Genomic DNA, 57,671 nt, shown 5'->3' with positions numbered 1-57,671 from the left:
CGCTCTGGCTCAGCTTAAAGGTTAATAAGATTCCGATGACTAGTTTGCATGCCGACGAGGCGTTCCTCGGCCATTTCCAGTTAAGTCATGACCCTTTCGCTCCACGGGTCCCGGGCTTCAAATTCTTCCCGGCCCAGCGCAAACCGGTGCTGGGTCAACTGCATCACCTGGCGCGTTACAGCCAGTTGCTGCTGGTGGTCACCGGCCCTCAGGGCAGCGGCAAGACATTGCTGCGCCAGGCGCTGGTGGCGAGCACCAACAAGCAGTCGGTTCAGAGTGTCGTCGTCTCCGCCCGTGGCGCCGGCGATGCAGCCGGTGTGCTGCGTCAGGTCGCCCAGGCGCTGAATTTGGCCCAGGCCGAAGTCGGGGCGATCCTCGATCAGGTGGTGCAACTGGCGCTGACCGGCCAGGAAGTCTACCTGCTGGTGGATGACGCCGAGCAGCTCGACGAGTCCGCCCTCGAAGCCCTGATGGCTTTGGGCGCTGGCGCGCCGGAAGGCCGTCCGCATGTGTTCCTGTTCGGTGAGTCGTCGCTGATCGCCCAGCTCGAGGCCCTGCACCTCGAAGAAGAGCGCTTCCACGTCATCGAATTGCAGCCGTACACCGAAGAAGAAACCCGCGAGTATCTCGACCAGCGGCTCGAAGGTGCGGGCCGTGGTGTCGAACTTTTCACCGCGGATCAGATCTCTGATATTCACGAAAGCTCCGAGGGTTGGCCCGGCAACATCAACCAGGTCGCTCGCGATGCACTGATCGAAGTCATGATTGCCAGCCGCTCTGCGGTGAAGCGTCCAAGTATGGGGTTCAACATGCCGAAGAAACACGTATTGGCGATTTCCGCCGTTGTCGTGGTGGCGGTCGCTGCCGCCTGGCTGATGCCCGGTCGCAACAAGGCGCCGACCACCGGCGCGCCGGCCAATGAACAGGCTCAGTTGCCACTGGGCCAGGGTGGCGCGCCGAACGTGGAGTTCGCCGGTAACACCCAGCCGATGCCGTTGCCGCTGGTTGGCAATTCGCAACCGGTCATGCGCAAGCCATTGGCCGAAGCGGCCGGTGGGATCACCGAAGGTGACGACGGCGTACCGCTGGAAGGCTCGAGCAATACACCGCCCACCGTGACCACCACCGCGCCACCGGCCGGTGTGCCTGCCGGTCCTGCTCCGACACCGGTTCCGGTCCCTGCGGCCAGGCCGACACCGGCACCGACCCAGGTTGCCACGGCCAAGCCAGCGCCTGCTCCGGCTGCGCCAGTCGCCAAGCCAGCTCCGGCGCCTGCCAAGCCTGTCGCTGCGGCCAAACCGGCCGAGAAAGCCGCCGAGAAGCCGGTCACCGTCGCCAAGACCGCCGGTGGCAGCTGGTACGCAGGTCAAGCCCCGGGCAACTACGTGGTGCAGATCCTCGGCACCAGCTCCGAAGCCGCCGCGCAAAGCTTCGTCAAGGAGCAGGGCGGCGAGTACCGCTATTTCAAGAAAGTCCTCAACGGCAAGCCGCTCTACGTGATCACCTATGGCAGCTTTGCCAATCGTGATGCGGCCGTTTCTGCCATCAAGGCCTTGCCAGCGAAGGTTCAGGCTGGTAAACCTTGGCCTCGCACTGTCGCCAGCGTCCAACAGGAACTGGCAACAACTCGCTGAAGATTCGGCGGCCTTACCCAGGCCGCCTCTCCAAGCACCTCAAAATTTCTACAAGTGCGCGCCGCCCCTACGGGCCGCGTGCCTTGTGGTGTCTGCGTCACAGTAGTCTTTGAGTCGTTGCGGTCAGAATTAAAAAAGTTTTGACTAGCACAGCATATCGCTTTAAACCTTTCACAAATGCGACATAGATTTGCGACATTTCGTCGTCAAATTTGTGAGCGTCTGTGTCGCTGTGTACAATGACCACCCTTTTGCCCTCGCAAAGCCGGCGTACGTTCGGCGCGAGATGCAAGTGGTTGAATTGAAAAGAAATTTGCCTCGAAAAGAGGCAGCCTGGTGAGAAAGTGTCTATGAAAGCAGGTCTGTACCAACCAGATGAATTCAAGGATAACTGCGGTTTCGGCCTGATAGCCCATATGCAGGGCGAACCCAGTCATACCCTATTGCAAACGGCCATTGAGGCCCTGACCTGCATGACCCACCGCGGTGGGATTAATGCCGACGGCAAGACCGGTGACGGTTGCGGTCTGCTGATTCAAAAACCCGACGCCTTCCTGCGCGCCATTGCCCAGGAAACCTTCAGTGTCGAGCTGCCCAAGCAATATGCCGTGGGCATGGTCTTCTTCAACCAGGACCCGGCCAAGGCCGAAGCCGCTCGCGAGAACATGAACCGCGAGATCCTCGCCGAAGGCCTGCAACTGATCGGCTGGCGCAAAGTGCCCATCGACACCAGCGTCCTCGGCCGCCTCGCCCTTGAGCGCCTGCCGCAGATCGAGCAGGTGTACATCGGCGGCGAAGGCCTGAGCGATCAGGACATGGCGGTCAAGCTGTTCAGTGCCCGTCGTCGTTCGTCGGTGGCCAACGCCGCCGACACCGACCACTACATCTGCAGTTTTTCCCACAAGACCATCATCTATAAAGGCCTGATGATGCCGGCCGACCTGGCCGCGTTCTATCCGGACCTGGGTGACCAGCGCCTGCAAACCGCGATCTGCGTGTTCCACCAGCGCTTCTCCACCAACACCCTGCCGAAATGGCCGCTGGCTCAGCCATTCCGCTTCCTCGCTCACAACGGCGAGATCAACACCATCACCGGCAACCGCAACTGGGCCCAGGCCCGTCGCACCAAGTTCACCAACGATCTGATGGATCTGGAAGAACTCGGCCCGCTGGTGAACCGTGTCGGTTCCGACTCTTCGAGCATGGACAACATGCTCGAACTGATGGTCACCGGTGGCATCGACCTGTTCCGTGGCGTGCGGATGATCATTCCGCCAGCGTGGCAGAATGTCGAAACCATGGACCCGGATTTGCGTGCGTTCTACGAGTACAACTCGATGCACATGGAGCCGTGGGACGGCCCGGCCGGCGTGGTAATGACCGATGGTCGCTACGCGGTGTGCCTGCTCGACCGTAACGGTCTGCGCCCGGCGCGCTGGGTCACCACCACCAACGGTTTCATCACCGTCGCCTCGGAAATCGGCGTCTGGAACTACCAGCCGCAGGACGTGATCGCCAAGGGCCGTGTCGGTCCTGGCCAGATCCTCGCCGTGGACACCGAAACCGGTCAGATCCTCGACACCGATGCGATCGACAACCGTCTGAAATCCCGTCATCCGTACAAGCAATGGCTGCGCAAGAATGCCCTGCGCATCCAGGCGACCATGGAAGACAACGATCACGGTTCGGCTTTCTACGACGTCGATCAGCTCAAGCAATACATGAAGATGTATCAGGTCACGTTCGAAGAGCGCGATCAGGTACTGCGTCCGCTTGGCGAGCAAGGCTACGAAGCCGTTGGCTCGATGGGCGACGACACGCCGATGGCCGTGCTGTCCCAGCGCGTGCGCACGCCGTACGACTATTTCCGTCAGCAGTTCGCGCAGGTGACCAATCCGCCGATCGACCCGCTGCGGGAAGCGATCGTGATGTCGCTGGAAATCTGCCTCGGTGCCGAGCGCAACATCTTCCAGGAATCGCCGGAGCACGCTTCGCGCGTGATCCTCAGCTCGCCGGTCATTTCCCCGGCCAAGTGGCGCTCGTTGATGAACCTCGACCGTCCGGGTTTCGAGCGGCAGATCATCGACCTCAACTACGACGAAAGCGTCGGCCTCGAAGCGGCGATCCGCAATGTCGCCGATCAGGCTGAAGAAGCCGTGCGTGCCGGTCGTACCCAGATCGTCCTGAGCGACCGCCATATCGCCCCGGGCAAACTGCCGATCCACGCCTCGATGGCCACCGGCGCGGTGCACCATCGCCTGACCGAAAAAGGCCTGCGCTGCGACTCCAACATCCTGGTGGAAACCGCCACCGCACGCGATCCGCACCACTTCGCGGTGCTGATCGGCTTCGGTGCGTCGGCGGTCTATCCGTTCCTGGCCTACGAAGTGCTGGGCGACCTGATCCGTACCGGTGAAGTCCTGGGCGACCTCTACGAGGTGTTCAAGAACTACCGCAAAGGCATCACCAAAGGTCTGTTGAAAATCCTGTCGAAGATGGGCATCTCGACCATCGCGTCGTACCGTGGTGCTCAACTGTTCGAAGCCATCGGTCTGTCCGAGGAAGTCTGCAACCTGAGCTTCCGTGGCGTGCCAAGCCGCATCAAGGGTGCGCGTTTCGTCGACATCGAAGCCGAGCAGAAAGCCCTGGCCACCGAAGCCTGGAGTCCGCGCAAGCCGATCCAGCAGGGCGGTCTGCTGAAGTTCGTCCACGGTGGCGAATACCACGCGTACAACCCGGACGTGGTCAACACCCTGCAAGCTGCCGTGCAGCAGGGCGACTACGCCAAGTTCAAGGAATACACCTCGCTGGTGGACAACCGTCCGGTGTCGATGATTCGCGACCTGTTCAAGGTCAAGACCCTCGACAAGCCGCTGGACATCAGCGAAGTCGAGCCGCTGGAGTCGGTGCTCAAGCGCTTCGACTCCGCCGGCATCTCGCTGGGCGCCCTGTCGCCGGAAGCTCACGAAGCCCTGGCCGAAGCCATGAACCGCCTCGGTGCGCGTTCCAACTCCGGCGAAGGCGGTGAAGACCCGGCACGCTACGGCACCATCAAGAGCTCGAAAATCAAGCAGGTCGCGACTGGCCGTTTCGGTGTGACCCCGGAATACCTGGTCAACGCCGAAGTGCTGCAGATCAAGGTCGCCCAGGGCGCCAAGCCGGGCGAGGGCGGTCAACTGCCGGGCGGCAAGGTGAACGGGCTGATCGCCAAGCTGCGTTACGCAGTGCCGGGCGTGACCCTGATTTCGCCGCCGCCGCACCACGACATCTATTCCATCGAAGACTTGTCGCAGCTGATCTTCGACCTGAAACAGGTCAACCCGAAGGCGCTGGTTTCGGTGAAGCTCGTGGCTGAAGCGGGCGTCGGCACCATCGCCGCCGGCGTGGCCAAGGCCTATGCGGACTTGATCACAATCTCCGGCTACGACGGTGGCACCGGTGCTTCGCCGCTGACCTCGATCAAGTACGCCGGCGCGCCGTGGGAACTCGGCCTCGCCGAAACCCATCAGACCCTGCGCGGCAACGACCTGCGCGGCAAGGTCCGGGTGCAGACCGACGGCGGCCTGAAAACCGGCCTCGACGTGATCAAGGCAGCCATCCTCGGCGCCGAAAGCTTCGGCTTCGGTACCGCGCCGATGATCGCCCTGGGCTGCAAATACCTGCGTATCTGCCACTTGAACAACTGCGCCACCGGCGTTGCGACCCAGAACGAGAAGCTGCGCAAGGATCACTACATCGGTACCGTCGACATGGTGGTGAACTTCTTCACCTACGTCGCCGAAGAAACCCGTGAGTGGCTGGCCAAGCTCGGCGTGCGTTCCCTCGAAGAGCTGATCGGCCGCACCGATCTGCTGGAAGTCCTCGAAGGCCAGACCGCCAAGCAACATCACCTGGATCTGACCCCGCTGCTGGGCAGCGATCACATCCCGGCGGACAAACCGCAGTTCTGCGGCGTCGAGCGCAACCCACCGTTCGACCAGGGCCTGCTGGCCGAGAAAATGGTCGAGATGGCGACGTCGGCGATCAACGACCTCAGCGGTGCCGAGTTCGATCTGGACATCTGCAACTGCGACCGTTCGATCGGCGCGCGGATCTCCGGCGAAATCGCGCGCAAGCACGGCAACCAGGGCATGGCCAAGGCGCCGATCACCTTCCGCTTCAAGGGCACTGCGGGCCAGAGCTTCGGCGTGTGGAACGCCGGCGGCCTGAACCTGTACCTGGAAGGCGACGCCAACGACTACGTCGGCAAAGGCATGACCGGCGGCAAACTGGTCATCGTGCCGCCGAAGGGCAGCGTTTATCAGACTCAAAACAGCGCCATCATCGGCAACACCTGCCTGTACGGCGCCACTGGCGGCAAGCTGTTCGCCGCCGGCACTGCGGGCGAGCGTTTCGCCGTGCGTAACTCCGGTGCCCACACCGTCGTGGAAGGCACCGGCGATCACTGCTGCGAGTACATGACCGGTGGTTTTGTCTGCGTCCTGGGCAAGACCGGTTACAACTTCGGCTCTGGCATGACCGGCGGTTTCGCCTACGTGCTCGACCAGGACAACACCTTCGTTGACCGGGTCAACCACGAACTGGTGGAAATCCAGCGGATCAGCGGCGAGGCGATGGAAGCCTATCGCAGCCACCTGCAGAACGTGCTGAACGAGTACGTCGCGGAAACCGACAGCGAGTGGGGTCGTGAACTCGCCGAGAACCTCGATGACTACCTGCGTCGTTTCTGGCTGGTCAAGCCGAAGGCTGCCAACCTGAAGTCGTTGCTTTCCAGCACTCGTGCCAACCCGCAGTGATATGCGCCTGAAGAGTTTGATGAGGTTTTAACAATGGCTGAACGTCTGAATAACGACTTCCAGTTCATCGATGTCGGGCGCAAGGATCCGAAGAAGAAACTGTTGCGTCAACGCAAGAAAGAGTTCGTGGAAATCTACGAACCGTTCAAACCCCAGCAGTCGGCCGACCAGGCCCACCGCTGCCTGGGTTGCGGCAACCCGTATTGCGAATGGAAGTGCCCGGTGCACAACTTCATTCCGAACTGGCTGAAGCTGGTGGCCGAGGGCAACATCCTCCAGGCCGCCGAGCTGTCGCACCAGACCAACACCCTGCCGGAAGTCTGCGGCCGGGTGTGCCCGCAGGATCGTCTGTGCGAGGGTGCGTGCACCCTCAACGACGGCTTCGGCGCGGTGACCATCGGTTCGGTCGAGAAGTACATCACCGACACCGCGTTCGCCATGGGCTGGCGCCCGGACATGTCCAAGGTCAAACCGACCGGCAAGCGTGTCGCGATCATCGGTGCAGGCCCGGCGGGCCTCGGTTGTGCCGACGTGCTGGTGCGCGGCGGCGTGACCCCGGTGGTGTTCGACAAGAACCCGGAAATCGGCGGTCTGCTGACCTTCGGCATCCCCGAGTTCAAGCTTGAGAAGACCGTGCTGAGCAATCGCCGCGAAGTCTTCACCGGGATGGGCATCGAGTTCCGCCTCAACACCGAGGTCGGCAAGGACGTGACCATGGAGCAACTGCTCGCCGAATACGATGCCGTGTTCATGGGCATGGGCACCTACACCTACATGAAGGGCGGTTTTGCCGGTGAGGATCTGCCGGGCGTGTATGACGCACTGGACTTCCTGATCGCCAACGTCAACCGCAACCTGGGCTTTGAAAAGTCGCCGGAAGATTTCGTCGACATGAAAGGCAAGAAGGTTGTGGTGCTGGGCGGCGGCGACACGGCGATGGACTGCAACCGCACGTCGATCCGTCAGGGCGCCAAGTCGGTGACCTGCGCCTATCGTCGTGACGAAGCGAACATGCCCGGCTCGCGCAAAGAGGTGAAGAACGCCAAGGAAGAAGGCGTGAAATTCCTCTACAACCGCCAGCCGATCGCCATCGTCGGCGAAGACAAGGTCGAAGGCGTGAAAGTGGTCGAGACCCGTCTCGGCGAACCGGACGCCCGTGGCCGTCGCAGCCCCGAGCCGATCCCGGGCTCCGAAGAGATCATCCCGGCCGACGCCGTGGTCATCGCGTTCGGTTTCCGTCCGAGTCCGGCGCCGTGGTTCGAGCAGTTTGAAATCCAGACCGACAGCCAGGGCCGCGTTGTTGCGCCTGAGCAAGGTCAGTACAAGCACCAGACCAGCAACCCGAAAATCTTCGCCGGTGGCGACATGGTGCGCGGTTCCGACCTGGTGGTGACTGCGATCTTCGAAGGCCGCAATGCGGCGGAAGGGATCCTGGATTACCTGGGCGTCTAAACCCGCTTCGACACTGCACCGCAATACCTGTGGGAGCTGGCTTGCCAGCTCCCACATTGTTTTCAGGGTGTTGCTGAAATCCGCGAAATCATTGCGACAAATTGACCCGATAGACAAAAGGCTGACCTGCATCCGTGCCTTTTGCGTCGCGCTCTGAGAAAATGCCCGCACTTTTTTTCCGGATGCCGACATGACTGCCCTGAAGAACGACCGTTTCCTCCGCGCCCTGCTCAAGCAACCCGTAGACGTCACCCCTGTGTGGATGATGCGCCAGGCCGGCCGTTACCTGCCGGAATACCGCGCCAGCCGCGCCCAGGCCGGTGATTTCATGAGCCTGTGCATGAATCCGGAATTCGCCTGCGAAGTCACGTTGCAACCCCTCGACCGCTATCCGCAACTGGACGCGGCGATCCTGTTCTCCGACATCCTCACCATTCCCGATGCCATGGGCCAGGGCCTGTATTTCGAGACCGGTGAAGGCCCGCGCTTCAAGAAAGTCGTCAGCACCCTGGCCGACATCGAAGCCCTGCCGATCCCGGATCCGCACAAAGACCTCGGCTACGTGATGGACGCGGTCAGCACCATCCGCCGCGAACTGAACGGCCGCGTGCCGCTGATCGGTTTCTCCGGCAGCCCGTGGACCCTCGCCACCTACATGGTCGAAGGCGGCTCGTCGAAAGACTTCCGCAAGACCAAGGCGATGCTCTACGACAACCCGCAAGCCATGCACCTGCTGCTCGACAAACTGGCGCAGTCGGTGACCTCGTACCTCAACGGCCAGATCCAGGCGGGTGCGCAAGCGGTGCAGATCTTCGATACCTGGGGCGGCAACCTGTCGGCGGCGGCGTATCAGGAATTCTCCCTGGCCTACATGAAGAAAATCGTCAGCGGCCTGATCCGCGAGCACGACGGTCGCAAGGTGCCGGTGATTCTGTTCACCAAGAACGGCGGCCTGTGGCTGGAAAGCATCGCCGACGCCGGTGCCGACGCGCTGGGCCTGGACTGGACCTGCGACATCGGCAACGCCCGCGCCCGCGTCGGCGACAAAGTCGCGTTGCAAGGCAACATGGACCCGACCGTGTTGTACGCCAAGCCGGAAGCGATCCGCACTGAAGTGGGCCGCATCCTCGCCAGCTACGGCAAGGGCAGCGGCCACGTGTTCAACCTCGGCCACGGCATCACGCCGGAAGTCGACCCGGAACATGCCGGCGCGTTCCTGCGTGCGGTGCATGAGTTGTCGGCGCAGTATCACGAGTGAACATGTTTCAATAAAAAACGCCCGGCTTATGCCGGGCGTTTTTTTGTGGGCGTGAATCAGGCTTTGACGCCACCCAACGGCGGCAACTTCGCCAGCTTCAACGCCACCAACAGCGCCACCAGCAACAGCGCGCCGATAAACAGGCCAATCCCGTTCCATCCCGCCATGTGCCAGAACACCCCGCCCGCCGTCCCGGCGATGCTCGACCCGGCGTAATAGCTGAACAGGTACAGCGACGAGGCCTGGCCCTTGGCCTTGAGTGCCCGGCGGCCGATCCAGCTGCTGGCCACCGAGTGGGCGCCGAAGAAGCCGAAGGTGAAGATCAGCATGCCGATGATTACCAGCGGCAGCGGGGTGAACATGGTCAGGGCCAGGCCGGCGAACATCAGGGCGATGGTGGCCCACAGGACTTTGCGGCGGCCCAGTTTATCGGCCAGCGAGCCGATTTTCGCCGAGCTGTAGATGCCCGACAGATAGACCACCGACAACAGCCCCACAAACACCTGGTCCAGGTGATACGGCTCGGCCAGCAGGCGGTAACCGATGTAGTTGAACAGCGTGACGAACGCGCCCATCAGCACAAAGGCCTCAAGGAACAGCAACGGCAGGCCGGCATCGCGAAAGTGCATGGTGAAGCCGTCGAGCAGGCTGCGCGGGTGCAGCGAGCGGGAGCGGAAGTTGCGCGACTCCGGCAGGATCTTCCAGAACACCGCCGCCGCAATCAGCGCCAGACCGCCGATCACCATCATCGCTGTGTGCCAGCTGACGAAGTCGATCAGCACGCCAGTGATTAGCCGCCCGCTCATTCCGCCAATCGCGTTGCCGCCGATGTACAGGCCCATCGCCAGACCGATGTGCTGCGGATGGATTTCCTCGCTCAGGTATGTCATCGCGACCGCCGCCAGCCCGCTCAGCGACAACCCGATCAGCGCCCGCATGATCAGCACGCCGTGCCAGCTCGGCATCATCGAACTGGCGATGGTGCACAGGGCTGCGGCAAACAACGCGGCGACCATCACCGGTTTGCGTCCGACCCGATCGGAAATCGGGCCGGTGATCAGCAGACCAAAGGCCAGCATGCCGGTGGCCACTGAAAGAATCAGGCTGCTCTGCGCCGCGTTGATCGAATATTCGTGGGACAGCAGCGGCATCATCGGCTGCACGCAGTACAGCAGGGCGAAGGTCGCGAAGCCGCCGCTGAACAGCGCGAGTACCGTGCGCATGAACGCGGGCGTGCCTTTCTCGATGTAGATCTCTTGCAGTTCGGTCAGTACATCGTCCGCCGCAGCGGGCGGGACTTCATGGGCCAGTGGAGCGACGGCGGTTTTCACATCAGACCTCGGAGGGCGCGGACAAGCAGGCAATGAAAAAATCATATAGCTGGCTAATGTTTCTATCCAATATATTGTTCGACCTGTTTGATAGCTTTAACGACCTAATGGGGTGTCCATGGAATTGCGTCACTTGCGCTACTTCATCGCCGTCGCCGAAGAACTGCACTTCGGCCGCGCCGCACAGGTGCTGGGCATCTCCCAGCCACCGCTGAGCCAGCAGATTCAGGCGCTGGAACAGGAAGTCGGCGCACGGCTGTTCGAGCGTACCAATCGTCGGGTCGAGCTCAGCGAGGCCGGGCGGCTGTTTCTGGAAGAGGCGCGGCTGGTGCTGGCTCAGGTCGACAAAGCGGCAGATGTAGCCCGCCGTGCGCAACTCGGTGAATTGGGTGAGTTGAAGATCGGCTTCACCTCCTCGGCGCCGTTCAACTCGACCATTCCCCAGGCGATTTTTTCCTTCCGCCAGCGTTTCCCGGCCGTGCATCTGAACCTGCGGGAGATGAGCAGCACCATGGTGGCCGACGCACTGGTGGACGAGTCGATCGAGGTCGGCATCATGCGCCCCTTGGGTCTGCCGGATTCGTTGAGCGTGGTCGAACTGATGCGCGAGCCCTTGGTTGCGGTGCTCAGTTCCAAGCATCCGCTGGCCCAAGGCAGTGAGGAAGGGCTGTTCCTCTCGGCGCTGGCCCTCGAACCGTTCGTGTTCTTCCCCCGCAGCTACGGCAGTGGTTTGTACTCGCAACTGATCAGCCTGGCCCGTGACGCCGGTTTCAGCCCGCACTTCGCTCAGGAAGCGGGGGAAGCCATGACCATCATCGGTCTGGTGGCAGCAGGTCTGGGGGTGTCGGTCATGCCGGCCTCGTATCAGCGGATGCGCATCGACGGCGTGGTCTATCGCCCGCTGCTCGATCCCGAAGCCGTAACGGCGGTATGGCTGGTGCAGCGCAAGGACCAGAAATCGCCGATGGCCAAGGCGTTTGTCGAATTGCTCACACGCAAGGTCGAGGCCGGTTGATCAAGGCAACCGTACCAGATCCCCCTTTAACGCCACCCGCGTCACAAACACCCCGGCCCGACATTCGTAAGTGTTCAGATCCTTGCGCACATGCTGGTCGTAGTAACTGACGATATTGGTCACCGCGTTGGCACCGACGCGCTTGGCCTGGGCCTGCAGGGCAATCAGGTTCGACTGCAGCACCCACTCGCAGGAGTCGTGATCGCTCTTGTTGAAGCCGTTGGTCTTCAGGTCGCTGACCACACCGCGCTGCAACATCCGCTGAGTCCCCTGAGGTCCATTGCCGATCAGGTAAAACTTCACACTGCCATCCAGCCGCCCGGCCCGAATCGCATCCGACAGCACGGTTTCGAACGGCATGTACATCAGGTTGGTGGCGTGGCTGGCGCTGGGGAGCAGGCTGAAGAGGGCGGCGGCGATCAGGGCTTTCGCTTGCATGGTCATCTCCTTGACGTAACGCACAGCAAATCATGGGTATGACGAGTGTAGACGCCGTATATCGGACTGAGAGACGTCCATGTAGAGTGCGTGTAGCTTAGCGGCTACGGCTGATCTCGAGACATCAAGTGAAAAGGGCGCCGAAAGGCGCCCTTTGTCGTTTCCGGCGGTTACTGAACCGTCGCCAGGTCACCCTTCAACGCAACACCGGCCATGATCGCGCCGGCGTGGCATTCGTAGTTCTTCGCATCCTTGCGTTCGTTGCTCTTGTAGAAGCTGACGATGTTGGTCACGGCATTGGCGCCGGCGTTTTTTGCCGCCTGGTGCAGGCTGATGATGGCCGATTGCACGACCCACTCGCAGGCTTCCTGGTCGGACTTGTTGAAGGCGTTGGTCTTCTTGTTGGTCACCGCGCCAGGGCTGACGACGTTGACTTTGCCGGCCGGGGCGTTGCCCGCCAGATAGAACTTCACGCTGCCGTCGATCTTGCCGGTGCGGGTTGCCTCTGCGACCGCTTTGTCGAATGGCAGGTAGACCGCCGTGTCACGGGCCTGGCTGACGGCCGGCAAGGCACAGATGAGCAGGGCGGCAGCGAGTTGGTTGAAGCGCATGGAGGTCTCCTTGACCTGGATTAATTCGGTTGTGTCCAGCGGCGGAAAATCAGCGAGGTATTGACCCCGCCGAACGCGAAGTTGTTGTTCATCACGTAGTCGTGGTGCATCTGGCGGAACTCGCCGCGCAGGTAATCGAGCTGGCCGCAGTGCGGATCGACTTCGTCGAGGTTGAGCGTGTGCACGTACAGGTCGCGGTTGAGCATTTCGATGCTGAACCACGACTCCAGCGCGCCGCAGGCGCCCAAAGTGTGGCCGAGGAAGCTCTTCTGCGAGCTGATCGGCATGTGCTCGCCGAACAGGCTGCTGGTGGCCAGGGTCTCGGCGATGTCGCCCTGCTCGGTAGCCGTACCGTGACCGTTCACGTAACCGATGGCGTCAGGCGTGAGGCCGGCGTCCTCCAGTGCCAGCTCCATCGCACGGCGCATGGTGACCTGTTCCGGGCGGGTGGTGTGCTGGCCATCGGCGTTGCTGCCGAAGCCGACGATTTCAGCGTGGATGCGCGCGCCGCGAGCCAGGGCGTGCTCAAGCTCTTCGAGCACCAACATGCCGCCGCCCTCGCCGATCACCAGGCCGTCGCGGCCCTTGTCGTATGGGCGTGGCGACGTTTGCGGTGCATCGTTCTTGAGGCTGGTGGCGTACAGCGCGTCGAACACCATGGCTTCGGTCGGGCACAGCTCTTCGGCACCGCCGGCGAGCATCAACGGCAGGCGGCCGAACTTGATCGCCTCGTAGGCGTAACCGATGCCCTGGCTGCCGCTGGTGCAGGCGCTGGAGGTCGGGATCAGGCGACCAGTGAGGCCGAAGAAGATGCTGATGTTCGCCGCCGTGGTGTGCGGCATCATCCGCACGTAAGAGTTGGCGTTCAGACCTTCGGCCACCGAATTCAGCAGCATGTTGCCGAACGCCTTGATCTCGTCGGTGCTGCCGGTGGACGAACCACAGGCGACGCCCATGCGCCCGTCCTTGATCGATTCGTCGCCCAGCAGCCCTGCATCGGCCAGCGCTTTTTCCGCCGCGCCGACGGCCAGCCGCGAGACCCGGCCCATGCTGCGCAGTTGTTTACGTGTCCAGTGCGCCGGCACCAGAAAATCATCGATCGGCCCGGCCAGTCGGGTGTTCAGCTCGCTGAAGCGATCCCACTCATCCATCCGGCGGATGCCGCTGCGGTTGGCCGCAAAGTTGCCGGCGATGGTGTCCCAGTCGCTGCCCAGCGAGGTGATGCCGGCCATGCCGGTGACGACAACGCGCTTCATCAGCACAAGCCTCCGTTGACCGCCAGGACCTGGCGGGTGATGTACGACGCTTCCGCCGACATCAAGAAATTCACCGCACCGGCCACCTCTTCAGGGGTGCCCATGCGTTGTGCCGGGATCATTTTCATCAGTTCTTCCACCGGCACGTTTTCGTCGAGCATGGCCGTGTCGATCAGGCCCGGCGCGACACAGTTGACTGTAATTTTGCGCTTGGCCAGTTCGATCGCCAACGCCTTTGCGGCACCAATCACGCCAGCCTTCGAAGCGCTGTAGTTGACCTGGCCCCGGTTGCCGATCAGCCCCGAAACCGAGGTAATGCAAACAATGCGACCGGCGGCGCGACGGCGGATCATCGGCATCATCACCGGATGCAGGACGTTGTAGAAACCGTCGAGATTGGTGCGCAATACCACGTCCCAATCGTCATCGCTCAGGGCGGGAAATGCGCCGTCGCGGGTCAGGCCGGCGTTCAGCACCACGCCGTAATAGGCGCCGTGGCTTTCGACATCGGCTTCGAGGATGGCTTTGCAGGCTTCGCGGTCGGCCACGTCGAATTGCAGGATGCGCGCATTGCGCCCGAGCGCTTCGACTTCGGCTTTTACCGCTTGCGCTTCGGCCACGCCGCTGCGGCAATGCAGGACGATATCGTGGCCGGCCTGGGCCAGGCGCAGTGCGATGGCGCGGCCGATGCCACGGCTGGAGCCGGTGACCAGTACGAATTCAGTCATCGTTCGACTCCTTCAATTGTTCAAGATATTGCGCCGCATGCGGCGGGCGGAACACGTTCAGCCGGGCGCTGGCTTCGATGCCGGGCGCATGGATATGGCATTCGAACACGCCCATGCCGTTGTCATCTTCCAGCGAGCGGATGCCGTGGATGGTCAGTTCACAACCGACGGGAAACGCCTCGACATTGCATTCGAATTTGCGGGTGCCGAGCAGAAAGCCCAGCTCCACCGCATTGCCTTTCTGTCGTGCATGGCAGCCGGCGAACGCGGCAACGCTCTGCGCCATCAGTTCGACGCCGACCCACGCCGGCAGACTGCCGTCGGGCAGACTGAACAGGCCATCGGGTTTGACCGTCAGGATGGTGTGGATCTGCTCGTCGTCGAAGCTCAGGATCCGGTCGATCAGAATCATGTCGCCAGCGTGGGGCAGCAATTCGGCGAGCGGCCAGTCAGTCATGGGGCGTCTCCGATAATCAGGCTGACGTTATTGCCACCGAAGGCAAACGAATTGCTCATCAGGTAGCGGGGTGCAATGGACGCCAGGCGCTCGCTCGCGGTCACCCACTTCAGCGCTGGCAGGTCGGGATCGGCCTGGCCGTCCCAGACGTGCGGCGGCAAGGCGTGGTCGGGGTTGTCGGCACTCAGGCTCAGCCAGCAGAACGCGGCTTCCAGTGCGCCGGCAGCACCAAGGGTGTGGCCGGTCATGGGTTTGGTCGAGGAGCACGCCACGCCCTGCGGGAACAGGGTGGCAACGGCCAGGCTTTCCATGGCGTCGTTGTGTTGGGTGGCGGTGCCATGCAGGTTCAGGTAACTGATTTGCGCGGCTTGCAGTCGGGCGCGATCCAGCGCCTGTTGCATGGCCTGCAACGCGCCTCGGCCGGACGGTTCAGGTGCGGAAATGTGATGGGCATCGGAACTGGCGCCAGCGCCCAGCAGGGCGATGGCCGGGCCGTCGCCGCGCTGTTTGCTCATGACGAACAGCACCGCTGCCTCGCCGATATTGATGCCGTTGCGGTTGGCAGAGAACGGGTTGCAGCGCTCCCCGGAAACAGCTTCCAGCGACGAAAAACCATTGAGCGTCAGTTTGCACAGGCTGTCGACGCCGCCGCACAGCACCGCGTCGCACAGCCCCAGATCGAGCAGGCGTTTGGCACTCATCAGGGCTCGGGCGCTGGAGGTGCACGCCGTGGAAATCACATAGGTCGGGCCGCTCAGTTGCAGCCAGTCGGCGAGGAAGGTCGCCGGGGCGCCGAGTTCCTGTTGCCGATAGTCGTAATCGTCCGGGAACTGTTGGTTGCGAATGTAATGCGCCAGCCCCTGGCTGGCCTCGTCGATACCCGAGGTGCTGGTGCCGAGCACTACGCCGATGCGGTCCGGGCCGTAGGCCTGAATGGCAGCGTCGATGTCGTCGCGAATCTGCAACGCGGCTTCCAGCAACAACTGATTGTTGCGGCTCTTGTGCGCCGCCATCTGTGGCGGAACGGGCGCCAGATCACCGCGTGCGGCGGCCACCGGCAACTCGCGTTCCGGCACCCAGCCCGACTCGTGGCGCATGCCCGAACAATCGCCGGCGAACAGGTGGCGGGCGACTTCTTGCTTGTCACGGCCCAGGGCGCAGATCACGCCGAGGGCGTTGAGGTAGGCGGTCATGGCGTCGATTCACCTAAGGGAGACACGCGATAGTGCGGGCCTTGGGGCAGATTCAATTCGAAGCTCGACGGTTGTGAATAGCGGACGTCCCAGCGTGCCGGCAAGGAACGTTGCCCGTCGTGTTGCTGCGCGGTGGGGTAATTGCGTGACAGCTCGCCGGCAGGCGTCAGGGCGAACAGCAGCGCCGCGAACAACTCCCGGGCTTCCGGATTCGGCGGCAGCAGGCCGTCGGCCTGCCAGCGTCCGTCGATCAGTTGCTGACGGGCCTGGGGAATGCCCAGCGGATCCATCATCGACCAGCGGATGCCCGGGCCCTCGCGCTGGATCACCAGCAACCAGTCCTGACGCTGTCCGGCTTGCTGGCGCTCGATGTGCAGTTGCAGCGGCAAGGGCAGCGTCGGGTTATCCACAGGCAACGGCGCCTGGCTGGCGCAAGCGGTCAGCAGCAGGACGCAGGCGAGCAGCAGAACACGCGGCATCAGACAGCCTCTTCCAGCGGTTTGCGCGCCACGACGTTGACCAGGGTTTCTTCACGCTGGCCAAACGGCTTCGGCTGGCGCAGGCCAAAACGTTCCAGCAGGCCGAAATCCTTCGCCCGGCTCCACCACAGGTACGGGTAGGAAACATTCCGCTCGCCGAACTCGAAGCCCTGCTGGCGAATCATTTCCAGATACTGTGCCGCACTCTTCTGCACATGCATCGGGTGGCGGAACAACCAACGGATGACCCACGTATCAATGTAAGCCTCGGTGGACTCGGCGAACAGCAGATAACCACCCGGCTTGAGCACCCGGTAGAACTCGGCCAGGGCCTTTTCCTGCTCCACGAGGTGATGAAAGGTCTGGTGACAGAACAGCAGATCGACGCTCGCATCCGGAACATTCAGTGTCGCGCAGTCGCTGCCGATCAGCTCGACAGCAAAACCCTGGCGCACTGCTTCGGCGGCGCTCAGTTCCAGGCTGTGCGGGTCGGCATCGACGCCGATCAAACGCTGTGGCGCGAAGGTCTGGCGCAGGTGGCCGAAGGATTTGCCTTGGCCGCATCCGGCGTCCAGCAGCACCGGATTGGCCGGCAGCGCTTCGCTGAACAAGCCGCGCAAATCGTTGATCGCCACGCGCAATACATGGTGCTGCCAGGTGTGGCTGCGCAGGAACCAGAAGCCGAAACGGGTTTCCTCGACGTAGCTGTCGCTCAAGTAATTCATGTGTCGTCCTTTGCACAGAGTTCGGAAATCGTCTTCAGCCGGCGGCGTGCTTCGCTGACGAACGGGTTGCGTTCGTCCCAGGCGTAACCGGCGAGAATCGAGCAGATCATGCGACGGATGTCCGGGGAGGCCTGCTCATGGAAAATCACGTCCTGGAAAGTGCCGGCGTACCATCCCTCGACGTAGGCGCGGAAGGTGTCGACGCCGCGTTTCAACGGCTCGGCGAACTCGCTTTGCCAGTTCACGGTTTCGCCCTGCAACTGCCGGTGCAATACACCGGCGGCCATGCTCGCCGAGCGCATGGCGATGGTCACGCCGGAGGAAAACACCGGGTCGAGAAACTCGGCGGCGTTGCCTAGCAGAGCAAAACCCGGACCGTGCAGGGTTTTGACGTTGGCGGCATAACCGCCGAGGGTGCGCGCCGGGGTATCCCACACGGCGTTGTTCAACACTTTGGCCAGGCTTGGCGTTTCAGCAATGAAACCGCGCAGGCAGGCATCGAGATCAGCATCGCGACCATTGAAATGTTCAGCGGCAGCGACCACGCCCACCGAGCAGCGACCGTTGCTGAACGGAATCGTCCAGAACCAGATATCGCGATGCTGCGGATGGGTGGTGACGAGGATCTTTTCGCGATCGAAGGCCGGGTGGTCGATGTGATCTTCGACGTGGGTGAACACGGCCTGGCGCACCGGGAAATTCGACGGTGCTTCCAGGTCCAGCAAGCGTGACAAAACGCGGCCATAGCCGCTGGCATCGAGAACGAAACCGGCCTCGACACGGTACTCGCTGCCGTCCTCGCGACGCACATCGAGTTGCGGGCGCGGGCGGTCGAAATCGACGCTGACGATGGCATCGCCATAACGGATTTCCACGCCTTGCAGCGCGGCTTGATCGGCCAGCAGTTTGTCGAAGTCGGCGCGTTGTACCTGGAAGGTGGTCGGTTTGCCGCCGGTGAACGTATCGCCGAAATCGAACGCGCTGTAGCGCTCGCCCCAGGCGAATGCCGCCCCGGTCTTGCGCTGGAATCCGGCGGCGTTCACCGCATCGAGCATCCCCGCTTCCTCGACGAAATCCAGGCAATGACTGAGCAGGCTTTCGCCGATGGAAAACCGCGGAAAATGCTGGCGCTCGATGACCAGCACGTCGTGCCCCTTGCGCTTGAGCAACGCAGCGGCGATGGCGCCGGAGGGACCGGCGCCGATGATCACGACCTGACGGGATTCCATTTCAACGATTGGCACGCGAGCTCCTGGGTACGGCAATAGGGTTCAGTGACGCACGGTGCAGGCCGATGAAGGCCGGCAACAGCGTCGCGATCAGCCCCATCAGCATCAGCGCAAAGTACAGCGCCGGGCTGATGAGTTGTTGTTGCAACAGCAGGTTGAGAAAGACGATTTCACTCAGGCCGCGAATATTCAGCAGCACGCTTTCGCGCCAGCGGCTGGCTCCTTCGAACGATGCGCCGGCCCAGCCGATGCCCAGCCAGTTGCCGAGCAATTTGCTGGCGATCGGCAACAGCAGCAACGCTGCCCATTGCACAGCGCCGAGGCTTGCGAGGGCGCTGTGCACATCGATCTGCACGATGCCGAAGGTGAGGATCAGCGGAATCGCGATCCACGTCTGCAAACGGTTCATCCAGCGCGCCGGCAGCGGCAGCACCAGCGGCACTTTCAGCGCGGCCATGCACAGCAGGTAGCCGATGCCGAAAATCAGCGCATTGAGCTTGTAGTGTTCGGCCAGCACCAGCAGCGCAAAGAAACCCAGGCTGTAAGTCAGCGGCCGGCGGATTGCGAATACCCGCAACAGCAACGGCACGCAGGCCAGCCCCAGCGGCAGCAACAGACTGCTCAGGTGCAGGCTGCCCTGGGCGAGGCCGAACAGGGTCCAGCAGGTCAGGTCGATCAGGATCGCGGTCTGCACCAGACGCCGGGTGGCGGCGGGCGGATAGTCGATATGGCGCAGGTACAGATACAGCACCGGGATTGCGGTGATGGCGAACACCAGACCGATGGCCAGCGAGTTGATCCACGGTTGCGCCGGCAGCAGCCAGTACGCCGTTGCGAGTCCGCAGGCGAAAGGCACGGCGAAACTCGGCACGGCGATTTTCACGCTCTGGCGATCCAGACGCAGGTCGATCACATCGCTGAGGATGTGCCCGAGCAGCAGCGCAAAGCTCAGGCTGTAGAGGTTTTTCAGCCAGTCCGGCGCAATCAGATCGGCGCCGCTGAGCTGCCAGCCCGGTTCGATCCAGAAATACATCAACAGCGGCAGGATGAAGCTGGCCAGCAGCAACTGGCTGACAATCGGAATCAACCCGAAATGCCGGCCGACGCGGGTGGCCACGGCGAACAGCGCCAGGGCCATGACCCAGAAGACTGCGACCATCATGCTGCCGGCTCCGCGACTGTCGCGGCATGGGCATGACGCCCGGCCCACGGCGCCAACATGAAGCTGAAGGCCAGCCCGAGGCTTACCGACAGACCGAAATTGCTCACCGCCGGCGTACTCGACACCGCCAGCAGGCCGAACGACAGCCAGGTCGTCAGCGCCGCCAGCAAGGTGCCGAGCAGACTGACCGCCGCGCCGCCAACCTGCTCGCGCATGAGGATCGCGTAATCGACGCTGATCGCCGTCACCAGCAGCAGGCCGAACAGGCTGAACAGGGTCAGCGGCTGACCGAGCCAGCCGAGGCTGGCCAGACTGCACAGCGCGGCGAGCAGCGGCAGGGAAACGATGCGCAACGCGCCACCGAGGCCGAACGGCAGGATCAACACCAGCACGATCAGCACGCAGGAGGCGAGTTTCAGTTCGGCGGCGCTGATCTGGGTTTCGGCAAACACCCGGTTCAGGTCACCGAGGCGATCCACCAGCTCCACGCCGGGCAGGTCCAGCGCCTGCACCCGCAGCAGTGCGGGGTTGTTCAGGCCTTGCAGGCTGACCATTGCCGCCACACCGCCCTCTACCGGGCCGAGCCACAGGGTGCGGTAGGGCTCGCCGAGCGGGCCGCTGAGCGCGGTGTCGATGTCTTCGGCGGGCAGGGCTTGCAGTTGCGCGAGTTCGGTTTGCAGGGCCGCGAGCGGAACGCCGACTTCAAGCAGCGGCTGCCAGAATTGCGGCAACTTGTTCAGTGCTTCGCGAACCTCCTGTTGCTGGCTCGGCGGGCTGACCAGTTGGTTGAGCGCCAGAAAACCCTGCAACTTGTCGAGGTTGACCAATTGCTCCAGGCGCTCACTCAGCGCGGCCTGACGCTCCAGCAGTTGCTCCTGGTTTTCCGCGCGTACCAGGAAGAACTGGCTGGTCGGTTGATAACCGGTGATGCGGGCGATGGCCTGCGCCTCATCGGTCAGATGCTGCGGCGCGCCAACCCACTGGCGGATGTCGTTCTTGCTTTGCAGTTGCACCAGACCGCCGGCGCAGAAGGCGATCAGCAGGGCGAACAGAATCGGCGTGCGCACGTGTTCCAGCAGGTTTTCCCGAAGGCTGACCATGCGTTCGGCCAGCCGCAACGGCCACTGCGCCGGGCGCAATTCGACGTTGCTCAACAGCGCCGGCAGCAGGCACACCGCCGACAGGTAAGCGCCGAGCAGCCCGGCGGCGGAGAACACGGCGATCTGGGTCAGGGCCGGGAACGGTGTCCAGGCCAGCGCCAGATAACCGATGGCGCTGGTGATCAGGCTCAGAGTCAGGCCCGAGACGGTCAACCGCAGCGCCGGCCAGCTGCGCCAGGGTTTGAGGCTCCAGCTCTTGGACAGGTAGTGCAGCGGGTAGTCCACCGCGACACCGATCAGGCTAGAGCCGAGCACCAGCGTCATCACATGTAGGTGCCCGAACAGCGCCACGCAGGCCACTGCGCCGAACAGCATGCCCACCAGCACCGGAATGAATGCCAGCAACACCCGCCAGCGGCGGAAGGCGAGCAACAGCAGCAACAGAATGCCGAGGGTCGCGCCGCCGCCGACCCAGGAAATTTCCCGGGTCGCTTGCTGCTGACCGTTGGCCGCGTAGAGCAAACCGCTGGCGGCCAGCAGTTGCACATCGGATTTCGCCGCTTGCTCGCGGCTGTGTTGCAGCAGCGCGGCGACTTGCAGCGGCAAATTCATGTCGAAGGCGTTGCCGGTGGTGCGTGCCCGCAGCAGCACCCAGCTCTTGCCGTCGGCATCGGCGATCAACGCTCCGCTGCCGATATCCAGTTGCACCGCGCCGTGCTGCGGCTGACTGTTCTGGATACGGCTAGTCAGGCCCAGCCAGTCGTCCTGGCTCGGCACCAGACTGAAACCGGTGAACGGATCGAACAGCGCCTGCACCCGCTGCTGGATAAAGGCATCCGGGTGTTCGATCAGCAGTTGCCGATCATCCGCCGAGAGCATTGCCAGTCGCCCTTGCAGCAATTGCGTGCGCAGGGCGGGCAGGTCGGCTTGCAGGTTCCACTGCACTTTTTCGAACAGTCCGCTGGCCTGCCATTGCTCGCCCAGCGTCTGGGCCATGGCGACGGCTTGCTGGCGATCGGTGTGGCCGACCAATACCAGCATTTCCCGGTTGAGCGGTTCCTGCATGCGTTGTTCGGCACGCTGCTCGACGGCGTCCGGATGGGTGCCGGGCACCAGCTCCATCAGGTTCGCCGACAGCGGTGCGCCGTCGCGCCACTGCCACGCGCCCAATGCGACGACGGCCAGCAACAGGATCAGGAACAGCCAGGGCAGCCTGCGTTCACTCGGCAAAGTCATGTTGCTCCGCGTCGCTCAACGGTTGGCCGGCGGTGCTGTCCTGCATGCGCAGCACAGTGCTGTCGCCCTGGGTTTCCAGCAGTTCGATGGTATTCACCAGCGTGCCGCCGGTGATGTTGATCTGGTTGAAAACCTGCTTGAGCAACACCGAGCGCGGGGTGAGAGTCAGATGCCATTGCTGCGCATCGCCGCTCAGGGCCAGTTCGAAATCCCGTTGCAGGCCGCTGCTGTCGCCTTGCAGCACGGCGAGGAACAGACGGTTCTGTTCGGCGCCGGCGCTCTTGCCCGGCAAAAGTTGCCAACCGCTGACGTCACGACGGGCGATGCCTTTTGCGTTGATGCGGTAGTCCTGCTGCAGCGGGGTTTTCAGCAGCCAGAGCAGACCGTAATGCTTGGCGAGGACAAAGGTGCCCTTGCTGATCAGCGGCTGGGGCAGGGCACGCAGGTGCTTTTCCTGGATGAACTGGCCGTGGATCACGTCCGGTTTCGCCAGTTGATCGCTCAACTGTTGCAGGTCGAAGGCGTTGGCCAGCGACGACAGCGTCAGCAGTGCCAGGGCTCCAAGGGATTTCACAAACACATTCATCGCAGCATCCTTTCCACGGCATCGGTGAAGACTTTCGGCGACGCCAGTTGCATCTCGCGGCTGCTCACCTCGACAGCGACCTGCACCGAACTGGCGCGGGTCAGGCGCTCGCCGGTCTCGGCGTCGGTGATCAGGTAGTGAATCTTCAGGCGGTTTTCCCATTCCACCAGGCTGGCGCGCACGTTCAGCCGCTGACCGAACACCGCGCCGCGCACGTAGCGCAATTGCAGGTCGATCACCGGCCAGGCGTAGCCCGAATCGACCATCTGGTTGTAGTTGTGGCCGATCTTGTCGAGCAGCGCGCAGCGCGCCACTTCCAGGTATTTCACGTAATGGCCGTGCCAGACGACGTGCATGGTGTCGACGTCAAAGAACGGCACGAGGATTTCCGTATCGGCGTGAAGCACTCCGGCACTACGCATGCAGCCTCCAGTGTTGTTCGGCGATGCGTTGCAGGCACAGGCGCAGTTCGCCTTCCAGTGCGCGGTCTTCGATCACCGGCGGGAAGTCTTGGGCCAGCGCTTCGTGCATCGCGGTCAGGGACGGCGGCAGTGGTCGTGCGTCTTCATCACGGCCACGCAGCCACACGCCCTGATTGGCCGCGAGCAGTGTGGCCGCGGCGACCTGTTCGGTCAGCTCCAGCACGCGAATGGCGTCGCGGGCGGCGATGGTGCCCATGCTCACCTTGTCCTGGTTGTGGCACTCGGTGGAGCGCGAGAAGACGCTGGCCGGCATGGTGTTTTTCAACGCTTCGGCGGTCCAGGCGCTGGCGCCGATCTGCACAGCCTTGAAGCCGTGGTTGAGCATCGCACGGTCGGCGCTGGCGCCGGACAGGTTGCTCGGCAAACCGTGGTTGTAACGCTCGTCCACCAGCAGCGCGAGTTGCCGGTCAAGCAGGTCGGCGACGTTGGCCACGAGGTTTTTCAGGCTGTCCATGGCGAACGCGATATGCCCGCCGTAGAAGTGCCCGCCGTGCAGCACGCGCTCGGCTTCGGCGTCGATGATCGGGTTGTCGTTGGCGCTGTTGAGTTCGGTCTCGATGAACGAACGCAGCCAGTTCAGGCTGTCGGCCAGCACGCCGAGCACGTGCGGTGCGCAACGCAGCGAGTAGCGATCCTGCAGGCGATGCAGCGGCGCGGTCGGCGCGTCGATCGCCAGATCCTTGCGCAGCCACGCGGCGACCTGCATCTGCCCCGGATGCGGCTTGGCGGCGAACAGGCGCTCGTCGAAGTGCTCCGGATTGCCTTGCAGCGCCACCACGTTCAGCGCGGTGATGCGGGTGGCCAGTTGCAGCAGGTAATCGGCGCGGGCGTAGGCCAGGCAGGCGAGACCGGTCATCACGGCGGTGCCGTTCATCAATGCCAGCGCTTCTTTCGGGCGCAGCACCAACGGGGTCCAGCCCAGTTCACGGTGCACATCGGCGGACTGGCGGCGCTCGCCACGGAACATCACTTCACGCTCACCGGACAGGGTCGCGGCAACGTAGGACAGCGGCGTCAGATCGCCGCTGGCGCCCACCGAACCCTCTTCGGGGATCAGCGGCAGGATGTCGTGTTCGAGGAAGGCGTGCAGGCGTTCCAGCAGCTCGATGCGCACCCCGGACACGCCGTGGCACAGCGACTGCAGACGCGCCGCCAGCACCGCGCGGGTGGCCTGGGCGTCGAGCAGTTTGCCCAGCCCGCAACCGTGGAAGGTGTACAAGTGCTGCGGCAGCGCTTCGACGTGATGCAGCGGCACCGCGACCACGCAGGAGTCGCCGTAACCGGTGGTCACGCCGTAGATCACGCCTTCCTTGTCCAGCAGCGAATCGAGGAACCGCGCACCTTTGGCGATGCGTTCACGGTAGTCGGCGTCGCTCTGCAACTGCACGGGCGCCTGACGGTTGGCCAGGGCCAGCACGTCTTCGATGCGCAAAGGGCGTTCGCCGAAGGTTACCGGCTCATGGGTTGGCGTCGTCATCGGTCTTCCAGAAAGGGTAAAAGTTGAACCATTGCTTGGGGGCTTCGAGGCAATAGTGACTCAGTCGTTCGGCGTAGCGGGTCGCCCACTGATGAATGACCTGTTCGCGGTCGCGGCGGGTCCAGGTCACGGCCTCGGTGAACGGCTCCAGGGTCAGGCGATAGTGGCCGTCAGGTTGCTTGAGGCACATCAGCAGATTGACCGGGCATTTCAGCAGGCCGGCCAGCAGCCACGGACCTTGCGGGAACCGCGCCGGATGGCCGAGGAAATCCACGGTGACGCTGCGGCCGCCATGCAGCGGTACGCGGTCGCCGGCAATCGCCAGCCATTCGCCGCGCTCCAGGCGTTCGTTCAGCTGCAGCATGACCCCCGGGTCCAGCTCGCTGACCTGGATCAGCCGCAGATTGGTCGCCCCGGCTTCGCCCAGCAGGCGGTTGAATTGTTCGGCGTGCTTGGTGTGCACCAGCACGTTCATGGTGACCTTTTCGCCGATCTCCGCCAGTGCGCGGCACACTTCGAGGTTGCCCAGGTGCGCGCCCACCAGCATTTGCCCGCGACTGCCACGCAACTGATTGCGCAACAGCGCCGGGTCGATGATTTCGATCTGCTCGATGCTCAGCTTGCGGTTCCATACGTCGAGCTTGTCGAGCAGCGAATCGGCGAACGCCATGAACTGCTCGAACACGCGCCACAGGCTCGGGCGCAATTCATGGCGACCGCTCCAGTCGGCGAGGCGCTGCTGATACTGCCAGGCGCTGCGCCGGGCCGTACGGCCGAACAGGAAGAAGTACAGGACGATGCCGTACAGCAACGGGCTCAGCAGGCGTCGGCCAAGGACCCTGGCGGCGAACGCGGTGAATTTCATCAGCAGGAAACTGCCGCGCTCTTCGCGGTCGGCCCAGTGCTTCTTGTCGGTTTCGACGGTCATGCGCGCCACCGTCGCCAGAGGATCGCGGGCGAGCGCAGCAACATGCCGAAGAACAGGCGCGTGTGCATGCTCGAAATCAGCACGTTGTCGTGGAACATCCGAAAGTGCGACACACCGTCCAGCGGGTAGTGCACGCTGGTTTGCAGCCAGCGCATCGGCTGGTTGCGCCAGGACAGGCGCACGAGGATGTCCGAGTCGAAATCCATGCGCTTGCCGATCCGCGCCGAGTCGATCACCGCCAGTGTCGGTTCCAGCGGATAGACGCGGAAACCGCACATCGAATCGCGGATCTGCAGCGACAGGGTGTTGATCCACACCATCACGTGAGTCAGGTAACGGGCGTACAGGCGACCCTTGGGGACGCTGGCGTCGTACAGCGGATAACCGCAGATCAGCGCTCGCGGATGGGCGCGGGATTCCTCGACGAACCGCGCGACATCCTGCAAGTCGTGCTGACCGTCGGCGTCGACCTGCAAGGCGTGGCTGAAACCCAGTCGCGCCGCTTCACGCAGGCCGGTCATCACCGCGCCGCCCTTGCCCTGATTGGTGGTTAGGCGCACCAGGTACACCCGCTCGCGTTCGGCCAGCACATCCAGCACGGCTGCACAGGATTTGCTGCTGGCGTCGTCCACCAGAATGCACGGCAAGCCTTGGGCGAGCAGGGCATCGACCACCGTGGCGATCGCGGTTTCGTGGTTGTACACCGGGATGACCGCGCAAGGATTATGCATTGCCAGTCCCCAGCAGAATCCGCCCGCTGGAGCAGGTGGCGGTGTCGTTGCGGTAGGCGAAATACAGTTTGCCGCGTTCAGGGTCGAAGCGCAGATGCAGCTGGATTTCATCGCCGGGGCGCACCAGTTGCTGGAACTTCAGCACTTCCATGCCGGCGAACGCGCCGGACAGGTTCAACAGCTGACGACCGAGGTTCAGCGCCCACTCGACCTGCACCACGCCGGGCAGCACCGGGGCCTTGGGGAAGTGACCGCTGAAGTAAGCGAGGTCTGGCGGCACGCTCAGTTGCAGGCTCCACTCGCCATCGGTTTCGGTTTGTTCCAGAACCTCCGGTGCTTTCGGACGCGGCGCCAGCAGCAAGGCTTCGACGTCGGCCTGTGGCAGCTTGCCCTGAGGATTCAGCGGCAGTTGTCGCAACAGGCGCCAGCGCCGGGGCAGGGCGAGGGCTTCGCAATGCTCGCCGAGGTGACGGCGCAGGGTTTCGGTGAGGCTGCGCCGGCCGTGTTCGCGCAAGGCAAACAGGCCGGATTCGCTGAGCACCAGCAGGGCACCGAGGGACGCGCGGTTTTCCTGCACCACACCGAGTCGCGCTTCGGCGACCCAGTCGTGGGCGACCAGGGCCTGCTCCAGCATCGGCAGAGAGATGCGTTTTTCTTCCAGTTTGACGATCCGGTCCAGCCGCCCCAGCAGTTCGAAGCGACCATCGGCTTCGATGCTTGCGGCATCGGCGGTGTGTTCGACATGCCCGGCGGGCAAGTATGGCGAGGCGATCAACAGGGCGCCGTCGCCGTCCTGGCTCAGCTCGACACCGGCAAACGGCTGCCACAGCTGTTGGCCCTGACGCCAGGCGATGCCGCCGGTCTCCGAGCTGCCGAGGATTTCCGTTGGCCACTGCTGCAAGCGCTGGTGCAGGCTCTGCGCAGCATCTGCCGGCAGCGCGCCGCCGGAGGAAAACACCCGACGCACGGCGCTCAGGGCCGGCCAGTCGAGGTTGTCGCCCATGCGCTTGAGCAACGCCGGGCTGGCCACCCAGGCGAAGGCCGGGTGTTGGCGGCTGGCGCGCTGCATGTCTTCAGGAAAGGCCAGTTGTTTGCGCAGAAACACGCGCCCGGCACACAGCGGCCACAACACACGGAACAACAGACCGTAAATGTGTTGGGTGGCGACGCTGCCGATGATGCAGGCCTCACCGAGATCCGCGCCCCACAGTTGCTCGAGGGCTTCGACTTCGTTGGCCAGTTGCCGCAGGGATTTGTCGATGCGTTTGGGCTCGCCGCTGGAGCCGGAGGTGCACAGGCTCAGGCGGCACTGGTCGAGATCCAGTTCAGCGCCCGTCAGAGCTGTGTACTGCAAGTCGCTCAGGTGTGCGTCGTCTGCGTGATCGGTCAGCCACAGGTCGACTTCGTTCGACCAGCGCTGGCGGGTCTGCGCTTGCAGATCCGAAGGCAGCAAGACGCTGACGCCGGCACGCCAGGCACCGAGCAGGGCAATCGCCAGTTCTGCGGCATCTTCCAGGTGCACGGCCAGACGTTGCACGCCCTTGGCTTGCAGGCCGGCGGCCAGGCTCAGGGCCTGTTCGCGCAGGTGTGCGTGATCGAGTGCCGGCGCGACGGTGACGGCGCGCTGCGGCAGATCCTTGAGCAACAGCTGCTCAAGTTTTATCCAGTTCATGGGCGACCTCTTACCCGTTGTCGTATCAGCCATTCAATGGCAAACATCAGGCCGATCAATCCGTAGGAGATCAGGCCGGTGTACAACATCCACCAGTGCAGCGGCGCCCAAAGGGTCAGCAGGGCCGCGCACAAGCCATTACAGAAAAAAAACACGCTCCAGGCCACGGTGACCTGACGGGTGTAGCGGATCGCCTCGGGCGGCAATTGCGGCTCGCGAATTCGCGCCAGACGTTCGACCATCGGCGGGCCGTATTTCAGGCTCAGGCTGAACAGCACCAGCATGAAGCCGCTGATCAGCACCGGATACCAGCGCAGCAACAGCGGGCTGTCGAACAGCGCCAGCAGCAGGCAGAACACGATGGCCACGCAGGCCATCCACAGGCTGCCGGGCTTGCGCTCGCCGGTCAGCGCGCGGGCCAGCCACAGGCTGCCCAGCAGCAGGCCGAACTGCCACGGCGCAAAGTGCTCCATGCCGAAATACACCGCAAAGGGATACAACAGGCCCGCCAGCAGCAGGCCGAGGCCGATCAATCGGCTCATGCGGCCGGTTGAACCAGACGGTAGACCGCCTCGACCACGTCGCCGACGGTACGCACCGACTTGAATTCCTCGGCGGCGATTTTCTTGCCGGTCTGGCGCTTGATGTGGTCGATCAGGTCGACGGCGTCGATGCTGTCGATTTCCAGGTCCTGATACAGGTTCGATTCCAGGCTCACACGGGCCGGGTCCAGTTCGAATAGCTCGACCAGGGCATCGCGCAGGGTGTTGAAGATGTCGTCACGAGTTTGCATGGTCCGGTCTCAAGCTGCCTGTTTTGCCGTGACGAACGCCGCGAGGCTCGCCACGTTGGTGAAATGGTTGCGGGTGTCCTTGGCGTCGGCGTCGATCTTGATGCCGTACTTTTTCTGGATCGCCAGGCCGAGTTCCAGAGCGTCGACGGAATCCAGGCCCAGGCCTTCGCCGAACAGTGTCTGGTCGTCGCCGATGTCGTCGACGCTGATGTCTTCGAGGCCCAGGGCGTCGATGATCAGCAGTTTTATCTCACGGTGCAGATCGCTCATCTTCGGCGAGCTCCTTGATAAAAAAATGGTGCAGAAAGTCGTTGAGCTTGCGCGAGGCCTGCGGTGCAGGGCCTTGTGCGGCAAAGGTCTGTGGGTCTATATCGGCCCCGACGCGAAAACTGAAGTGAACACGGCGGCTCGGGATGCGATACCACGGCTCGGCCTTGGTCAAAGTGGTCGGGCTGACCTTGATGATGACCGGCGTCAGGATTTTCGCACCGCGTAGCGCGATGGCCGCTGCCCCCCGATGAAAGGCCGGGGCCTGACCGGGTTGGGTGCGCGTGCCTTCGGGGAAAATGATCAGGGTCTGGCCATCCTGCAATGCGCCGGCGGCGGCATCGAGCATGTCCATGCTGCCGTCGTTGCTGATGTATTCGGTGCTGCGCAGCGGGCCACGGGTGAAAGGGTTTTCCCACAGCGTTTTCTTCACCACGCAATTGGCGTGGCGTACCAGTCCGATCAGGAACACCACATCGATCAGCGACGGGTGGTTGGCGATGATCATCTGCCCCGGCCGGCCAAGGCGTTCGGCACCCTGGATGTCATAGGTCAACACGCCTGTACGGGCCATGAACCGGACGAAAAACCAGAACAGCCGACTGACGGTCTGCCGCGCCCGCTCGCGATGGGCTTTCGCATCACCCGGCAGGCAGCCCAGCAGCGGAAAAACCAGTAAACGCAGGCACAGCCCGCCCAGCCCGAACAGGGCGAAGCTGATGGCGGTGGCCAGCAGGCGCCAGTAGTAGGCGTCGCGGTTTTTTTCGGTCACTGGTTGCGTTGCCAGGTCCATACACGATTTTTCCAGGCATGTTGGCAAAGGGATTGCTGGCCGAGCAGGGTTTGCAGCAGATTCAGTGCATGGGGCCATTGCGCTTTGGACAGTGCTTCGGGGGCGCTGTTCAGGGTCAGCCGCCAGTCGGTACCGGGGGTCAGCAGCAAGCCCACCGCGTACGGAAACGGCACATCATCGATCCACGCCGAATAGGCCTCGGGCGGTTGTTCTTCGGTGATGACCAGCAATACGGCGGGCGCGCCTTCGTCCAGCAGGGCGGCGGCTTCCAGCACGCCGTGTTCTAGACCGTCGCCAGCGGCGGCGAGGGCCGTCATCTCGCTGGTTTCACTGCGCATGATCGACCACAGGCCGATGATCGCGTTGTGCACGGAGAGGCTGAACTGGGTCGGTGACAGCGGCTGCTCGTTGGCCAGGTCACTGAGAATTTCGAAGGTGCGCGGCGTTTCGCCGTGACGGGACACGAACACCAGCGGCAGGTTTTCCCGACCGTCGGCGAGTGGCCAGCCGACACTGAAGGCCATTCGCGCCAGGCGACTGAGACGGCGACGCTGCATGGCGGGAAGGAACGACACATCGGGCGCGGCATCGCTGCTCGGCAGCACGACCGGCTGTCGGCTCCAGGCTTGCCAGGCGTCCACGCTGTCGAGCCCGGGAGCCCAGGCGCGCCATTGGGCGATGTTGAAGTTGATCACGGACATTCATCCCGCCCCTGCGGGCTAAATTTGACGCTGTTTTGCCAGCGCCGCAGACGCGCTGACCTTGCCGGAAGTGGCGTGGCGCTTGGCCCCGGGTGGCGCGCATTATCCCGGTGCGACGAGTGTGTAGCAAATGCTGGTTACATTTTGCGCTCTGAAATGGACCGAAGGGTACATGGCAAAAACTGTCACATGGCCATTATCCACGCTGATCGGGATTTTTCTGTCAGGCATATCAGCGGCCAATGGCAGTCTTTGCGCCGTGTTGAATGAGAGATTGGCGTCTGACTCTGTAGTCCGCATCCATGAAGGTAGCGAAGCGGGGCCGGGCACCACTACACTCGGTCATTCTTTGATACACGGAGGTTTTGTCATGCGGCGCGTGGTGTTCAATCAGAAAGGTGGCGTGGGCAAATCCAGCATCGCCTGCAATCTGGCGGCGGTCAGCGCCAGCGAGGGTTATCGCACGCTGTTGGTGGACCTTGATGCTCAGGCCAACTCCACTCAGTACCTGACCGGGCTCACCGGTAATGACATTCCGATGGGCATCGCCGACTTCTTCAAGCAGACCCTGTCCTCGGGCCCGTTCTCCAAGAAGAACAAGGCCGATATTTACGAAACCCCGTTCGACAACCTGCACATCATCACCGCCACGGCGGAGCTGGCCGACCTGCAGCCAAAGCTCGAGGCCAAGCACAAGATCAACAAGCTGCGTAAGTTGCTGGAAGAGCTGGACGGCGAATACGACCGCATCTACCTCGATACTCCGCCAGCCTTGAACTTTTATGCGGTATCCGCGCTGATTGCCGCTGATCGTGTGCTGATTCCCTTCGATTGCGACAGTTTTTCCCGTCAGGCGCTGTACGGGCTGATGTCGGAGATCGAAGAGTTGAAGGACGACCACAACGAAGGCCTGGAAGTCGAAGGCATCGTGGTCAACCAGTTCCAGGCCCGGGCCAGCCTGCCGCAGCAGATGCTCGACGAGTTGATCGCCGAAGGGTTGCCGGTATTGCCGGTTTACCTTGCCAGCTCAGTGCGCATGCGCGAATCGCACCAGGCCAGCACACCGCTGATCCATCTCGATCCGCGACACAAGCTGACGCAGCAGTTCGTCGAGCTGCACAACCTGCTCGAAGACGCCTGATCGTCTGAGCCAACACAAAGAACAGTGGGAGCGAGCCTGCTCGCGATAGCGGTCTTTCATTCAGCACATTTGTTGAATGAGCAACCGTCATCGCGAGCAGACTCGCTCCCACAGGGAATATGCGTTTTGATCAGATACCTTGGCTACGCAACCACGCCATCAGTTGCGGCAGCGGAAACGCACCACTCTGCCGCGCCACCTCCCGGCCATTTTTGAACAGGATCAGGCTCGGAATCGAACGGATCCCCAACTGCGCCGACAACTGCTGATTGGCTTCGCTGTCCAGCTTGGCCAGCCGGCATTTGCCCGCCAGTTGTGCCGCCGCCTGCTCGAACACCGGCGCAAATGACTTGCACGGTCCGCACCAGTCCGCCCACACATCCACCAGCAACGGCAGATCGCCCTTGACCTGGCTGGCGTAGTCGCCTTGCTTGAGGTCGAACGGCTTGTTCAACAGCACCTCGGACTTGCAGCGCCCGCATTTCGGATGATCGTTGAGGCGTTCGGCGGGAATGCGGTTGAGGCCGTTGCAGGAGGGGCAGGGGATGAGGAGTGGGTCGGTCATGATAGGTCTCGATTGAGCAGTTGATGTCACTGATCTGGTGTCGAGGGAGTCATTTATCAATGTCTTGAATCGTCACAGTTTCCGCCGGCCACCTTTCGATTGATGTCTAGGCTGAAAGCAAATTCCTGTTTTTAACGCTCGTCGTGAGGAGGTCGCTTTGACTGTATCTGCGTGCTACTTTTGTTGCACAAATCGAGAGATCGATGATTTCCACTTACCGGATCGGAGTGACTTCATGTCCGTAACGTCCAGAATTCGCCGTCAGGGAGGCGCTGCAGTCATAACGATCCCGCCAACGCTGTTGAAGCTGTTGCATCTGGATGTGGGAGCTCAACTGGAGCTGAATGTTGTTGAAGGGGAGTTGATAGCTCGCCCCGTGGCGCCTGTTGCTCGCAAGCGTTATAGCTTGGTCGAACTGCTTGAGGGCGCTGAGCAGTTGCAAGAACTGAATGCTCAAACTGCCGAAGCTCGCGAAGGTGAGCCTGTTGGCAGGGAGCTGGGTTGATGGTGCGTCGACAGCCCCCGCAACGGGGAGATGTTTACTGGATTGATCCCAATCCCGTGGCCGGGCGGGAGATGATGAACAGGCATCGTTTTGTAGTCATCACTCCTCGGGAGATAAATGCTTTGGGCGTCAGCATGACCGTACCGATCACCAGCGGCGGCAATTTCAGTCGAACCTCGGGATTGGCCGTGACCATTTCTGGTCACGATACCAATGGTGTAGCGGTGTGTAATCAGGTTCGTAGCTTTGATATCGAACAGCGTGTACGAGAGGGAAGCGCGAAGTTTATCGAGCGACTGGACGACGTGACGATGGTGGACATCGTCGCTCGGGTAGTCAGCGCAATCGATCCGTTGGATTGAGCCTCCTCACGACGAACAACTGATCTCCAGATGCTTGCCCCACTCCGGCGGCCGTTCTGCATAGCTTTCCATTCCAGGCTGTTCCTCGAATGGATTGCTCAACACCGCATGCAGTCGGCGCACCTCGGAGTAGTCACCCTGTTCCGCCGCATCAATCGCCTTCTGCGCCAGGTAATTGCGCAGGATGTACAGAGGATTCACCGCATGCATTCGCGCCCGGCGCTGCTCCTTATCGGTCGCACCATCCCGTGCGACGCGGTCGACATACCGCTCGCCCCAGGCGTCGAAGCCACGGATATCCACAAAGTCGTCGCGCAGCCGGGCAACCGCCTGGTCTGCTGATTCTTCGCCCAGGCGACGGAAGAACAAGGTGTAGTCGACGCCGCTGTTCTGCATCAGTTGCAGCAATTGTTCCAGCAGTTGCTGGTCGTCGTCCTCGGCCGTGGTGAAGCCGAAACGGCGGCGCATCAGGTCGAGGTAGTGCGCCTGGAACAGCGGCAGGTAAAGGCCAAGAGTCTCGCGCAGGGCCTCGACGCTGATGAATGGCGTCAGGGCCTGGGCCAGGGCGCTGAGGTTCCACTGGCCGACGGGGACCTGATTGCTGAACGAGTAACGGCCCTGGTCATCGGAATGGTTGCAGATGAAGTTCGCGTCAAAGTCGTCGAGGAAGGCGAACGGGCCGAAGTCGAAGGTGATGCCGAGGATCGACATGTTGTCGGTGTTCATCACCCCATGGCAGAAACCGTAGGCCTGCCACTTGGCGATCAGTTCGGCGTTGCGTTCGACGATTTCGCGGAACATTGCCAGATACGGCTCTGGCTGTTCCAGGCACTCGGGGAAGTGCATCGCCAGCACGTGCTCGCCGAGCTGCTTCTGCTGCTCGGGCCGCTTGGTGTAATAGAAATATTCGAAATGGCCGAAGCGCACGTGGCTTGGCGCCAGACGCAGCACCATCGCGGCGCGCTCCTGTTTCTCGCGCCACACCGGGGTGTCGGAACCGATCACGCAGGCGGCGCGTGAAGACGGGATGTTCAGCGCATACAGCGCTTCGGACGCGAGAAACTCACGGATCGACGAACGCAGCACGGCACGACCATCGCCCATGCGCGAGAACGGCGTCTGCCCGGCGCCCTTGAGGTGCAAGTCCCAGTGTTCACCGGCTTCGTTGTAGACCTCGCCCAGCAACAGCCCGCGACCATCGCCCAGTTGTGGCGTGTACCCGCCGAACTGATGCCCGGAGTAGACCATCGCCCGTGGCTCGGCATCGGCCCACAACTTGTGGCCGCCGAACAGTTCAGCGAATTCCTGGGTGTCAGCCGCCGCCGGTTCCAGATCCAGCAGCGCCAGTGCCGCAGGGCTGGCGACCACCAGTCGCGGGTTGTCGATCGGTTCGGGCAGCACATGGGCCGAGAACGCATCGCCCAGGCGGGCGAAGCGGTTGTCGAAGGTCAGTTCGTCGAGGGCTTTCAAGGGCCGGCTCCAGCAGAATGTCCGAGCATTCTGCTGGGATTAGCTGGGTTAGTCGAGTTTGGCGGGCGGCGGCTCTTGCAGCGGTTTTTGCTCGCCGCTGACGGGCACGATGGTTTTGCTGTCGTCTTCGACCGGAACCAGTTTGTACTCCTGACCGTGAAGGTTCTTCAGGTAAACCTCCATCTGCCGGAACGAGATGTTGATGTGCTGCTTCTTGAACTCGCGGTTGATGAAGCGGTTGACCTCGTCGATCACCGGGTTGCGGTCACCGAGGTCGCGCACGTGCATGCGCAGCTCGTGGTCGAGGGTGCTTTCGCCGAAGTTGAGGAAGTACACGTGCGGCTCGGGTTCCTTGAGCACGCGCGGGTTTTCCCGGGCGGCCTTGAGCAGCAGTTCCTTGACCAGATCCAGATCCGAACCGTAATCCACACCGAGTTTCAGCGTCACCCGGGTGATGGTGTCGGTCAGCGACCAGTTGATCAGTTGCCCGGTGATGAACGTCTTGTTCGGGACAATGATGTCCTTGCGGTCGAAGTCGGTGATGGTCGTGGCACGGATGCGGATCTTGCTCACGGTGCCCGACAGGTTGCCGATGGTGATGGTGTCGCCGATCCGCACCGGGCGTTCGAACAGGATCATGATGCCGGAGATGAAGTTCGCGAAGATCTCCTGCATACCGAAACCGAGGCCGACCGACAGCGCCGCCACCAGCCATTGCAACTTGTCCCAGCTCACGCCGAGGGTCGACAGGGTGGAGACGAAGCCGACCCCGGCGATCACGTAGGACAGCAGCGTCGTGGTCGCGTAAGCACTGCCCTGGGCCAGATTGAGTTTCGACAGCACGAACACTTCCAGCAGGCCCGGCAAGTTGCGTGCGAGCGCAAAGGTAATGCCGATGATGATCAGCGCGCCGAGCATGTCGCCGATGCTGATCGGCACCATGCTCATGTTGGCGCCGGTGCCGCTGGTGTATTCGTAGAGGGTGATGTTGTCGAGGTACGAGAACACCGTGATAAGGTCGGCCCAGACCCAGTACAGCGCGGCGATGAAACCGCCGAGCAGGGCCAGACGAATCAGGCGCAGGGACTGTTCGTTGACCTTCTCGATGTCCAGGGTCGGTTCTTCGATCACCGCTTCGCCGTCGCCGGCTTCCTTCGCTGCCTGACGTTTGGCCAGGGCGCGCTGGTAGGCCAGGCGCCGAGCGGCAACTGCCAGACCGCGGACGAAAGTCGCCTCGATCACCAGCCAGAACATCAGCAGGTACAGGGTGTTGATCAAGCGGTCGCTGAGTTTCAGCGCGGTGTAGTAGTAGCCGAAGCACACCGCGACGAACAGCGCGATGGGCAGCAGGGTGAACATGATCCCCACGGCCTTGCGGAACAGCGAGGCGTTTTCGTGGGTCGGGCTGCTGATCAGCAGGCGACTGAGCAGCCACGCCATCAGCGCGTAGCAAGTCAGCACCACTGGCATGCCGATGACGTCATCGGCCAGCGCTGCCGGTTGCAGTTCGGCGACCGCCACCACCGCCACGAGAGCCATGACCACCAGACCGAGGCGACGCACCCATCCCTGCAGGAATTCGACCTGCGGCTTCTCCCAACGGAAGTGCAGTTCAGCCACACCGCCCGGCGCAAGGATCCGGTAAGCGGTGTAGAACACCAGCCATGCCTGACCCATTTGCAGCAGGGCCGCGCCCATGTTGGCGTTCTGGCCCCGGGCGTCGATCTGCAGCGCCAGCCCGCACAGCGCAAGACCGAGCGCCACCGGCATCGCCAGCAGGATGTTGATCAGGATTGCCTGCGGCGTGTGCCACTGGCTGTCACGTTTGAAGTGGCCGATGTCCTGGTGAACCTTGTTCAGGCGTGCGTACAGCTGCTTGCGCCGCCACAGCAAGGCGCCGATCAGCAGCGCCAGCGGCAGGAACAGCAGCGGGCGCTGGGTCAGGCCGTCGGTCAGTTCGCTGAGGCTGGAGGCCAGTGGCAAGGTGTCGATCTGACGTTTCAGGCGTTCCGGCACACCGCGCAGCCACTCGGAGTCCAGCGGCTTGTTGCTGGGAATCCAGAACATCTGCTCGTCGAGGGTCGCGCGCAGGCTTTGCGCGGTGCTCAGCAATTGCTTCTGGTTCAGTTGCAGGGTGATCGACTCATTGAGCATCGCGCTCAGTTCGCGACTCAGCCGCTCCAGCAGATCGACACGAGTATTGGCCAGATCCAGCAGATTTTTGCGAAGTTGCGGTGTGACTTGTTCTGGTGGCTGGGTGGACAGCAGGGTGTCGACGTAAGTCGCCGGATTGCTCAACTGTTCGCGCTGTTGATTGATTTCGAACTGGTACAGGCGAATGTCGGCGATCTGATCTGCCAGGTCGCGGTCGACCTTGAGGCGCGGCAGTGCCTGCTTCTGTTTATAGAGAATCTTCGACAGCAGCAGGCTGCCCTTGAGTACGTTGATCTGCTCGTCGAGGGCGGAATCGCTCTGGGTCACGCTGTCCAGTTGCTGCTTGGTCTGCAGGTTCTGCTGGGTGAGTTCGTTGAGGCGGTCGGTGCTTTTGAGCAGGTAGTCGGAGAGCTTGAGGTTGGCCGCGCTTTCAGTGGCGAGCAGGGTGCTGCTGCCGGACTTCTGGGCCTCGATCGACTGCTGCGTCACGGTTTCCTGAGACAGGGTCAGACGCTTCTGGTTGATCAGGGTCTGCAGTTCCTGGATCTCGTGGTCCAGACGGTCGGACTTTTCCGTGAGCAGGTCATGCTGGCTGTTGCCCAGATCCTGCAACTGGTTGTTGCCGGCCAGTTCCTGGCGGCGCAACGGGATCAGTGCATTAAGCGCTGAAAGCTCGGCGTTGAGCAGGTCGCGTTGCTCGGCACTCAGGGTCTTGCCGCTGTCCTTGCCGGTCTTGAGGATGCTGTTGATCTGCTGGATGCGGGTCTGGCTGCTGGCGATTTCTGCCTGGGCGCGTTCCGGACGAGTCTGAGCGGTGATGATCAGGCTGTTGGCGTCCGCAAGGGCTTTTTGCAGGTCGCTCTGCTGGGTCGAGCGCTCGGTGAGGATCTGTTCCAGCTGCTGGATGTTCTCTTTGGTGAAGCGCTGCGCTACCGGTACCACGGCAGTGGCCTTGAGGCGTGCCAGTTCGCGGGTGTTCTCGATGGTCTGTTTCGGCGCGGTGGCCAGTTGCTGCTTGAGGTCGATCAGTTTCTGATCGTAGTCACGCCGGTTGTTGAGCTGGTTCAGCGTGTTTTGCAGGAGCGTTTGCAGGGCCTTTTTGTCGGCCTCGGGCAGTTTGCTGTCGGTGAGCTTGTCCAGGTTCGCCTGCACGGCTTCGCTGGACGGCGGTTCTGCGGCCTGCAGCGGGCCGACAGTAAGACTCAGGCCCAGCAGGGCCGCGAGGAAAAAGGAGCGCAGGGTAGGCATAGAGACCGGTCAAGCAAGTGAGAGTGGAGGCAGTTTAGAGGAAGAGCCCGGGGCCCGGGCGACTTCCTTCGGGGAATCTGACGCCCACTTTGGCGATCTTGTTCCCGTCCATGACCGCCACCGTCCAGTGGGTGTTGTTCCATTCCACCTGGTCGCCAACGATCGGTGCACCGCCGACTTTCTGCGCGATGAAGTGGCCCAGGGTCATGTCCGGATCGATGCCTTCGGCCGACAGGCCATAAAGGGCCGCAACCGCTTTGAGCTGGGCGTCTCCTTCGAGTACGAAGTCGCCGAAGAAGCGCAGATCGAGGCCCCGTTGCGGTGCCTGGCTGAACAGTTTTCCAAGGGCTGGCAAGTTGTGTTCATGGCCGATAACACACAGCAAATCATCGACTTCCAGCACCGTACTACCCGACGGATGGAGCAGTTGCTGACCACGAAACAGGGCCGCGATACGGGTGCCTTCGGGCATTTTCAGCTCGCGCAGGGGGGAACCGATGCACCATTTCTCCGCACCGAGCTTGTAAACGAACAGTTCCCACTCGCTGGTGATGTGCACTTCCAGGGCCGAACGGGAGATCGGCGCAGGCTCCGGCGGCACCGTTACCTTGAGCAGTCTGGCTACCCACGGCAGGCTTGTGCCCTGCACCAGCAGCGACACCAGCACGATAAAGAACGCGAGGTTGAAGTACAGCTGCGCATTCGGCAGCCCGGCCATCAGCGGGAACACCGCCAGAATGATCGGTACCGCGCCACGCAGGCCGACCCAGGAGATGAAGGCCTTCTCGCGACCATGGAAAGCCTTGAACGGCAGCAGCCCGACCACCACCGACAGCGGCCGTGCGAACAGAATCATCCACAGTGCCAGGCCCAGAGCGGGCAAGGCGATCGGCAGCAGATCGTGCGGCGTGACCAGCAAACCCAGCACCAGGAACATGCCGATCTGTGCCAGCCACGCCATACCGTCGAGCATGTGCAGGATGCCGTGGCGGCTGCGCACCGGGCGGTTGCCGATCACCAGGCCGCACAGGTAAACGGCAAGGAAGCCGCTGCCGTGCAGGGCGTTGGTCAGGGCGAACACCACCAGACCACCGGCGATCACCAGGATCGGGTAAAGGCCGGTGGCAAGGTTGATCCGGTTGACCAGTTGCAGCATCAGCCAGCCGCCGCCGAGACCGATCACGCCACCGATGCCGAACTCGCGGATCAGGTGGGTCAGCAGGCTCCAGTGCAGACCGGTCTGGCCGCTGGCGAGCATGTCGATCAGGGTCACGGTGAGGAACACCGCCATCGGGTCGTTGCTGCCGGATTCGATTTCCAGACTGGCGGTCACCCGTTCGTTCAGGCCCTTGCCACCCAGCAGCGAGAACACCGCCGCGGCGTCCGTGGAACCAACGATGGCGCCGATCAGCAGGCCTTGAATCAGATTGAGGTCGAACAGCCACGCGGCGGCCATGCCAGTGAGGCCGGTGGTTATCAGCACACCGACCGTGGCCAGCGACAAGGCCGGCCACAAGGCCACGCGGAAACTGGATACCCGGGTGCGCAAGCCGCCGTCGAGCAGGATCACCGCCAGCGCAAGGTTGCCGACCAGATAGGCCGTCGGATAGTTATCGAAAATGATGCCGCCGCCATCGACCCCGGCAGTCATGCCGACGGCGAGGATGATCACCAGAATCGGGATGCCGAGACGCGACGAAAGGGAACTGACAAGAATGCTCGCACCTACCAGCAACGCGCCGATCAAGAACAGGCTGTTGATGGTCGTCGCATTCAAAGGCAGTACTCCAGAAGCGGAAAGACGGGCACAAACTGACCATGCAGTCTACGTGCCAGCGATTCTAACCTGTTGAAATGTGATGCTGTCAAAAAGCTTTTTCAGCGAGGTGAAAGATCGTCCCCACGGGCGTGGGAGCGATCAGTCTTGCGCAAGGTTAGAGGCTGAACCGCCCAACCATATTGTTCAGATCCAGCGCCAGGCGCGACAGCTCGTTGCTCGCCGCACTGGTCTGATTCGCGCCGGTCGCCGATTGCACCGACAGATCGCGGATGTTCACCAGATTACGGTCCACTTCCCGCGCTACCTGCGCCTGTTCTTCGGCAGCGCTGGCGATCACCAGGTTGCGTTCGTTGATCTCGACGATGGCGGTGTTGATGGTGTCCAGCGACAGGCCGGCGCCACGGGCGATGTTCAATGTCGATTCGGCGCGCTCGGTGCTGTTGCGCATCGAATCCACGGCGTGTTCGGTGCCGCTCTGGATGCTGCCGATCATGCGCTCGATTTCGCTGGTCGACTGCTGGGTGCGGTGCGCCAGGGCACGGACTTCGTCCGCCACCACGGCAAAACCACGACCGGCTTCACCGGCACGGGCCGCTTCAATGGCAGCGTTCAGTGCCAGCAGGTTGGTCTGATCGGCCAGGCCACGGATCACGTCCAGCACCTTGCCGATGTCGCGGGATTCGTTGGCCAGATCACCGATCAGGGTCGCGGTGCTCTGCACGTCGGCGCTCATGCGTTCGATGGCGCTGACGGTTTCCTGCACCAGATCGCGACCGTCGCCGGCGGAGGTGGTGGCGTTCTTCGAGGCTTCCGAGGTGCTGACCGCGTTGCGTGCAACTTCTTCCACGGCACTGGTCATCTCGTTGACCGCCGTGGCGGCCTGTTCGATTTCGTTGTTCTGCTGGGTCAGACCACGGGCGCTTTCGTCGGTGACGCTGTTCAGCTCTTCGGCGGCGGACGCCAGTTGAGTCGCCGAGCCGGAAATCCGCTGCAGGGTGTCGCGCAGCTTCGATTGCATCTTGGCCATGGCCGCCAGCAGGCGCCCGGCTTCGTCGGTGCCGTCGACGTGGATCGGCTGGGTCAGGTTGCCTTCGGCGATGGTTTCTGCCGCGTCCAGCGCTTTCGAGATCGGTTTGGTGATGCTGATGGTCAACAGCCAGGCGAACAGGAAGGTCAGGCCGGTGGCGATCACCAATAGCGTCACCACCAGACTGAAGGCCGAAGAAAACTGCTCGGCGGCTTGCTGGTTGGTCTGGCTGATCTGCTCGCCGTTGATCTGCATCAGGCGGTTGAGCACGGTGTTCATTGCTTCGGAGTTGTTCAGCAATTCGGTGTTCAGCAGGTTGCGCAGCTCATCCACCTGATTGTTGCGCGACAGGGTTTTCATCCGGTCTTCGATCTGGCGGTATTGACCCAGCAACTGCACGTATTGATCGTAGGCCGCACGTTCGGCCGGGCTGCCGATCAACGGCTCGTAATCAGTCTGGGCCTTGCGGATCTGCTGGTTGCGCATCTCCAGCAGTTCGATGGTTTTCTGCTGGATGTCCGGCTCGCGGTTCACCAGCAAACGGTACGACAGTACTCGCAGGCGCAGGGTCAGCTGAGTGAACTCGTCGAGGTTCTTGATGCTCGGCACGCTGGTGGTGGTGATGTTTTCGGCGGCGCCGCGAATCTTGCTCATCTGGTTCAGGGCGAACACACCGAGAATGAGCATCAGGCCGCCGATCAGGGCGAAACCGGTGAACGCCCGGGGGGCGATATTCATATTGCGAAGGGACATGGTGCGATTACCAGGGAAGGGCCGCATCCATGCGGGCTGAGACTGCTGTTGGATGACTTATCGGTCATACGACTAAAGTCTTGAGGCGGTGCGCGTATTTGTCGCATAGGGGGTCGGGCGACGAAGTGCAGGAACCAGATCGGCAGATCACAGTCTCTAACACTCGCAGGAATGGTCGACTGCCAGGAAAATCAAGGCCTTGCGCCGGTTTAATCCTGGCATCCACGACGACTTTTCTTTATCGTACGCGCCCTTTGAAAAAGCCCTGGAATATCAAAATGTTGGAAGCATCCCTCAGCCAATTGGAACAGCTCGTCAGCGACCTGGTGCAACAGAACCAGACCCTGTCGGAAACCAACCAGACCCTGTCCACGGAACTGGCCCAGGCCAAGGATGAAAACGAAAGCCTGCAACTGAGCCTGATGGAACAGGAAGAAAAGCACGGCGCCACCGCCGCACGCATCCAGGCCCTGGTTGATCGCGTCAACGCAGGTCCTGTCAGCGCATGAACCACGGCACAGCAGGGGTAAAAGTCATCTCCATCATGGGGGAGGACTATTCGATCAAGGCACCGGCCGGGGAAGAACAGACCCTGCTGGACGCTGCATTGATGCTCAAGGCTGCGCTGGCCGACACCAAGCGCAAATACCCGACCCTGATCGGTGACCGCCTGCTGGTGCTGGCGGCGATGAATCTGTGCTCGCAGCAGATTGAAATGAAGAAGCAGCATCAGGAAGAACTCGAGCGTTACCAAGAGCAAGTCAGCGCCACGGTCGAGACCATCGCCAAGACTATTGGTAGAGAGTGATGCTTCTTGCCCGTAAGAGGGATTTAAAAAGTTTTATTGTTGATGCGGAAAGTTATGGTTTGGGAACTCCTTCAAGGAGTTCCCATCCTCAGATGCCGGATCAATGGCTAGTTACCAGGAACGTGAATTCGAGCGGTCCAAAAAACAAACCTGTGGTTCAAATGTCCGTTTCCGTCGTCCGATGCCAAAACAGCTTTTCTAACAACGGTTGACTGTATTGCGGGATCTAAATATATATCTATATATAAGTCGCCTGGGTTGAGATTTCGTGCAGTTTCCTGAAAGTTACTGTATTCCTCATCGCTGAGTTTTTTTCCGTTTCTGGTCAATCCGTCGTGAAACTTAACTTCTGTGTTCATGATGTTTCTCTTTTAGCATGGGATGAGTAGTTTTTCGGAATGAAACCTTTCGTTCCGTAGTCAATATTGAGGGGTTGGATTTTGTTTGTAACCTGTCATATCTGACAGGTGATTACTTATACAGGCGTTATTTTTATGTTTGCGCTGCAACTAAAAGTGCCCGATTGAAGTGAAATTTGTATTCGTTTACTGGCTATATTGTCTGTTTTTTTGTATACAATCGGCATGACTGTTGCATTGCTTTCGTCTTCCATTTCTTGGGAGAGTCCCAATGCAGTTCTGGCGTCGCAGTATCCAATGGCAGCTGATCCTCGGCATGGGCACCGCCCTGCTGGTCAGCATCCTGATCGTGGTTGGCATTTATACCCTGGTGGTCAACCGCCTCGCCCAGAGCTATCTGGTCGAACAGGCGTTGCCGTCGAGCATCGAAGCGACGCGCAACGACATCGAGCGAATCCTCGTTCAACCCCTCACGGCCGCCAAAGACATCGCCAGCAACACCATGGTCCGCGACTGGCTGGCCACTGGTGAAGACTCCGGCAAAACGGCGGGCTTTGCGCAGTATCTGGAAGGCATCCGCGCCGAACACAAGGCGTTTACGGCGCTGATCATCGGCACCGAATCCAATCACTACATCACCGAAAAAGGCCTGGATCGCACCCTCAGTCGCACCAAGCCGGCCGATGCGTGGTTTTACTCGTTTCTCGACAGCAATCAGCCGCGCACTCTGAACATCGACAACGACGGAGCCACCGGAGAGCTGGCGCTGTTCATCGATTTGAAGGTCGAGCAGGCCGGCAAAGTGGTCGGTGTCGCGGGGCTCGGGTTGAGCATGAAAGAGCTGTCGGAGCTGATCCACAACTTCAGCTTCGGCGAACGCGGGAAGGTCTATCTCGTGCGTTCCGACGGTTTGATCCAGGTCCATCCCGAGGCGCAGTTCAGCGGCAAGCGCACCCTCACGGAGCAGATCGGCGCCAACGCAGCGCAAGCGGTCATGGGCCACAAAGTGGCGACCAACAGCAGCTTTCAGCGCGACGGCGAAGACTTCCTCGCCTTCAGCTTGCCCTTGCGAGACCTCGGCTGGACCCTGGTGGCCGAAGTGCCGCAGTCGCAAATCTACGCCGAAGCCCGCCGGGCGATGTGGATGAGCAGCGGCATCGGCCTGGCGGTGGCGCTGGTTTGCCTGGCGCTGGTGATCTGGCTGGCCCAGGGCCTGGTGCGACCGATTCGTCAGGTAACAGCCGCTCTGGTAGCAATCGGTAGCGGTGGTGGAGATTTGACCCATCGGTTAGATTCCAGTCGCGCCGATGAACTGGGCGACCTCGCCCGGGGCTTCAACCGTTTCCTCGACAGTCAGCGCGGGATGATCGGCGAAGTGCTGACCACCAGCGAGCGTCTGCGTGTCGCCGTCGGCCAGGTGGCCAGGGTTGTGGATAACACCGCCGAGCGCTCCGGCCGCCAGCAGGAAATGACCGACATGGTCGCCACTGCCGTTCACGAAATGGGCCTGACTGTGCAGGAAATCGCCCAGAACGCCGGCAATGCCGCGCTCGCCTCGCAAACGGCGCGTGATGAAGCGATGCAGGCTAGGGAAGTGGTCGGCGGCTCGATTCGCCATATAGAAAGCATGTCCGATGAAATCGGCGTTGCTGCCGGCGCGGTGGGTGAGCTTGCGCATCAGGTCGCCTCGATCGATCAGGTGCTGGCAGTGATTCGCGGTGTTTCCGAACAGACCAATCTGTTGGCGTTGAACGCGGCGATTGAAGCGGCGCGGGCCGGGGACATGGGGCGTGGTTTTGCGGTGGTGGCGGATGAAGTGCGGACGCTGGCGCGCAGGACCCAGGCATCTACCGACGAGATCCAGCAGATGATCGGCAGCCTCAAGCAGGGGGCGGAAAATGCCGTGTCTTCAATGCGCACCGGTCAGGCCGCAACGGGTACCGGGGTTGAATCGAGCCAGCGTACCGGAGCGTCGCTGACCGCGATTACCGGGCAAGTCGAGCGCATCAGCGACATGAATCATCAGGTGGCGACGGCGACTGAAGAGCAGTCGGCGGTGACCGAGGAGATCAACCGCAACGTGCAGGGGATTTCCGATCTGGCCCGGGCCACGGCGGGGGAGGTTCGGGCCTGTCGTGAGGATTGTCAGATGCTGCAGCGGCTGGCGGATGATCTGGCGCGGCAAATGGGTGGGTTCAAGTTGAGTTGAGTGCCAAGAGCCCCCTCACCCTAGCCCTCTCCCGGAGGGAGAGGGGACCGATTGGGGGATATTGAAGAGGTTCACCGACTTGAAAGATCGGCTTTGAATCCATAATCGACTCGGTTTTTCAGGTCGATGTACGGCGCAAGACACCTTGGTCGGCCCCCTCTCCCTCCGGGAGAGGGCTGGGGTGAGGGCCGGCTTTAGAACCACTCATTTTGCATTGCCAGACACGTATCATCCCGCACCTCCAGCAACGCCAGCTCATGCTGACAACCCGGCACTTCCCACGTCAGAAAATACCGCGCCGCCTGCAACTTGCCCTTATAAAAGTCGACATCCGCCGCATTCCCCTTGGCCAACCCTTCCTCGGCCCGAATCGCCTGTTCCAGCCAGCGCCAGCCAATCACCGTGTGCCCGAACACTTTCAGGTACAGCGCCGAATTCGCCAGGCTGCTGTTGACCTTACCCTGAGCCAGATCGGTCAGCAGGCCGATGGTCACGCTCTGCAGGCGTGCGACCAGTTTCTCCAGCGGCTCACGCAGCGCTGTCAACGATTCGTACGCCACCGCGCGTTCGGCGGTGGCGGCAATCAGGCGGATCAGTTGCTTGAGCCCGGCACCACCGTTCTGCGCCAGTTTGCGTCCCAGCAAGTCCAGCGATTGAATGCCGTGGGTGCCTTCGTGGATCGGGTTCAAGCGGTTGTCGCGGTAGTACTGTTCCACCGGGTATTCGCGGGTGTAACCGTGGCCGCCGAGAATCTGGATCGCCAGTTCGTTGGCTTTCAGGCAGAACTCTGATGGCCAGGATTTGACGATCGGCGTCAGCAAGTCCAGCAGTTCGTGGGCCTGTTTGCGCTCGGCTTCGGTTTCCAGTGTCGTGGTGTCATCGAACAACCGCGCCGCGTATAACCCGAGATCGAACGCACCTTCGACGTAGGATTTCTGCGTCAGCAGCATGCGTCTGACATCCGCGTGCTGGATGATCGCCACCGGCGCCGTCGTCGGGTCCTTGCTATCCGGCACCCGGCCCTGCGGCCGTTCGCGGGCGTATTCCAGCGAATACAGGTAACCGGCGTAACCGAGCATCACCGCGCCCATGCCGACGCCGATCCGCGCCTCGTTCATCATCTGGAACATGTAGCTCAAGCCATGATGCGGCTTGCCCACCAGATAGCCGACGCACTCACCGTTATCGCCGAAGTTCAGCGCCGTTGACGTGGTGCCGCGCCAGCCCATCTTGTGGAACAGCCCGGCCAGCAGCACGTCGTTGCGCTTGCCGAGGCTGCCGTCATCGTTGACCAGAAACTTGGGCACGATGAACAGCGAAATCCCCTTCACCCCGGCCGGTGCGTCCGGCAGTTTGGCCAGCACCATGTGCACGATGTTTTCCGAGAGCGGGTGATCACCACCGGAAATGAAGATCTTGTTGCCCTTGAGTCGATAAGTGCCGTCGGACGCAGGCTCGGCGCGGGTACGAATATCCGACAACGACGAGCCGGCATGGGGTTCGGTCAGGGCCATGGTGCCGAAGAAACGGCCGTCGATCATCGGTTGCAGGAAGCGCTGCTTCTGCTCTTCGGTGCCGAAACTTTCGATCAGGTTGGCCGCGCCCATGGTCAGGAACGGGTACGAGGTCGACGCCGCGTTGGCCGACTGAAAGTGGGCGAAGCATGCCTGGGACAACAATGTAGGCAGTTGCATGCCGCCGGCGTCGAAACTGCGCGCCGCGTTGAGGAATCCGGCTTCGAGGAAGGCATCCACCGCCGGTTTCACTTCGGGAATCAGAATCGCCTGACCGTTCTCGTAGCGCGGCTCGTTCTCGTCGCCCTTGCGGTTGTGCGGTGCGAAGTACTTTTCGGCGATGTTGCGTGCCGTGCCGATGGCGGCATCGAAGGTTTCGCGGTTGTGCTCGGCAAACCGCTCGCGCCGGGTCAGGCCCTCGGCATCGAGGACTTCGTACAGCTCGAAAGCCAGATTGCGGGAACTGAGCAGCGTCTCGGACATGGCGGCCTACCTTTTTTTGGAATGGGCCGAGTCTAGGCGTGCGAATAAAGGTTGAACAGGAAGATTGATAACGGTGATGGAGAGGCCAAAAAAATGGGCGCCGGTGAGGGCGCCCATTTTTATGCTGCTGGCAGAGTCGCTGATTAACCGATGGTCATCAGGCTGGCGTTACCGCCCGCTGCCGCAGTGTTGACGCTCAATGCGCGCTCGATCACCAGGCGCTCCAGCGCAATGTTGGTCTCGCCCTGGGACAGGCCCTGAACCCCGACGATGGCACCGGCACGCTTGGCGATCTGTTGGCAGACCGCCCGCAACTGGTCGGAATGGCCGTGATGCAGAACCGCATCGAACACCACCTCGTCCTTGTTCCAGTCGGAAACCAGTTTGATCCGCGCCTGAATCTCCTTCGGCAGGCGTGCGAACAATGCCTTGCTGGTGTCGGATTCCGGCCAGACCGCCGAACCGCCCACCGCCAGTACTGCAGCGAGCTGGGTCAGCAGATCACCTTCGATGTCCGCCAGGCACAGCACGTGCTCGCGCGGCAGGATGGCGTAGCTGTTCTTCTCGCCGGTCGGACCGGCCAGCACGCGGGTGATACCGCTTTGCGACTGGGCTGCGTACTGCACGCACAGGGTGCTCAGATCGGCGAACTTGTTGCTGTCGGCCCAGGCTTTCAGGGCAACCAGCGGTTTGCTCAGGGCATCGCGCAGACGAACGTCCGGTGCCACGGCCGCATCACCGCGAGCGAAGGATTGTTCGATGGCGTCGGCAGGACGCGTCGATAGCAGACGGTACAGGTACAGCGGGCCACCGGCCTTCGGACCCGTACCCGACAGGCCTTCGCCACCGAACGGCTGGACGCCGACCACGGCACCCACGATGTTGCGGTTGACATAGACGTTACCGGCGTTGACGTTGTCGATCACCTTGGCGATGGTCTCGTCGATGCGGGTGTGCACGCCGAGAGTCAGGCCGTAACCGGACGCATTGATCTGGGCGATCAACTGGTCGATTTCTTTACGCTTGTAGCGGACCACGTGCAGCACCGGGCCGAAGATCTCGCGTTGCAGTTCGTCGAAGCTTTCCAGTTCGATCAGGGTCGGCATGACGAAGGTGCCGCGTTTGACTTCCTCGGCATCGGCGATGGCCACCTGGTACACGTTGCGACCTTTGTCGCGCATGCCCTGGATGTGCTTCTCGATACCGGCCTTGGCTTCGGCGTCGATCACCGGGCCGATGTCCACGGACAGTCGCTCCGGATTGCCGAGACGGCTTTCAGCCATCGCGCCCTTGAGCATTTCGATGACGCGATCAGCGGAATCTTCCTGCAGGCACAGGACGCGCAGGGCCGAGCAGCGTTGACCGGCGCTGTCGAAGGCCGACGACACCACATCGATCACCACTTGTTCGGTCAGTGCCGAAGAGTCGACGATCATCGCGTTCTGGCCGCCGGTTTCGGCGATCAGCGGGATTGGACGGCCCTGGTTGTCGAGGCGACCGGCGATGTTGCGTTGCAGCAGACGCGCGACTTCGGTGGAACCGGTGAACATCACGCCTTTGACGCGCTCGTCGCCCACCAGACCGGCGCCGACGGTTTCACCGCGACCTGGCAACAGTTGCAGCACGCCTTCCGGAATCCCGGCTTCGAGCAGCAGACGCACGGCTTGTGCGGCGACCAGCGGAGTCTGTTCGGCCGGTTTGGCCAGTACCGGGTTACCGGCGGCCAGTGCGGCGGCAACCTGACCGCTGAAGATCGCCAGCGGGAAGTTCCACGGGCTGATGCACACCACCGGGCCCAGTGGGCGGTGGGCGTCGTTGCTGAAATCGTTGCGAGCCTGCACCGCGTAATAACGCAGGAAGTCGACCGCTTCGCGGACTTCGGCGATGGCGTTGGCGAAGGTCTTGCCGGCTTCGCGAGCCAGCAGGCCCATCAGCGGCTGGATCTCGCCTTCCATCAGGTCGGCGGCGCGCTCCAGAATCGCAGCACGTTCGGCCGGCGGGGTGGCCTGCCAGATCGGTGCGGCGTTCAGGGCGCATTGAATGGCGTTGTCGACGTCTTCGACGGTGGCTTCCTGCACGTGGCCGACCACGTCACGCAGATCGGACGGGTTCAGTACCGGTGCCGGCGCTTCGTTGCTGGAGGCGCAACCGAGCATCGGCGCGGCTTTCCAGTTGTTGTGCGCGGTGGCCAGCAGGGCGCAGGACAACGATGCCAGACGGTGTTCGTTGGCCATGTCGATGCCGCTGGAGTTGGCGCGCTCGGAACCGTACAGGTCACGCGGCAGCGGAATGCGCGGGTGCGGCAGGCCGAAACCGCCTTCCACGGTTGCCATCTGCTCGATCTGCGCAACAGGATCGGCCACCAGTTCCTGAATCGAAATCGACTGGTCGGCGATGCGGTTGACGAACGAGGTGTTGGCGCCGTTTTCCAGCAGACGACGCACGAGGTACGCCAGCAGGGTTTCGTGGGTGCCGACCGGAGCGTACACGCGGCACGGACGGTTCAGCTTGCCTTCGGAAACCTTGCCTACAACCTGCTCGTACAACGGTTCGCCCATGCCATGCAGGCACTGGAATTCGTACTGGCCCGGGTAATAGTTCTGACCGGCAATGTGATAAATCGCCGACAGGGTGTGGGCGTTGTGCGTGGCGAATTGCGGGTAGATGACCTCCGGCACCGACAGCAGTTTGCGGGCGCAGGCGATGTAGGAAACGTCGGTGTACACCTTGCGGGTGTAGACCGGGTAGCCTTCCAGGCCTTCGACCTGGGCGCGCTTGATTTCGCTGTCCCAGTACGCGCCTTTTACCAGGCGGATCATCAGGCGATGACGGCTGCGGCGAGCCAGGTCGATCACGTAGTCGATCACGTACGGGCAACGCTTCTGGTAAGCCTGGATCACGAAACCGATGCCGTTCCAGCCGGTCAGTTGCGGCTCGAAGCACAGGCGCTCGAGCAGATCCAGCGACAGCTCCAGGCGGTCAGCTTCTTCGGCGTCGATGTTCAGGCCGATGTCGTATTGCTTGGCCAGCAGGGTCAGTGACAGCAGGCGCGGGTACAGCTCGTCCATCACGCGCTCGTACTGGGCGCGGCTGTAACGCGGGTGCAGGGCCGACAGCTTGATCGAGATGCCCGGGCCTTCATAAATCCCACGGCCGTGGGACGCTTTGCCGATCGAGTGAATGGCTTGTTCGTACGAGGCCAGGTACTTCTGGGCGTCGTGTTCGGTCAGCGCCGCTTCACCGAGCATGTCGTAGGAATAACGGAAGCCCTTGGCTTCGAACTTGCTCGCGTTGGCCAGGGCTTCGGCGATGGTTTCGCCGGTGACGAACTGCTCGCCCATCAGGCGCATGGCCATGTCGACGCCCTTGCGGATCATCGGCTCGCCGCTCTTGCCGATGATGCGGCTCAGGGACGAAGTCAGGCCGGCTTCGTTGTGGGTGGAGACCAGTTTGCCGGTCAGCAGCAGACCCCAGGTCGCCGCGTTGACGAACAGCGACGGGCTGTTGCCCAGGTGCGGCTGCCAGTTGCCGGTGCTGATCTTGTCGCGGATCAGTGCATCGCGAGTGCCTTTGTCCGGGATACGCAGCAGCGCTTCGGCCAGGCACATCAGCGCCACGCCTTCCTGGGACGACAGGGAGAATTCCTGCAACAGGCCCTGAACAATGCCTGCACGACCGCCGGCACTCTTCTGGTTACGCAGTTTTTCCGCGATGTTGGCTGCAAGTTTGTTGGTGGCTTCGGCCATCGGCGCCGGCAGGCGAGCCTGCTCGATCAGCATCGGCACCACTTCCGGCTCAGGGCGACGGTAAGCGGCGGTGATCGAGGCGCGCAGCACCGATTGCGGCAGGATGCTTTCGGCGAATTCGAGGAAGCATTGGTGAGCGTGATCGGTGTGGACTTCGCCCGCCTCATCGGCGTCCTTGGCGGACAATCCGTTCAGCTCGGTCAGGGTTGCACCACCCTCGAGTTTTTCCAGGTAATTGAAAATTGCCTGCTTGATCAGCCAGTGCGGCGTGCGATCAATCGAGGTTGCGGCGGCCTTCAGGCGCTCGCGGGTCGGGTCGTCGAGTTTGACCCCAAGGGTGGTGGTAGCCATATTTTTATCCTCATAGGTGCCGCAGTTGCGCGACAACAGCTGGCGGCAAGATTAGCCGTGAGCTTGCAGAGGTGCAACCGGGTGCAACCCTTTTTTTGTCGGAATATTCGGCAGCTTGTCAGGAATAAATTTCTGCTTCGCGATGATCGCTCTAGATAGGTGCTTTCAAGGCAGATGGCGGGGTATGACTGCGCCGCAATGGTGCAAAATCGGCGGTTTGCAGGCGAAAAAACGACGTAGGTGCAACTAATTCTCAAGAAACTGGTTGCACCTGTTTTGCTTTGTTGCATAGGATTCGCGCCCAAGGTGCAACCGGGATAACCCGGTGTGCCGGCCAATGGCTTTCCTGGGGAAACATTGGTCATAAATGCGCGGCCGTGCGAATCGTCTGTCAGACGTCAGTCTGCAAACGGTGCAACCGCCGCCGCTACATAAAAACAAAGCCAGGGCACGTACGTAATGAGCGCAAGCAATCCAACCCTGATCACGTTCGTGATCTATATCGCAGCAATGGTGCTGATCGGCTTCATGGCCTATCGCTCCACCAACAACCTTTCCGACTACATTCTGGGCGGCCGCAGCCTGGGCAGCGTGGTGACCGCATTGTCCGCCGGCGCTTCCGACATGAGCGGCTGGTTGCTGATGGGCCTGCCGGGTGCCATCTACATGTCTGGCCTGTCCGAAAGCTGGATCGCCATCGGCCTGATCGTCGGTGCCTACCTGAACTGGCTGTTCGTCGCCGGCCGTCTGCGTGTTCAAACCGAGCACAACGGCGATGCGCTGACCCTGCCGGACTACTTCGCCAGCCGTTTCGAAGACAAAAGCGGCCTGCTGCGGATCATTTCGGCAGTAGTGATTCTGGTGTTCTTCACCATCTACTGCGCTTCCGGCATCGTGGCCGGTGCCCGCCTGTTCGAAAGCACCTTCGGCATGTCCTACGAGACCGCGCTGTGGGCCGGTGCTGCGGCGACGATTGCCTACACCTTCGTCGGTGGTTTCCTCGCGGTGAGCTGGACCGATACCGTACAAGCCACCCTGATGATCTTCGCCCTGATCCTGACGCCGATCATCGTGCTGCTGGCTACCGGTGGCGTGGACACCACGTTCCTGGCCATCGAAGCCAACGACCCGAGCAACTTCGACATGCTCAAGGGCACCACTTTCATCGGCATCATCTCGCTGATGGGCTGGGGCCTGGGCTACTTCGGCCAGCCGCACATCCTGGCGCGCTTCATGGCCGCTGACTCGGTGAAATCCATCGCCAAGGCCCGTCGTATCTCCATGACCTGGATGATCCTGTGCCTGGGCGGCACCGTGGCCGTGGGTTTCTTCGGTATTGCTTACTTCTCGGCCAACCCGGACGTGGCGATGCCTGTGAGCGAGAACCACGAGCGTGTGTTCATCGAGCTGGCGAAAATCCTCTTCAACCCGTGGATTGCCGGTGTCCTGCTGTCGGCCATCCTGGCTGCCGTGATGAGCACCCTGAGCTGCCAGTTGCTGGTGTGCTCGAGCGCCCTGACCGAAGACTTCTACAAGACTTTCCTGCGTAAATCCGCCTCGCAAGTCGAGCTGGTATGGGTCGGTCGCGCGATGGTGCTGCTGGTTGCACTGATCGCCATCGCGATGGCCGCCAACCCGGACAACCGTGTGCTGGGCCTGGTGTCCTACGCCTGGGCCGGTTTCGGCGCAGCCTTCGGTCCGGTCGTGCTGATCTCGGTGATCTGGAAAAAGATGACCCGTGACGGCGCACTGGCCGGCATCCTGGTCGGCGCGATCACCGTGATCGTGTGGAAGCACTTTGAAGTGCTGGGCCTGTACGAAATCATCCCGGGCTTCATCTTCGCCAGCCTGGCCATCTACTTCGTCAGCCTGATGGGCCAGCCAAGCACTGGCATGGTTCAGCGCTTTGAAGCGGCCGAGAAGGACTTCCATCTGAACAAGTGATGGGAATGAGCTGAGGCTCACAAAAGAACGGCCCGTTTCCCATAGGAAACGGGCCGTTTTTTATTGCCTGCGATTTTTCTGAAGGAAAAGTCTGTAGGTGAAAGCGCTGTTTTTTGAAGGGGAGATCGAAGTTTCAAGTAGGGAAAATCTGATTTTCCGGTCACCCAACCTGCACCCCTTGCCCCTCATGCAGAATCGCCCGCCTTCATACTGCAGAGAGACATCGGATGTTCGCGCCTGCCAATCAACCGCGTTTCACGTTGACCGTCGAAGGCGCCCAATTTGACCTCAAGGTCCTTGAGTTCACGGGCAAGGAAGCCATCAGCCAACCCTTTCGATTTGACCTGGAGCTGGTCAGCGAGCGACCGGATCTGGACCTAGAAAGCCTGCTGCACTGTCAGGCGTTTCTGAGTTTTGATGAAGGCGGTTCCGGTATTCACGGTCAGATTTATCGGGTCGGGCAGGGGGATTCCGGCAAGCGTCTGACCCGCTACCACGTCAGCCTCGTTCCGCGTCTGGCCTATCTTGGTCACCGGATCAATCAACGGATTTTCCAGCATCAAAGCGTGCCGCAGATCGTGACGCAGATCCTCAAGGACCACGCGATCCTGCGCGATGCCTTCGAGTTTCGCCTCGGCAGCGATTACCCGGCGCGTGAATATTGCGTGCAGTACGCCGAGAGCGATCTGGCGTTCATCCAGCGCCTGTGTTCCGAAGTCGGTATTCACTTCCACTTTCAGCACAGCCCGGACGGGCATTTGTTGGTGTTCGGCGACGATCAAACGGTGTTCCCGCGTCTGGCCGAGCCGACGCTGTACCTGCCGGGCAGCGGCATGGCTGCGGCGGCACCGGCGATCAAGCGCTTCACCGTTCGGGTGGAAACCCGCACCAGCGTGGTCACCCGGCGTGACTACGACTTCAGCAAACCCCGGCTGGCGCTGCAAAGTCGCGCCGAAAGCGAACAGCGCCCGGTGCTGGAGGATTATCACTTTCCCGGCCAGTTCACCGAGCGTGAAACCGGCAAGCAACTGGCCCAGCGCACCCTTGAGCGACATGTCGCCGACTACCGTCAGGCCGAGGGGCGCAGCGATCAATCTGCCTTGGTCAGTGGACATTTCCTGCAACTGACCGAGCATCCGCGCCAGGATTTGAATGACCTCTGGCTGCTGACCGCTATCGAGCACCATGGCCGGCAGCCGCAAGTGCTGGAGGAATCGGTCACCAGCGATGGCGACGAATTCCAGGGTTACCGTAATACCTTTCTTGCGACGCCGTGGGACGTATTCTTCCGCCCACCCATGGGGCCGGAAAAACCCCGGATGCTCGGCTATCAACCCGCCGTGGTCACCGGCCCGAAAGACAGTGAAATCCATTGCGACGAGTACGGCCGGGTCAAGGTGCAACTGGCCTGGGATCGCGACGGCGAACTCAACGAGCATTCCAGCTGCTGGCTGCGGGTCGCCAGCGGCTGGGCTCATGACCGTTATGGCAGCGTGCTGATTCCACGGGTCGGCATGGAAGTGCTGGTGGGGTTTATCGATTCCGATGCCGACAAACCACTGGTCATGGGTTGTCTGCCGAACGCGGCGACACCGGTGCCGCTGGATCTGCCGGCCGACAAGACCCGCAGTATTTTCCGCAGTCAGAGTAGTCCGGGCGGCGGCGGTTACAACGAATTGCGCATCGAGGATCGCAAAGGCGCCGAGGAAATCTACCTGCGGGCTCAGCGAAACTGGACGCAGCATGTGCTGAATGATCAGCAGGTGCAGGTGGATAACCAGCGCAGCGTTGTCGTGACCGGTCTCGCCAAGCATGAACTCAAAGCTGATGAGCAACGCATCACCCACGGCCAGCGCCAGACCGAAGTGAAGCAGGACGACCATCTCACGGTGACTGGCGACCGGCACATCCGCGTGAGCAATCAGGCGATCAACGCCAGTGCCCAATTCCACGTCAGCGCCGGCCAGCAAGTGGTGATCGACGGAGGGGCGAGCGCGACGATCCAGGCGGGCGGGCAGTGGATCAATATCGGCCCCGGGGGGATCTTCAGCAGCGTGCCGATTGTGGTGGGTGGCGCGCCGATGGCGGCGATGAGCGCCGCGCCGACCGTGCCGGGGTTGCCGGAGAAACTGGCGGCGGCACCGGCAGCGATTCTGACTGCGGCGCAAATCATGAGCCTTAAGGGGGATGCGCCGTTCTGCGAAGAATGCGAGCGCTGCAAGGAGGGTGTCTGTGCGGCCTGATCAATGGTTGAAGGATGAGCCGCTGAAACCCTCGGAGCAGTTGTTCGCGATTTTCAGCAGCGCCAGTGCGGTGGATCCGCTGAAAGCCTGGCCTTCGGACGCGCAGATGCCGAAGCCGGTCTGGGCGGAAACGATTTATGCCGAGTGGGATGCGGTGATGCCCTACGTGGGAATCGTCGATTCGGGCAGTGAGTTTCTGGATTGGGTCGCGACCACCGAATCCCGCGACTGGGGCTGGCTGGCGGTCTCTTCGGCGGGGCTTGAGGCGGTGGTCGAGCACTTTCGCAGTTTGACTCAGGCGCTGATGCCGGACGGGAAAGCGGTGTTCTTCCGGTTTTGGGATGGGCGGTATTTGTTGCCGATCCTTGAGTCATCCGAGGTGGATGCCGGGCAATTGCTGCCGGTCCTCACGCGAGGCTTGATCAACGGTCAGGCCGTCGGGATCGGGGGCAGGGCGCAGGCCTCGCGTCGGGATTCTCCTTGGTGGCAGGTGCCGGAAAAACTGCTGGCGCAATTCGGCGGTGATGCCCGGATCAACAATGCCTTGCAGTGGTTGAGCGAGGAGCAGCCGGCGTTGTTCGAGGCGTTTCCCACCGATGTCTTGCGCTGCAAGGTTGTCAGGTTTTTTGCGGTTTCGACGTCGGACGAGTCGTCGGCTTCAGCATTGCTGGACTACTTGCGGGACGAGTCAGAGTGAAATTTCCGGGCAAAGGCTTCGGACGTTTCCTGCGAGTTGCGGCGGTTTGCGTGAACTGGTGGGCGCGGTAGTGCGGGGATAGGCTTTGGTTGTCACCGCAAATTCGGTGACAGGGCGTGGAAGCCCTTTTATCGTTAGGCGCGTCAAGCTGCACCAGTCAGACGTCTTTGTCGTTTGAGTTTTTGGTGGCTGTGCGCGGGGCGCTTTCGAGTGCGCCGGGTGCCTAACGTCCCGGTCTTCCACACCTGCGTACAGCCGCCACCTAATGCGTGGAAGTGAGAGTTGGCGGTTCCATCCAATACGTTAGGAGTTACTCCTGTGCCAACATTGAAACCCGATCCACCCTACGAACCATTCATCCCTCACCCCAACAACCGCCTCATGGCGCTGACCAGCAACTGCAACGACATGCCCACCCTGTTCATCGACACCCACGCCCCGCTCGATGTCCTGATGGACGCCGCCAACTACCGCATCCGCGCCGTAATCCAGGTCCTGGAAAACATGTGCATGCGCGGCTCGGTCGAGTGCGACTCGGTCATCCTTAGCGACTTTGCCCAGCTCTGTGTGATTCCGTTGCGTGACGGTTGTGATGTCTTGGATGTGATTGGCCGCAGGTTGCGTGACCGGCCTTAGATCTCTTCCCCTCACCCTAACCCTCTCCCAGGGGTAGAGGGGACCGACCGAAGTGAATTAGTGATCTACGCCGACCTGCTACTTCAGGGGTGAACTTCGCTTGGCCAAGCGGAGGTCGCGGTGATTTTTCAGGTCGATGCAAGCCGAAAGATCACCACCGTCAGTCCCCTCTCCCGCGGGGAGAGGGCTAGGGTGAGGGGCTTCTGAAGGATGTACCCGACAGCCAGACCACCCACTCAGTTCTTTCCAAAGATCTTTCCAGCATCGGTTTGGAAGGATCATTTAGTCAGGCGAGAAGATTTCAGTTTTGCAGATACTGATCCTGCGACTTTATGAAAGCGTCAAATTCCGGGGAGTTATAAATTTCCAGGCAAGAATAAAACACTATGTTTTTACCATTCTGTTTGCTGGTAGAGGACGTTTTGAGGTAGGCGCTTGCCATGTATTTCTCAGTCTCAGCATACGGATCATGCGTGACCTCCAGCGTGTCCTCATTCTGAACAACGGTGTGCAGGCCTTTGCCCATGAACGAGTAGGCTCCGGCGGACAGTTTGATGTCCTTTTCCAGTGCGGACTGTTCTTTGAATGGCGCCAGGATGCAGTGGCTCAAGCCGTAGTTCTTGAGATTCTGGCGTGCCTGTTCGGTGTGTTCTTCACCAGCGAAGGCGTGTAATGAACCCGGCAGGCACAGGAGGGCAATGATCCGGCGGTACATGATTTTCAGACTTCCTGTCAGGAGGTTGCGGCCAGTGTAACGCCGGGAACGCCCACTCAGCCCCCAACCCCTGACTTGCCGCCCGGTAAAAGGTAAACTTCACGGCCCTCGCAGGAGCAGCCATGAATTATCGTCACGCCTTCCATGCCGGCAATCACGCCGATGTGTTCAAACACCTGACCTTGACCCGCCTCATCGCCCTGATGTCGCGCAAGGAGCAGCCGTTTGCCTATCTCGACAGCCACGCCGGCATCGGTCTGTATGACCTGCAGGGCGATCAGGCCAACCGTACCGGCGAGTACCTGGAAGGCATCGCGCGGTTGTGGGACCAGCCGGATCTGCCGGCGCTGACCGCGGACTACATGAACGTGCTGCACGAGATGAACCCGGATGGCCAGTTGCGCTACTACCCGGGTTCGCCGGAACTGGCG

Annotated in this window: 47 protein-coding genes and 2 pseudogenes (2 of these 49 only partly in view); 17 read left to right on the top strand and 32 right to left on the bottom strand. The window is 61.8% G+C overall.

Annotated features, from left to right (window positions below; translation table 11 throughout):
- The 5 genes from aroB to hemE form a co-directional block, all read left to right on the top strand.
- On the top strand, positions 1-25 hold the 3' end of the coding sequence (gene aroB / locus M5B98_RS15280) for a 3-dehydroquinate synthase (protein WP_119429530.1). Its footprint begins 1,076 nt before the window's first position; only the last 25 of its 1,101 coding nucleotides appear in the window; the start codon falls outside the window, past its left edge; its stop codon occupies positions 23-25.
- Between the two features lie 10 nt (positions 26-35).
- Positions 36-1,634: an AAA family ATPase gene (locus M5B98_RS15275; RefSeq protein ID WP_248743151.1), complete on the top strand. Its 1,599-nt coding sequence runs from the start codon at positions 36-38 to the stop codon at positions 1,632-1,634.
- A 350-nt stretch (positions 1,635-1,984) separates the two neighbouring features.
- Complete coding sequence (gene gltB / locus M5B98_RS15270; RefSeq protein WP_085711062.1) at positions 1,985-6,430, top strand: glutamate synthase large subunit; 4,446 nt, start codon at positions 1,985-1,987, stop codon at positions 6,428-6,430.
- 33 nt (positions 6,431-6,463) lie between these two features.
- Positions 6,464-7,882 carry an FAD-dependent oxidoreductase gene (locus M5B98_RS15265; protein ID WP_007909438.1) on the top strand — a complete coding sequence of 473 codons (1,419 nt, stop codon included), beginning with the start codon at positions 6,464-6,466 and terminating at the stop codon, positions 7,880-7,882.
- A 190-nt stretch (positions 7,883-8,072) separates the two neighbouring features.
- Positions 8,073-9,140 (top strand): uroporphyrinogen decarboxylase, encoded by a 1,068-nt coding sequence (gene hemE, locus M5B98_RS15260; RefSeq protein WP_007952372.1) that lies wholly within the window; start codon positions 8,073-8,075, stop codon positions 9,138-9,140.
- Between the two features lie 56 nt (positions 9,141-9,196).
- Here the strand turns inward: hemE and M5B98_RS15255 are convergent, their stop codons facing one another.
- The gene (locus M5B98_RS15255) at positions 9,197-10,471 is read right to left on the bottom strand and encodes an MFS transporter (RefSeq protein WP_085711064.1); all 1,275 of its coding nucleotides are present in this window, start codon (positions 10,469-10,471) and stop codon (positions 9,197-9,199) included.
- Positions 10,472-10,589: 118 nt separating this feature from the next.
- Between M5B98_RS15255 and M5B98_RS15250 the strand changes: the two genes are divergently transcribed.
- On the top strand, positions 10,590-11,486 hold the full coding sequence (locus M5B98_RS15250; protein ID WP_039766450.1) for a LysR family transcriptional regulator: 897 nt from the start codon (positions 10,590-10,592) through the stop codon (positions 11,484-11,486).
- Here M5B98_RS15250 and M5B98_RS15245 read toward each other — a convergent pair whose 3' ends face one another.
- The 22 genes from M5B98_RS15245 to M5B98_RS15140 all read right to left on the bottom strand — a co-directional run bounded on the left by M5B98_RS15245 (position 11,487) and on the right by M5B98_RS15140 (position 30,530).
- Positions 11,487-11,924 (bottom strand): excinuclease, encoded by a 438-nt coding sequence (locus tag M5B98_RS15245; protein ID WP_085711066.1) that lies wholly within the window; start codon positions 11,922-11,924, stop codon positions 11,487-11,489.
- A 170-nt stretch (positions 11,925-12,094) separates the two neighbouring features.
- Positions 12,095-12,535, bottom strand: a complete 441-nt coding sequence (locus tag M5B98_RS15240) for an excinuclease (RefSeq protein WP_248743150.1) — start codon at positions 12,533-12,535, stop codon at positions 12,095-12,097.
- 20 nt (positions 12,536-12,555) lie between these two features.
- Positions 12,556-13,791, bottom strand: coding sequence for a beta-ketoacyl-ACP synthase (locus M5B98_RS15235; RefSeq protein WP_248743149.1), 1,236 nt, complete (start codon positions 13,789-13,791; stop codon positions 12,556-12,558).
- On the bottom strand, positions 13,791-14,519 hold the full coding sequence (fabG, locus tag M5B98_RS15230) for a 3-oxoacyl-ACP reductase FabG (protein WP_248743148.1): 729 nt from the start codon (positions 14,517-14,519) through the stop codon (positions 13,791-13,793). Before fabG ends, M5B98_RS15235 begins: the two co-directional genes overlap by 1 nt.
- Positions 14,512-14,976 carry a hotdog family protein gene (locus tag M5B98_RS15225; RefSeq protein ID WP_248743147.1) on the bottom strand — a complete coding sequence of 155 codons (465 nt, stop codon included), beginning with the start codon at positions 14,974-14,976 and terminating at the stop codon, positions 14,512-14,514. Before M5B98_RS15225 ends, fabG begins: the two co-directional genes overlap by 8 nt.
- Positions 14,973-16,169 carry a beta-ketoacyl-[acyl-carrier-protein] synthase family protein gene (locus M5B98_RS15220; RefSeq protein ID WP_248743146.1) on the bottom strand — a complete coding sequence of 399 codons (1,197 nt, stop codon included), beginning with the start codon at positions 16,167-16,169 and terminating at the stop codon, positions 14,973-14,975. The genes M5B98_RS15225 and M5B98_RS15220 overlap by 4 nt, the downstream gene beginning before the upstream one ends.
- The gene (locus tag M5B98_RS15215; protein ID WP_248743145.1) at positions 16,166-16,648 is read right to left on the bottom strand and encodes a hypothetical protein; all 483 of its coding nucleotides are present in this window, start codon (positions 16,646-16,648) and stop codon (positions 16,166-16,168) included. The genes M5B98_RS15220 and M5B98_RS15215 overlap by 4 nt, the downstream gene beginning before the upstream one ends.
- Positions 16,648-17,373 carry a class I SAM-dependent methyltransferase gene (locus M5B98_RS15210; protein ID WP_248743144.1) on the bottom strand — a complete coding sequence of 242 codons (726 nt, stop codon included), beginning with the start codon at positions 17,371-17,373 and terminating at the stop codon, positions 16,648-16,650. The genes M5B98_RS15215 and M5B98_RS15210 overlap by 1 nt, the downstream gene beginning before the upstream one ends.
- Positions 17,370-18,617 (bottom strand): NAD(P)/FAD-dependent oxidoreductase, encoded by a 1,248-nt coding sequence (locus M5B98_RS15205; protein ID WP_248743143.1) that lies wholly within the window; start codon positions 18,615-18,617, stop codon positions 17,370-17,372. Before M5B98_RS15205 ends, M5B98_RS15210 begins: the two co-directional genes overlap by 4 nt.
- Entirely contained in the window at positions 18,604-19,764 is a 1,161-nt protein-coding gene (locus tag M5B98_RS15200; protein ID WP_248743142.1) for a sodium:proton antiporter, read from the bottom strand. The genes M5B98_RS15205 and M5B98_RS15200 overlap by 14 nt, the downstream gene beginning before the upstream one ends.
- The gene (locus M5B98_RS15195) at positions 19,761-22,100 is read right to left on the bottom strand and encodes an MMPL family transporter (RefSeq protein WP_248743141.1); all 2,340 of its coding nucleotides are present in this window, start codon (positions 22,098-22,100) and stop codon (positions 19,761-19,763) included. The genes M5B98_RS15200 and M5B98_RS15195 overlap by 4 nt, the downstream gene beginning before the upstream one ends.
- On the bottom strand, positions 22,084-22,686 hold the full coding sequence (locus M5B98_RS15190) for an outer membrane lipoprotein carrier protein LolA (RefSeq protein WP_248743140.1): 603 nt from the start codon (positions 22,684-22,686) through the stop codon (positions 22,084-22,086). Before M5B98_RS15190 ends, M5B98_RS15195 begins: the two co-directional genes overlap by 17 nt.
- A complete protein-coding gene (locus M5B98_RS15185; protein WP_085685400.1) occupies positions 22,683-23,108 on the bottom strand; it encodes an acyl-CoA thioesterase in 426 nt (141 codons plus the stop codon). Before M5B98_RS15185 ends, M5B98_RS15190 begins: the two co-directional genes overlap by 4 nt.
- A complete protein-coding gene (locus M5B98_RS15180) occupies positions 23,101-24,645 on the bottom strand; it encodes an HAL/PAL/TAL family ammonia-lyase (RefSeq protein WP_248743139.1) in 1,545 nt (514 codons plus the stop codon). The genes M5B98_RS15185 and M5B98_RS15180 overlap by 8 nt, the downstream gene beginning before the upstream one ends.
- Positions 24,626-25,573, bottom strand: coding sequence for a glycosyl transferase (locus M5B98_RS15175; RefSeq protein WP_248743138.1), 948 nt, complete (start codon positions 25,571-25,573; stop codon positions 24,626-24,628). The genes M5B98_RS15180 and M5B98_RS15175 overlap by 20 nt, the downstream gene beginning before the upstream one ends.
- A complete protein-coding gene (locus M5B98_RS15170; RefSeq protein WP_119429511.1) occupies positions 25,570-26,304 on the bottom strand; it encodes a glycosyltransferase family 2 protein in 735 nt (244 codons plus the stop codon). Before M5B98_RS15170 ends, M5B98_RS15175 begins: the two co-directional genes overlap by 4 nt.
- Complete coding sequence (locus M5B98_RS15165) at positions 26,297-27,976, bottom strand: acyl-CoA synthetase family protein (RefSeq protein WP_248743137.1); 1,680 nt, start codon at positions 27,974-27,976, stop codon at positions 26,297-26,299. The genes M5B98_RS15170 and M5B98_RS15165 overlap by 8 nt, the downstream gene beginning before the upstream one ends.
- Positions 27,973-28,518, bottom strand: a complete 546-nt coding sequence (locus M5B98_RS15160; RefSeq protein WP_085711081.1) for a hypothetical protein — start codon at positions 28,516-28,518, stop codon at positions 27,973-27,975. The genes M5B98_RS15165 and M5B98_RS15160 overlap by 4 nt, the downstream gene beginning before the upstream one ends.
- Entirely contained in the window at positions 28,515-28,769 is a 255-nt protein-coding gene (locus M5B98_RS15155; RefSeq protein ID WP_007909503.1) for an acyl carrier protein, read from the bottom strand. Before M5B98_RS15155 ends, M5B98_RS15160 begins: the two co-directional genes overlap by 4 nt.
- Before the next feature lie 9 nt (positions 28,770-28,778).
- Positions 28,779-29,039 (bottom strand): phosphopantetheine-binding protein, encoded by a 261-nt coding sequence (locus M5B98_RS15150; protein ID WP_085711082.1) that lies wholly within the window; start codon positions 29,037-29,039, stop codon positions 28,779-28,781.
- A complete protein-coding gene (locus M5B98_RS15145; protein WP_248743136.1) occupies positions 29,020-29,829 on the bottom strand; it encodes a lysophospholipid acyltransferase family protein in 810 nt (269 codons plus the stop codon). The genes M5B98_RS15150 and M5B98_RS15145 overlap by 20 nt, the downstream gene beginning before the upstream one ends.
- Positions 29,805-30,530, bottom strand: coding sequence for a beta-ketoacyl synthase chain length factor (locus tag M5B98_RS15140; RefSeq protein ID WP_248743135.1), 726 nt, complete (start codon positions 30,528-30,530; stop codon positions 29,805-29,807). Before M5B98_RS15140 ends, M5B98_RS15145 begins: the two co-directional genes overlap by 25 nt.
- Positions 30,531-30,900: 370 nt before the next feature.
- Between M5B98_RS15140 and M5B98_RS15135 the strand changes: the two genes are divergently transcribed.
- Positions 30,901-31,671 (top strand): ParA family protein, encoded by a 771-nt coding sequence (locus M5B98_RS15135; RefSeq protein ID WP_085711085.1) that lies wholly within the window; start codon positions 30,901-30,903, stop codon positions 31,669-31,671.
- A 130-nt stretch (positions 31,672-31,801) separates the two neighbouring features.
- Here M5B98_RS15135 and trxC read toward each other — a convergent pair whose 3' ends face one another.
- Positions 31,802-32,236 (bottom strand): thioredoxin TrxC, encoded by a 435-nt coding sequence (gene trxC, locus M5B98_RS15130; RefSeq protein WP_248743134.1) that lies wholly within the window; start codon positions 32,234-32,236, stop codon positions 31,802-31,804.
- A 235-nt stretch (positions 32,237-32,471) separates the two neighbouring features.
- Between trxC and M5B98_RS15125 the strand changes: the two genes are divergently transcribed.
- Both M5B98_RS15125 and M5B98_RS15120 read left to right on the top strand, forming a co-directional pair.
- Complete coding sequence (locus M5B98_RS15125) at positions 32,472-32,741, top strand: PbsX family transcriptional regulator (RefSeq protein WP_248743133.1); 270 nt, start codon at positions 32,472-32,474, stop codon at positions 32,739-32,741.
- The gene (locus M5B98_RS15120; protein WP_248743132.1) at positions 32,741-33,103 is read left to right on the top strand and encodes a type II toxin-antitoxin system PemK/MazF family toxin; all 363 of its coding nucleotides are present in this window, start codon (positions 32,741-32,743) and stop codon (positions 33,101-33,103) included. Before M5B98_RS15125 ends, M5B98_RS15120 begins: the two co-directional genes overlap by 1 nt.
- Positions 33,104-33,109: 6 nt before the next feature.
- Here the strand turns inward: M5B98_RS15120 and selO are convergent, their stop codons facing one another.
- The 5 genes and pseudogenes from selO to M5B98_RS28860 form a co-directional block, all read right to left on the bottom strand.
- Positions 33,110-34,573, bottom strand: coding sequence for a protein adenylyltransferase SelO (gene selO / locus M5B98_RS15115; RefSeq protein WP_248743131.1), 1,464 nt, complete (start codon positions 34,571-34,573; stop codon positions 33,110-33,112).
- Between the two features lie 48 nt (positions 34,574-34,621).
- A complete protein-coding gene (mscK, locus tag M5B98_RS15110) occupies positions 34,622-37,975 on the bottom strand; it encodes a mechanosensitive channel MscK (RefSeq protein WP_248743130.1) in 3,354 nt (1,117 codons plus the stop codon).
- A 34-nt stretch (positions 37,976-38,009) separates the two neighbouring features.
- Entirely contained in the window at positions 38,010-39,752 is a 1,743-nt protein-coding gene (locus tag M5B98_RS15105) for a potassium/proton antiporter (protein ID WP_085711091.1), read from the bottom strand.
- Between the two features lie 157 nt (positions 39,753-39,909).
- Positions 39,910-40,509: pseudogene (locus M5B98_RS28865) on the bottom strand (methyl-accepting chemotaxis protein); the annotation flags it as partial.
- Between the two features lie 303 nt (positions 40,510-40,812).
- Positions 40,813-41,469, bottom strand: a pseudogene (locus M5B98_RS28860) (MCP four helix bundle domain-containing protein); the annotation flags it as partial.
- Between the two features lie 344 nt (positions 41,470-41,813).
- Here M5B98_RS28860 and M5B98_RS15095 point away from each other — a divergent pair.
- From M5B98_RS15095 to M5B98_RS15085, 3 genes are all read left to right on the top strand, one after another.
- The gene (locus M5B98_RS15095; protein ID WP_007952320.1) at positions 41,814-42,044 is read left to right on the top strand and encodes a hypothetical protein; all 231 of its coding nucleotides are present in this window, start codon (positions 41,814-41,816) and stop codon (positions 42,042-42,044) included.
- Positions 42,041-42,343, top strand: a complete 303-nt coding sequence (locus M5B98_RS15090; RefSeq protein WP_248743128.1) for a cell division protein ZapA — start codon at positions 42,041-42,043, stop codon at positions 42,341-42,343. Before M5B98_RS15095 ends, M5B98_RS15090 begins: the two co-directional genes overlap by 4 nt.
- Positions 42,344-42,973: 630 nt before the next feature.
- The gene (locus M5B98_RS15085; RefSeq protein WP_248743127.1) at positions 42,974-44,911 is read left to right on the top strand and encodes a methyl-accepting chemotaxis protein; all 1,938 of its coding nucleotides are present in this window, start codon (positions 42,974-42,976) and stop codon (positions 44,909-44,911) included.
- Between the two features lie 194 nt (positions 44,912-45,105).
- Here M5B98_RS15085 and M5B98_RS15080 read toward each other — a convergent pair whose 3' ends face one another.
- Both M5B98_RS15080 and putA read right to left on the bottom strand, forming a co-directional pair.
- Positions 45,106-46,908 carry an acyl-CoA dehydrogenase gene (locus M5B98_RS15080; protein WP_248743126.1) on the bottom strand — a complete coding sequence of 601 codons (1,803 nt, stop codon included), beginning with the start codon at positions 46,906-46,908 and terminating at the stop codon, positions 45,106-45,108.
- A 143-nt stretch (positions 46,909-47,051) separates the two neighbouring features.
- Positions 47,052-51,005 (bottom strand): trifunctional transcriptional regulator/proline dehydrogenase/L-glutamate gamma-semialdehyde dehydrogenase, encoded by a 3,954-nt coding sequence (gene putA / locus M5B98_RS15075; RefSeq protein ID WP_248743125.1) that lies wholly within the window; start codon positions 51,003-51,005, stop codon positions 47,052-47,054.
- A gap of 459 nt (positions 51,006-51,464) precedes the next feature.
- Between putA and putP the strand changes: the two genes are divergently transcribed.
- The 4 genes from putP (at position 51,465) to M5B98_RS15055 (ending at position 56,525) form a co-directional block, all read left to right on the top strand.
- The gene (gene putP / locus M5B98_RS15070) at positions 51,465-52,949 is read left to right on the top strand and encodes a sodium/proline symporter PutP (RefSeq protein ID WP_248743124.1); all 1,485 of its coding nucleotides are present in this window, start codon (positions 51,465-51,467) and stop codon (positions 52,947-52,949) included.
- Positions 52,950-53,176: 227 nt separating this feature from the next.
- Entirely contained in the window at positions 53,177-55,192 is a 2,016-nt protein-coding gene (locus M5B98_RS15065; RefSeq protein ID WP_248743123.1) for a type VI secretion system tip protein VgrG, read from the top strand.
- On the top strand, positions 55,137-55,889 hold the full coding sequence (locus M5B98_RS15060; RefSeq protein ID WP_248743122.1) for a DUF4123 domain-containing protein: 753 nt from the start codon (positions 55,137-55,139) through the stop codon (positions 55,887-55,889). Before M5B98_RS15065 ends, M5B98_RS15060 begins: the two co-directional genes overlap by 56 nt.
- A 318-nt stretch (positions 55,890-56,207) precedes the next feature.
- Entirely contained in the window at positions 56,208-56,525 is a 318-nt protein-coding gene (locus M5B98_RS15055; RefSeq protein WP_248743121.1) for a hypothetical protein, read from the top strand.
- A 301-nt stretch (positions 56,526-56,826) separates the two neighbouring features.
- Here M5B98_RS15055 and M5B98_RS15050 read toward each other — a convergent pair whose 3' ends face one another.
- Positions 56,827-57,240: a T6SS amidase immunity protein Tai4 family protein gene (locus M5B98_RS15050; RefSeq protein WP_248743120.1), complete on the bottom strand. Its 414-nt coding sequence runs from the start codon at positions 57,238-57,240 to the stop codon at positions 56,827-56,829.
- A 122-nt stretch (positions 57,241-57,362) separates the two neighbouring features.
- Between M5B98_RS15050 and M5B98_RS15045 the strand changes: the two genes are divergently transcribed.
- Positions 57,363-57,671, top strand: the beginning of a protein-coding gene (locus M5B98_RS15045; protein ID WP_085711101.1) for a 23S rRNA (adenine(2030)-N(6))-methyltransferase RlmJ. Its footprint extends 531 nt past the window's final position; 309 of the gene's 840 nt are visible here — the first part of the coding sequence; the start codon lies at positions 57,363-57,365; its stop codon lies off the right edge, out of view.

It is taken from the genome of Pseudomonas sp. MWU12-3088, from assembly GCF_023242405.1.
GTDB classification, from domain to species: Bacteria; Pseudomonadota; Gammaproteobacteria; order Pseudomonadales; family Pseudomonadaceae; genus Aquipseudomonas; species Aquipseudomonas kribbensis.
The sequence above is the reverse complement of the archived record's forward strand: the minus strand, read 5'-3'. Positions and strand labels throughout refer to the sequence as shown.

Excerpts from the sequence above, each read along its gene's own strand:
- M5B98_RS15275 (WP_248743151.1), top strand. The coding sequence starts at position 36 with ATGACTAGTTTGCATGCCGACGAGGCGTTCCTCGGCCATTTCCAGTTA.
- gltB (WP_085711062.1), top strand. The coding sequence starts at position 1,985 with ATGAAAGCAGGTCTGTACCAACCAGATGAATTCAAGGATAACTGCGGT.
- M5B98_RS15265 (WP_007909438.1), top strand. The coding sequence starts at position 6,464 with ATGGCTGAACGTCTGAATAACGACTTCCAGTTCATCGATGTCGGGCGC.
- hemE (WP_007952372.1), top strand. The coding sequence starts at position 8,073 with ATGACTGCCCTGAAGAACGACCGTTTCCTCCGCGCCCTGCTCAAGCAA.
- M5B98_RS15250 (WP_039766450.1), top strand. The coding sequence starts at position 10,590 with ATGGAATTGCGTCACTTGCGCTACTTCATCGCCGTCGCCGAAGAACTG.
- M5B98_RS15245 (WP_085711066.1), bottom strand. The coding sequence starts at position 11,924 with ATGCAAGCGAAAGCCCTGATCGCCGCCGCCCTCTTCAGCCTGCTCCCC.
- M5B98_RS15240 (WP_248743150.1), bottom strand. The coding sequence starts at position 12,535 with ATGCGCTTCAACCAACTCGCTGCCGCCCTGCTCATCTGTGCCTTGCCG.
- M5B98_RS15235 (WP_248743149.1), bottom strand. The coding sequence starts at position 13,791 with ATGAAGCGCGTTGTCGTCACCGGCATGGCCGGCATCACCTCGCTGGGC.
- fabG (WP_248743148.1), bottom strand. The coding sequence starts at position 14,519 with ATGACTGAATTCGTACTGGTCACCGGCTCCAGCCGTGGCATCGGCCGC.
- M5B98_RS15225 (WP_248743147.1), bottom strand. The coding sequence starts at position 14,976 with ATGACTGACTGGCCGCTCGCCGAATTGCTGCCCCACGCTGGCGACATG.
- M5B98_RS15220 (WP_248743146.1), bottom strand. The coding sequence starts at position 16,169 with ATGACCGCCTACCTCAACGCCCTCGGCGTGATCTGCGCCCTGGGCCGT.
- M5B98_RS15215 (WP_248743145.1), bottom strand. The coding sequence starts at position 16,648 with ATGCCGCGTGTTCTGCTGCTCGCCTGCGTCCTGCTGCTGACCGCTTGC.
- M5B98_RS15210 (WP_248743144.1), bottom strand. The coding sequence starts at position 17,373 with ATGAATTACTTGAGCGACAGCTACGTCGAGGAAACCCGTTTCGGCTTC.
- M5B98_RS15200 (WP_248743142.1), bottom strand. The coding sequence starts at position 19,764 with ATGATGGTCGCAGTCTTCTGGGTCATGGCCCTGGCGCTGTTCGCCGTG.
- M5B98_RS15195 (WP_248743141.1), bottom strand. The coding sequence starts at position 22,100 with ATGACTTTGCCGAGTGAACGCAGGCTGCCCTGGCTGTTCCTGATCCTG.
- M5B98_RS15190 (WP_248743140.1), bottom strand. The coding sequence starts at position 22,686 with ATGAATGTGTTTGTGAAATCCCTTGGAGCCCTGGCACTGCTGACGCTG.
- M5B98_RS15185 (WP_085685400.1), bottom strand. The coding sequence starts at position 23,108 with ATGCGTAGTGCCGGAGTGCTTCACGCCGATACGGAAATCCTCGTGCCG.
- M5B98_RS15180 (WP_248743139.1), bottom strand. The coding sequence starts at position 24,645 with ATGACGACGCCAACCCATGAGCCGGTAACCTTCGGCGAACGCCCTTTG.
- M5B98_RS15175 (WP_248743138.1), bottom strand. The coding sequence starts at position 25,573 with ATGACCGTCGAAACCGACAAGAAGCACTGGGCCGACCGCGAAGAGCGC.
- M5B98_RS15170 (WP_119429511.1), bottom strand. The coding sequence starts at position 26,304 with ATGCATAATCCTTGCGCGGTCATCCCGGTGTACAACCACGAAACCGCG.
- M5B98_RS15165 (WP_248743137.1), bottom strand. The coding sequence starts at position 27,976 with ATGAACTGGATAAAACTTGAGCAGCTGTTGCTCAAGGATCTGCCGCAG.
- M5B98_RS15160 (WP_085711081.1), bottom strand. The coding sequence starts at position 28,518 with ATGAGCCGATTGATCGGCCTCGGCCTGCTGCTGGCGGGCCTGTTGTAT.
- M5B98_RS15155 (WP_007909503.1), bottom strand. The coding sequence starts at position 28,769 with ATGCAAACTCGTGACGACATCTTCAACACCCTGCGCGATGCCCTGGTC.
- M5B98_RS15150 (WP_085711082.1), bottom strand. The coding sequence starts at position 29,039 with ATGAGCGATCTGCACCGTGAGATAAAACTGCTGATCATCGACGCCCTG.
- M5B98_RS15145 (WP_248743136.1), bottom strand. The coding sequence starts at position 29,829 with ATGGACCTGGCAACGCAACCAGTGACCGAAAAAAACCGCGACGCCTAC.
- M5B98_RS15140 (WP_248743135.1), bottom strand. The coding sequence starts at position 30,530 with ATGTCCGTGATCAACTTCAACATCGCCCAATGGCGCGCCTGGGCTCCC.
- M5B98_RS15135 (WP_085711085.1), top strand. The coding sequence starts at position 30,901 with ATGCGGCGCGTGGTGTTCAATCAGAAAGGTGGCGTGGGCAAATCCAGC.
- trxC (WP_248743134.1), bottom strand. The coding sequence starts at position 32,236 with ATGACCGACCCACTCCTCATCCCCTGCCCCTCCTGCAACGGCCTCAAC.
- M5B98_RS15125 (WP_248743133.1), top strand. The coding sequence starts at position 32,472 with ATGTCCGTAACGTCCAGAATTCGCCGTCAGGGAGGCGCTGCAGTCATA.
- M5B98_RS15120 (WP_248743132.1), top strand. The coding sequence starts at position 32,741 with ATGGTGCGTCGACAGCCCCCGCAACGGGGAGATGTTTACTGGATTGAT.
- mscK (WP_248743130.1), bottom strand. The coding sequence starts at position 37,975 with ATGCCTACCCTGCGCTCCTTTTTCCTCGCGGCCCTGCTGGGCCTGAGT.
- M5B98_RS15095 (WP_007952320.1), top strand. The coding sequence starts at position 41,814 with ATGTTGGAAGCATCCCTCAGCCAATTGGAACAGCTCGTCAGCGACCTG.
- M5B98_RS15090 (WP_248743128.1), top strand. The coding sequence starts at position 42,041 with ATGAACCACGGCACAGCAGGGGTAAAAGTCATCTCCATCATGGGGGAG.
- M5B98_RS15085 (WP_248743127.1), top strand. The coding sequence starts at position 42,974 with ATGCAGTTCTGGCGTCGCAGTATCCAATGGCAGCTGATCCTCGGCATG.
- M5B98_RS15080 (WP_248743126.1), bottom strand. The coding sequence starts at position 46,908 with ATGTCCGAGACGCTGCTCAGTTCCCGCAATCTGGCTTTCGAGCTGTAC.
- putA (WP_248743125.1), bottom strand. The coding sequence starts at position 51,005 with ATGGCTACCACCACCCTTGGGGTCAAACTCGACGACCCGACCCGCGAG.
- putP (WP_248743124.1), top strand. The coding sequence starts at position 51,465 with ATGAGCGCAAGCAATCCAACCCTGATCACGTTCGTGATCTATATCGCA.
- M5B98_RS15065 (WP_248743123.1), top strand. The coding sequence starts at position 53,177 with ATGTTCGCGCCTGCCAATCAACCGCGTTTCACGTTGACCGTCGAAGGC.
- M5B98_RS15060 (WP_248743122.1), top strand. The coding sequence starts at position 55,137 with ATGCGCCGTTCTGCGAAGAATGCGAGCGCTGCAAGGAGGGTGTCTGTG.
- M5B98_RS15050 (WP_248743120.1), bottom strand. The coding sequence starts at position 57,240 with ATGTACCGCCGGATCATTGCCCTCCTGTGCCTGCCGGGTTCATTACAC.